This window comes from Jannaschia sp. W003 (assembly GCF_025144335.1).
Lineage (GTDB): Bacteria > Pseudomonadota > Alphaproteobacteria > Rhodobacterales > Rhodobacteraceae > Jannaschia.
This window is the reverse complement of sequence record NZ_CP083539.1, coordinates 409,898-464,053: the sequence shown is the minus strand read 5'-3', so window position 1 is coordinate 464,053 and position 54,156 is coordinate 409,898. Positions and strand designations below refer to the sequence as shown.

The 54,156-nt window shown below is 75.0% G+C and carries 59 protein-coding genes (2 of these 59 only partly in view); 30 read left to right on the top strand and 29 right to left on the bottom strand.

The window, feature by feature from the left end; genetic code table 11:
• The 8 genes in view from K3554_RS02145 to K3554_RS02110 are tightly spaced (at most 9 nt apart) and all read right to left on the bottom strand, a layout consistent with a single transcriptional unit that may run on beyond the window.
• On the bottom strand, positions 1–359 hold the start of the coding sequence (locus tag K3554_RS02145) for a glycosyltransferase family 2 protein (protein ID WP_259942900.1). It extends 553 nt beyond the left edge of the window; only the first 359 of its 912 coding nucleotides appear in the window; the start codon lies at positions 357–359; its stop codon lies beyond the left edge, outside the window.
• Positions 356–1,753, bottom strand: coding sequence for an O-antigen ligase (locus K3554_RS02140; RefSeq protein ID WP_259942897.1), 1,398 nt, complete (start codon positions 1,751–1,753; stop codon positions 356–358). The genes K3554_RS02145 and K3554_RS02140 overlap by 4 nt, the downstream gene beginning before the upstream one ends.
• Positions 1,750–2,391, bottom strand: coding sequence for a hypothetical protein (locus K3554_RS02135; protein WP_259942895.1), 642 nt, complete (start codon positions 2,389–2,391; stop codon positions 1,750–1,752). Before K3554_RS02135 ends, K3554_RS02140 begins: the two co-directional genes overlap by 4 nt.
• On the bottom strand, positions 2,388–3,752 hold the full coding sequence (locus tag K3554_RS02130) for an oligosaccharide flippase family protein (RefSeq protein WP_259942892.1): 1,365 nt from the start codon (positions 3,750–3,752) through the stop codon (positions 2,388–2,390). Before K3554_RS02130 ends, K3554_RS02135 begins: the two co-directional genes overlap by 4 nt.
• On the bottom strand, positions 3,749–4,675 hold the full coding sequence (locus tag K3554_RS02125; protein ID WP_259942890.1) for a glycosyltransferase family 2 protein: 927 nt from the start codon (positions 4,673–4,675) through the stop codon (positions 3,749–3,751). The genes K3554_RS02130 and K3554_RS02125 overlap by 4 nt, the downstream gene beginning before the upstream one ends.
• The gene (locus K3554_RS02120) at positions 4,659–5,519 is read right to left on the bottom strand and encodes a CpsD/CapB family tyrosine-protein kinase (RefSeq protein WP_259942888.1); all 861 of its coding nucleotides are present in this window, start codon (positions 5,517–5,519) and stop codon (positions 4,659–4,661) included. The genes K3554_RS02125 and K3554_RS02120 overlap by 17 nt, the downstream gene beginning before the upstream one ends.
• Before the next feature lie 9 nt (positions 5,520–5,528).
• Positions 5,529–7,106 (bottom strand): Wzz/FepE/Etk N-terminal domain-containing protein, encoded by a 1,578-nt coding sequence (locus K3554_RS02115; protein WP_259942886.1) that lies wholly within the window; start codon positions 7,104–7,106, stop codon positions 5,529–5,531.
• A gap of 4 nt (positions 7,107–7,110) precedes the next feature.
• The gene (locus K3554_RS02110) at positions 7,111–7,992 is read right to left on the bottom strand and encodes an ExeA family protein (protein WP_259942885.1); all 882 of its coding nucleotides are present in this window, start codon (positions 7,990–7,992) and stop codon (positions 7,111–7,113) included.
• A gap of 324 nt (positions 7,993–8,316) precedes the next feature.
• Here K3554_RS02110 and K3554_RS02105 point away from each other — a divergent pair, with 324 nt between their 5' ends.
• The 3 genes from K3554_RS02105 to xrtD are packed head-to-tail and all read left to right on the top strand — an operon-like array spanning position 8,317 to position 12,993.
• Positions 8,317–8,973 (top strand): sugar transferase, encoded by a 657-nt coding sequence (locus K3554_RS02105; RefSeq protein WP_259942883.1) that lies wholly within the window; start codon positions 8,317–8,319, stop codon positions 8,971–8,973.
• A gap of 25 nt (positions 8,974–8,998) precedes the next feature.
• On the top strand, positions 8,999–11,443 hold the full coding sequence (locus tag K3554_RS02100; RefSeq protein WP_259942881.1) for a tetratricopeptide repeat protein: 2,445 nt from the start codon (positions 8,999–9,001) through the stop codon (positions 11,441–11,443).
• Positions 11,440–12,993, top strand: a complete 1,554-nt coding sequence (gene xrtD / locus K3554_RS02095; RefSeq protein ID WP_259942879.1) for a VPLPA-CTERM-specific exosortase XrtD — start codon at positions 11,440–11,442, stop codon at positions 12,991–12,993. Before K3554_RS02100 ends, xrtD begins: the two co-directional genes overlap by 4 nt.
• Positions 12,994–13,000: 7 nt before the next feature.
• On the opposite strand, the gene K3554_RS02090 is transcribed toward xrtD, so the two are convergent.
• Positions 13,001–14,215 (bottom strand): glycosyltransferase family 4 protein, encoded by a 1,215-nt coding sequence (locus K3554_RS02090; RefSeq protein ID WP_259942876.1) that lies wholly within the window; start codon positions 14,213–14,215, stop codon positions 13,001–13,003.
• A gap of 214 nt (positions 14,216–14,429) precedes the next feature.
• On the opposite strand from K3554_RS02090, the gene K3554_RS02085 reads away from it, so the two are divergent.
• The 4 genes from K3554_RS02085 (at position 14,430) to K3554_RS02070 (ending at position 17,335) form a co-directional block, all read left to right on the top strand.
• Positions 14,430–15,704 (top strand): flagellin, encoded by a 1,275-nt coding sequence (locus tag K3554_RS02085; protein ID WP_259942874.1) that lies wholly within the window; start codon positions 14,430–14,432, stop codon positions 15,702–15,704.
• A gap of 71 nt (positions 15,705–15,775) precedes the next feature.
• Positions 15,776–16,147, top strand: a complete 372-nt coding sequence (locus tag K3554_RS02080; protein WP_259942873.1) for a flagellar biosynthesis regulator FlaF — start codon at positions 15,776–15,778, stop codon at positions 16,145–16,147.
• Between the two features lies 1 nt (position 16,148).
• Positions 16,149–16,556: a flagellar biosynthesis repressor FlbT gene (locus tag K3554_RS02075; RefSeq protein ID WP_259942872.1), complete on the top strand. Its 408-nt coding sequence runs from the start codon at positions 16,149–16,151 to the stop codon at positions 16,554–16,556.
• Positions 16,556–17,335: a DUF1217 domain-containing protein gene (locus K3554_RS02070; protein WP_259942871.1), complete on the top strand. Its 780-nt coding sequence runs from the start codon at positions 16,556–16,558 to the stop codon at positions 17,333–17,335. Before K3554_RS02075 ends, K3554_RS02070 begins: the two co-directional genes overlap by 1 nt.
• A gap of 75 nt (positions 17,336–17,410) precedes the next feature.
• On the opposite strand, the gene fliI is transcribed toward K3554_RS02070, so the two are convergent.
• On the bottom strand, positions 17,411–18,703 hold the full coding sequence (gene fliI, locus K3554_RS02065) for a flagellum-specific ATP synthase FliI (RefSeq protein ID WP_259942870.1): 1,293 nt from the start codon (positions 18,701–18,703) through the stop codon (positions 17,411–17,413).
• 99 nt (positions 18,704–18,802) lie between these two features.
• Between fliI and K3554_RS02060 the strand changes: the two genes are divergently transcribed.
• Genes K3554_RS02060 through K3554_RS02020 form a run of 9 tightly spaced genes read left to right on the top strand, consistent with a single transcriptional unit; the run spans position 18,803 to position 23,201 of the window.
• Positions 18,803–19,171: a flagellar basal body protein gene (locus K3554_RS02060; RefSeq protein WP_259942868.1), complete on the top strand. Its 369-nt coding sequence runs from the start codon at positions 18,803–18,805 to the stop codon at positions 19,169–19,171.
• Complete coding sequence (flgC, locus tag K3554_RS02055; protein WP_259942866.1) at positions 19,171–19,563, top strand: flagellar basal body rod protein FlgC; 393 nt, start codon at positions 19,171–19,173, stop codon at positions 19,561–19,563. Before K3554_RS02060 ends, flgC begins: the two co-directional genes overlap by 1 nt.
• An 8-nt stretch (positions 19,564–19,571) precedes the next feature.
• Positions 19,572–19,838, top strand: a complete 267-nt coding sequence (locus K3554_RS02050; RefSeq protein ID WP_259942865.1) for a flagellar hook-basal body complex protein FliE — start codon at positions 19,572–19,574, stop codon at positions 19,836–19,838.
• On the top strand, positions 19,838–20,104 hold the full coding sequence (locus K3554_RS02045) for a flagellar biosynthetic protein FliQ (protein WP_409197329.1): 267 nt from the start codon (positions 19,838–19,840) through the stop codon (positions 20,102–20,104). The genes K3554_RS02050 and K3554_RS02045 overlap by 1 nt, the downstream gene beginning before the upstream one ends.
• 2 nt (positions 20,105–20,106) lie before the next feature.
• Positions 20,107–20,823, top strand: a complete 717-nt coding sequence (locus K3554_RS02040; protein ID WP_259942863.1) for a flagellar hook-basal body complex protein — start codon at positions 20,107–20,109, stop codon at positions 20,821–20,823.
• 9 nt (positions 20,824–20,832) lie between these two features.
• Complete coding sequence (flgG, locus tag K3554_RS02035; RefSeq protein ID WP_259942862.1) at positions 20,833–21,618, top strand: flagellar basal-body rod protein FlgG; 786 nt, start codon at positions 20,833–20,835, stop codon at positions 21,616–21,618.
• Positions 21,615–22,037 (top strand): flagellar basal body P-ring formation chaperone FlgA, encoded by a 423-nt coding sequence (gene flgA, locus K3554_RS02030; protein ID WP_311200354.1) that lies wholly within the window; start codon positions 21,615–21,617, stop codon positions 22,035–22,037. The genes flgG and flgA overlap by 4 nt, the downstream gene beginning before the upstream one ends.
• Complete coding sequence (flgH, locus tag K3554_RS02025; RefSeq protein ID WP_259942860.1) at positions 22,034–22,753, top strand: flagellar basal body L-ring protein FlgH; 720 nt, start codon at positions 22,034–22,036, stop codon at positions 22,751–22,753. Before flgA ends, flgH begins: the two co-directional genes overlap by 4 nt.
• A gap of 1 nt (position 22,754) precedes the next feature.
• Positions 22,755–23,201, top strand: a complete 447-nt coding sequence (locus tag K3554_RS02020) for a flagellar basal body-associated FliL family protein (RefSeq protein ID WP_259942856.1) — start codon at positions 22,755–22,757, stop codon at positions 23,199–23,201.
• A 43-nt stretch (positions 23,202–23,244) separates the two neighbouring features.
• On the opposite strand, the gene K3554_RS02015 is transcribed toward K3554_RS02020, so the two are convergent.
• Genes K3554_RS02015 through fliL form a run of 9 tightly spaced genes read right to left on the bottom strand, consistent with a single transcriptional unit; the run spans position 23,245 to position 31,672 of the window.
• Entirely contained in the window at positions 23,245–23,592 is a 348-nt protein-coding gene (locus K3554_RS02015) for a hypothetical protein (RefSeq protein WP_259942854.1), read from the bottom strand.
• Positions 23,589–24,638 (bottom strand): flagellar biosynthesis protein FlhB, encoded by a 1,050-nt coding sequence (locus K3554_RS02010; RefSeq protein WP_259942851.1) that lies wholly within the window; start codon positions 24,636–24,638, stop codon positions 23,589–23,591. The genes K3554_RS02015 and K3554_RS02010 overlap by 4 nt, the downstream gene beginning before the upstream one ends.
• Positions 24,635–25,396 (bottom strand): flagellar biosynthetic protein FliR, encoded by a 762-nt coding sequence (locus K3554_RS02005; RefSeq protein WP_259942850.1) that lies wholly within the window; start codon positions 25,394–25,396, stop codon positions 24,635–24,637. The genes K3554_RS02010 and K3554_RS02005 overlap by 4 nt, the downstream gene beginning before the upstream one ends.
• A gap of 2 nt (positions 25,397–25,398) precedes the next feature.
• Complete coding sequence (locus K3554_RS02000; RefSeq protein ID WP_259942848.1) at positions 25,399–27,468, bottom strand: flagellar biosynthesis protein FlhA; 2,070 nt, start codon at positions 27,466–27,468, stop codon at positions 25,399–25,401.
• Positions 27,469–27,507: 39 nt separating this feature from the next.
• Complete coding sequence (locus K3554_RS01995) at positions 27,508–29,319, bottom strand: hypothetical protein (RefSeq protein WP_259942846.1); 1,812 nt, start codon at positions 29,317–29,319, stop codon at positions 27,508–27,510.
• On the bottom strand, positions 29,316–30,182 hold the full coding sequence (gene motA, locus K3554_RS01990; protein ID WP_259942844.1) for a flagellar motor stator protein MotA: 867 nt from the start codon (positions 30,180–30,182) through the stop codon (positions 29,316–29,318). Before motA ends, K3554_RS01995 begins: the two co-directional genes overlap by 4 nt.
• Entirely contained in the window at positions 30,179–30,751 is a 573-nt protein-coding gene (locus K3554_RS01985; protein ID WP_259942842.1) for a MotE family protein, read from the bottom strand. Before K3554_RS01985 ends, motA begins: the two co-directional genes overlap by 4 nt.
• Positions 30,748–31,125, bottom strand: a complete 378-nt coding sequence (locus K3554_RS01980) for a hypothetical protein (protein WP_259942840.1) — start codon at positions 31,123–31,125, stop codon at positions 30,748–30,750. Before K3554_RS01980 ends, K3554_RS01985 begins: the two co-directional genes overlap by 4 nt.
• Positions 31,126–31,135: 10 nt before the next feature.
• A complete protein-coding gene (gene fliL / locus K3554_RS01975; protein WP_259942838.1) occupies positions 31,136–31,672 on the bottom strand; it encodes a flagellar basal body-associated protein FliL in 537 nt (178 codons plus the stop codon).
• A 123-nt stretch (positions 31,673–31,795) separates the two neighbouring features.
• Here fliL and fliF point away from each other — a divergent pair, with 123 nt between their 5' ends.
• Genes fliF through K3554_RS01950 form a run of 5 tightly spaced genes read left to right on the top strand, consistent with a single transcriptional unit; the run spans position 31,796 to position 35,973 of the window.
• Complete coding sequence (gene fliF, locus K3554_RS01970; RefSeq protein ID WP_259942836.1) at positions 31,796–33,454, top strand: flagellar basal-body MS-ring/collar protein FliF; 1,659 nt, start codon at positions 31,796–31,798, stop codon at positions 33,452–33,454.
• Position 33,455: 1 nt separating this feature from the next.
• Positions 33,456–34,022, top strand: coding sequence for a hypothetical protein (locus tag K3554_RS01965; RefSeq protein ID WP_259942832.1), 567 nt, complete (start codon positions 33,456–33,458; stop codon positions 34,020–34,022).
• Positions 34,015–34,299 carry a FliM/FliN family flagellar motor C-terminal domain-containing protein gene (locus K3554_RS01960; RefSeq protein WP_259942830.1) on the top strand — a complete coding sequence of 95 codons (285 nt, stop codon included), beginning with the start codon at positions 34,015–34,017 and terminating at the stop codon, positions 34,297–34,299. The genes K3554_RS01965 and K3554_RS01960 overlap by 8 nt, the downstream gene beginning before the upstream one ends.
• Positions 34,296–35,006 carry a flagellar type III secretion system pore protein FliP gene (fliP, locus tag K3554_RS01955; protein ID WP_259942829.1) on the top strand — a complete coding sequence of 237 codons (711 nt, stop codon included), beginning with the start codon at positions 34,296–34,298 and terminating at the stop codon, positions 35,004–35,006. The genes K3554_RS01960 and fliP overlap by 4 nt, the downstream gene beginning before the upstream one ends.
• 10 nt (positions 35,007–35,016) lie before the next feature.
• Positions 35,017–35,973, top strand: a complete 957-nt coding sequence (locus K3554_RS01950; protein WP_259942828.1) for a hypothetical protein — start codon at positions 35,017–35,019, stop codon at positions 35,971–35,973.
• A 703-nt stretch (positions 35,974–36,676) separates the two neighbouring features.
• On the opposite strand, the gene ettA is transcribed toward K3554_RS01950, so the two are convergent.
• On the bottom strand, positions 36,677–38,332 hold the full coding sequence (gene ettA / locus K3554_RS01945) for an energy-dependent translational throttle protein EttA (protein WP_259942826.1): 1,656 nt from the start codon (positions 38,330–38,332) through the stop codon (positions 36,677–36,679).
• A 99-nt stretch (positions 38,333–38,431) separates the two neighbouring features.
• Between ettA and K3554_RS01940 the strand changes: the two genes are divergently transcribed.
• Positions 38,432–39,031 carry a nicotinate-nucleotide adenylyltransferase gene (locus tag K3554_RS01940; protein ID WP_259942824.1) on the top strand — a complete coding sequence of 200 codons (600 nt, stop codon included), beginning with the start codon at positions 38,432–38,434 and terminating at the stop codon, positions 39,029–39,031.
• Here the strand turns inward: K3554_RS01940 and K3554_RS01935 are convergent.
• On the bottom strand, positions 39,028–39,873 hold the full coding sequence (locus K3554_RS01935; RefSeq protein WP_259942821.1) for a DMT family transporter: 846 nt from the start codon (positions 39,871–39,873) through the stop codon (positions 39,028–39,030). The genes K3554_RS01940 and K3554_RS01935 overlap by 4 nt on opposite strands.
• Before the next feature lie 100 nt (positions 39,874–39,973).
• Here K3554_RS01935 and dacB point away from each other — a divergent pair, with 100 nt between their 5' ends.
• The 4 genes from dacB to K3554_RS01915 are packed head-to-tail and all read left to right on the top strand — an operon-like array spanning position 39,974 to position 42,746.
• Positions 39,974–41,431 carry a D-alanyl-D-alanine carboxypeptidase/D-alanyl-D-alanine-endopeptidase gene (gene dacB, locus K3554_RS01930; RefSeq protein WP_259942819.1) on the top strand — a complete coding sequence of 486 codons (1,458 nt, stop codon included), beginning with the start codon at positions 39,974–39,976 and terminating at the stop codon, positions 41,429–41,431.
• Positions 41,413–41,880: a tRNA (cytidine(34)-2'-O)-methyltransferase gene (locus tag K3554_RS01925; protein WP_259942817.1), complete on the top strand. Its 468-nt coding sequence runs from the start codon at positions 41,413–41,415 to the stop codon at positions 41,878–41,880. The genes dacB and K3554_RS01925 overlap by 19 nt, the downstream gene beginning before the upstream one ends.
• Before the next feature lie 27 nt (positions 41,881–41,907).
• On the top strand, positions 41,908–42,195 hold the full coding sequence (locus K3554_RS01920) for a DUF5665 domain-containing protein (RefSeq protein WP_259942815.1): 288 nt from the start codon (positions 41,908–41,910) through the stop codon (positions 42,193–42,195).
• Positions 42,192–42,746, top strand: a complete 555-nt coding sequence (locus K3554_RS01915; protein ID WP_259942813.1) for a hemerythrin domain-containing protein — start codon at positions 42,192–42,194, stop codon at positions 42,744–42,746. The genes K3554_RS01920 and K3554_RS01915 overlap by 4 nt, the downstream gene beginning before the upstream one ends.
• Before the next feature lie 55 nt (positions 42,747–42,801).
• Here K3554_RS01915 and K3554_RS01910 read toward each other — a convergent pair whose 3' ends face one another.
• Positions 42,802–43,059 (bottom strand): hypothetical protein, encoded by a 258-nt coding sequence (locus K3554_RS01910; protein WP_259942810.1) that lies wholly within the window; start codon positions 43,057–43,059, stop codon positions 42,802–42,804.
• A 174-nt stretch (positions 43,060–43,233) separates the two neighbouring features.
• Complete coding sequence (locus K3554_RS01905; protein ID WP_259942808.1) at positions 43,234–43,881, bottom strand: hypothetical protein; 648 nt, start codon at positions 43,879–43,881, stop codon at positions 43,234–43,236.
• Positions 43,882–43,966: 85 nt separating this feature from the next.
• Between K3554_RS01905 and K3554_RS01900 the strand changes: the two genes are divergently transcribed.
• On the top strand, positions 43,967–44,242 hold the full coding sequence (locus tag K3554_RS01900; RefSeq protein WP_259942806.1) for a GlsB/YeaQ/YmgE family stress response membrane protein: 276 nt from the start codon (positions 43,967–43,969) through the stop codon (positions 44,240–44,242).
• Positions 44,243–44,469: 227 nt separating this feature from the next.
• Complete coding sequence (locus tag K3554_RS01895) at positions 44,470–45,324, top strand: glycosyltransferase (RefSeq protein ID WP_259942804.1); 855 nt, start codon at positions 44,470–44,472, stop codon at positions 45,322–45,324.
• Between the two features lie 141 nt (positions 45,325–45,465).
• On the opposite strand, the gene K3554_RS01890 is transcribed toward K3554_RS01895, so the two are convergent.
• Both K3554_RS01890 and uvrB read right to left on the bottom strand, forming a co-directional pair.
• On the bottom strand, positions 45,466–46,569 hold the full coding sequence (locus tag K3554_RS01890) for a hypothetical protein (RefSeq protein WP_259942803.1): 1,104 nt from the start codon (positions 46,567–46,569) through the stop codon (positions 45,466–45,468).
• Between the two features lie 113 nt (positions 46,570–46,682).
• Positions 46,683–48,878 carry an excinuclease ABC subunit UvrB gene (gene uvrB / locus K3554_RS01885; RefSeq protein WP_311200353.1) on the bottom strand — a complete coding sequence of 732 codons (2,196 nt, stop codon included), beginning with the start codon at positions 48,876–48,878 and terminating at the stop codon, positions 46,683–46,685.
• Between the two features lie 272 nt (positions 48,879–49,150).
• Here uvrB and K3554_RS01880 point away from each other — a divergent pair, with 272 nt between their 5' ends.
• The gene (locus K3554_RS01880; protein ID WP_259942800.1) at positions 49,151–49,462 is read left to right on the top strand and encodes an ETC complex I subunit; all 312 of its coding nucleotides are present in this window, start codon (positions 49,151–49,153) and stop codon (positions 49,460–49,462) included.
• A gap of 30 nt (positions 49,463–49,492) precedes the next feature.
• Here the strand turns inward: K3554_RS01880 and K3554_RS01875 are convergent, their stop codons facing one another.
• The 4 genes from K3554_RS01875 to K3554_RS01860 all read right to left on the bottom strand — a co-directional run bounded on the left by K3554_RS01875 (position 49,493) and on the right by K3554_RS01860 (position 53,744).
• Positions 49,493–50,767, bottom strand: a complete 1,275-nt coding sequence (locus K3554_RS01875) for a glycerate kinase (protein ID WP_259942797.1) — start codon at positions 50,765–50,767, stop codon at positions 49,493–49,495.
• 362 nt (positions 50,768–51,129) lie between these two features.
• A complete protein-coding gene (locus K3554_RS01870) occupies positions 51,130–52,029 on the bottom strand; it encodes a fumarylacetoacetate hydrolase family protein (protein ID WP_259942796.1) in 900 nt (299 codons plus the stop codon).
• 1 nt (position 52,030) lies between these two features.
• Positions 52,031–52,825 carry a cyclase family protein gene (locus K3554_RS01865; RefSeq protein ID WP_259942794.1) on the bottom strand — a complete coding sequence of 265 codons (795 nt, stop codon included), beginning with the start codon at positions 52,823–52,825 and terminating at the stop codon, positions 52,031–52,033.
• Between the two features lies 1 nt (position 52,826).
• The gene (locus K3554_RS01860) at positions 52,827–53,744 is read right to left on the bottom strand and encodes an alpha/beta hydrolase (protein ID WP_259942792.1); all 918 of its coding nucleotides are present in this window, start codon (positions 53,742–53,744) and stop codon (positions 52,827–52,829) included.
• A 115-nt stretch (positions 53,745–53,859) separates the two neighbouring features.
• Here K3554_RS01860 and K3554_RS01855 point away from each other — a divergent pair, with 115 nt between their 5' ends.
• On the top strand, positions 53,860–54,156 hold the 5' end (the start) of the coding sequence (locus K3554_RS01855) for a TetR/AcrR family transcriptional regulator (RefSeq protein WP_259942791.1). 342 nt of this gene lie beyond the right edge of the window; 297 of the gene's 639 nt are visible here — the first part of the coding sequence; its start codon is at positions 53,860–53,862; the stop codon falls past the right edge of the window.

Below are 54,156 nucleotides of genomic sequence, written 5' to 3'. Positions count from 1 at the left end.
CCCCCGAGCAGTCCGAAGCCCTCGGGGTGGGCGGCGAGGCGCTGGGCGGTGCCGGGGGGGACGGTGCAGTCGGGGTTCAGGAGCCAGACGCGGGGGGCGTGCTCCAGTGCCCCGAGCCCGAGGTTCACGCCCGCCGCGAAGCCCCCGTTGCGCCCCGCCTTCACCAGCCGCAGGCGGTGCGGGGCGGGGGCGCGCACGGCGCAGACCGCGGCGGCGGTCGCGTCGCGCGAGGCGTTGTCCACCACCACCACGTCGAGCGCCGCGCCCTGCGAGGCCATCAGCGAGCCGAGGCACGGGCCGACCACGGCCTCGGCGTCGTGGCACACCACGACCACGCCCAGGGCGGGCGGCGCGCTCACGGGGCGGCGGCGGGCGCCGGGAAGCGCGAATGGGGACGCGCCCGGGACGGGGGCGCGGCCGCGGCGCCGCGGGGGGCGCCCTCCTCGGCATGGAGCATCCAGGCGCCCGAGCCGAGCAGGAACATCACGAAGCTGTAGACGCTGCCCCAGGCGTGGACCGTGAACAGCGTGAAGATCAGTCCCACGATCGAGAACACCCAGGCCCGCCGCGCCGTGCCCAGCGCGCCCTCCGCCGCGAAGGGACGGCGCATCACCGGCACCAGCACGGCCAGCCAGCAGCCCGCGAGCGTCACGAAGCCCGGCACGCCGTGGCGCATCGCCGCGATCAGCCAGAAGTTGTCGACCGAGTCCGAGTGCATCCATGCGGGCCGCATCCAGTCCGCCATGCCGATGCCGAACCACGGGTGGGCCGCGACGTTCACGAGGCCCCATTCCAGGATCAGGAGGCGCCAGTAGGCGGTGTGGGCCGAGAAGGTGGCGTAGCTCAGGAACACGTGGAGCGGCGTGCGGTTGGACAGGAGGTCCACCACCGCGTAGGCCAGCGCGAAGAGCGCGGCGAGGATCCACCAGCGCGGGATGCGGGCCGGCAGCGCCGCCGCCCAGGCGATCAGCGCCACCTGCAGCGCCACCGCCAGGATGCCGCCCGAGCTGAGCGACAGGAACCCCGAGAGCGCGATCGCCCCCGCCGCGAGCGCGCGGGGGACCGCGGGCACCCGGTCCTGCAGCGCCGTCCAGCACAGCGCGAAGGCGACCGCGGCGAACAGGCCGAAGTGGATCGGATGCACGAACACCGCCTGCACCCGGTGCAGCCCGAGGCGCATCTGGGCGTCCACGTCGCCGGCCGAGCCGACGCCGGGGATGCGCTCGATCGCGGAGGGGATCACCGGCACGCCGGTGCGCGCCTCCACGAGGGCCACGGGCAGCAGGGCCAGCAGCACGAGGGTCAGCGCCGCGCACAGGCGCCGGAACGCGGCGAGGTCGCGCACGTGGACGCGGGCGATGAGGTAGCCGCCCAGGAACTCCACCCCCATCGAGCCGGCGAGCTGCACCGCCGCCGCGCCCTCGCTGAGGGCGAGCGACAGGGCCATCCACGCGACGTGGGCGAGGGCCAGCCAGTCGGCGGCGATCACGCGCCCGTGGCGGCCTGACAGGAGGCCCGCGAGCAGCGGCAGCACGGCGAGGAGGCACAGGATCCGCAATCCGCTGAGGGCCAGCGAGCCGAGGTCCACGGTCACGGGCAGCACGATCGCGGCGAGGAACAGCCACACGAGCGGGCCGAGGCGCGCGGGGGCGCCCGCCGCTGCCGCGGCGGATCGCGGCGGCGGCGGGGCGGCGTCACGCCCCCGCGCCCAGGGCGGCGCGGCGGGCCGGAGAGTCGGGGCCGCGGCGCTCACGGCGCGGTGCGGCTCATCAGCGCGAAGGCCGAGACCTCGCCCCGCCAGGTCGGCCGGTCGCCGAAGGGGTTGCCCAGCGCCAGGCCCCAGTGCTCCGCGGGCCGGGTGCGCCCCCCGAGGAAGGCGACCGCGGGCGTGCCGCCGTCGACGCCGACGCGCAGCTCGCCGGTCCCGGCGTCGTAGTCGATGGCGATGCGGTGCGGCGCGCCGTCGTCGATGCGCGCGCGCCGCACCACCGCGTGGTGCCACACGCCGCCGGGCGTCCAGAGCCCCACCCGCAGGCTGCCGCCGCGGCCGACGGAGACCTCGAGCGCGCGGTGGATGCGCAGCATCTCCCCGGCGCCCGGCCCCTCGGCGCGCACGGTCAGCGCCAGCGAGACGTCGCGGGCGTCGAAGAACGGGGCCATCACCTCGGGCGGGATGCGGAACGCGTCGGCGCCCTCGCCGAGCGGGATCGCGCCGCGGGGGGCGTCGATCGCGGCGCGCTCGCGGCCCTCGCGGGTGAAGGCGCGGACCTTGCCGGCCGCGGCGTCGTAGGCGACCCGGATCTGCGGCAGCGCGCCGTCCGCCGCGGACGCGGGGAGCGGGGCGGCGAGCGCGAGGAGGAGGGCGGCGAGGAGGAGGCGGGCTCGGGTCACGGGGTGTCTCCGGCGGGCAGGGGCAGGGGGCGCGGCACGGCGAGGAGGGCCGCGGCGAGGAGGGCGGGCAGCGCGGCGAGGGGGCCGGGCAGGAGGAACGCGGCGGCGGCGGCCGGTCCGAGCGCGAGCACGGGGCGGGCGAGGGTCGGCACGGCCCCGGGCACGGCGCGCAAGCGCCGGAGCAGGACCGCGAGGCCGGCCGCCTCGCCCGCGGCCGCGGCGCCCAGAACGGCGGCGAGGGGGCCGCCCGCGGCCAGGATCGCGCCCGCCCCGAGCAGCGCGGCGACCCGCGGCAGGTTGCCGGCAAGGTCGCTGCGCGCGTCGCCCCGGGCCAGCGCCGCCACGCCGACCATGTGTCGCAGGACTCGCAGCGCCTGGGCCGCGGCCGCGGGCACCACCAGCGCGGCGGCGGGGGCGAGGTCGCCCTGCACGAGGCGCTCCAGCAGGGGGCGTCCGAGGGCGGCGGCGGCGATCAGCGCCGCGCCGGCCAGCGCGGCGCGGGTGGCGGCGTGGCCCGCCGCGGCGGCGAAGGCGGGACCGGGCCGCGCGCGGGCGAGCAGGGGCATGTGGAGGCCGGCCAGCACCTGCACCGCCATCTGCGCGGGCGCGGTGGCGAGGGCCATGGCGAGCGCGAAGGCGCCGAGGGCCTCGGGACCGAGGGCACGGGCCACGAGCATCCGGTCGCCCTGCGCGGCCAGCAGCATCAGCGCCCCGGCCAGCATCAGCGGCGCGGTGAAGCGGGCGGCGGCGGCGATCTCGCCGCGCGGAAAGGCGATGCGGAAGGGGCGGCGCGCGGCGGCGTGCGACAGCGCGGCGGTGGCGGCGTGCTGCACCAGGATGGCGCCTAGCATCGCCCGCCAGTCCCCCAGCCACCACGCCAGCGGCACCGCCGCCAGGAGCGAGGCGGCGGCCCCCCCGGCCAGGCACAGGGCGCCCGGCCCAAAGCGGCGGGCGCGGCGGAAGCGGTCGCGGTCGAGATGGGCGGCGGCCATGAGCGGGGCGGCAAGGGCCAGCGCGGCGAAGCCCCAGCGCAGCTCGGGCAGCCCCAGCAGCGCGGCCAGCGGCGCGGCCAGGAGGAGCGCGAGCGCGGCGGCAAGCGCGGCGCGCAGGGCGACGAAGCCCTGCATCGCGGCCTGCACGGGGACGGCGCCGCCGCGGGGGTGCTGCACCATGCGCACCTGGAGGCCGCCGAGGACCGCCAGCTCCACGCCCGCCAGCATCACCGCGAGCGCGGCGGCGCGCCCGTAGTCGGCGGCGGGCAGCAACGCGGCGAGCGCGAGGTTGCGGCCCAGCTGCAGCGCGGCGGCGCCGGCCAGGCCCCCGGCAAGCGTGAGGCCGCCGCGTCGGGGCGCGCGGCTCATCCGCGGTTCCAGCGCGCGGCGTGCCCGGCCGCGGCGGCGGGATGCACGAGCAGCGCGAGCATCCGGCGCGCGCGGTGGAGGCGCACCGCGAGGAGGCCCTCCAGCGCGTCGAGGCGGACGCCGGCGCCGCGCAGGCGCGGCGAGAGGAGGACGCGGGGCAGCTCGGCGGCGACCGAGAGCGGCAGGGCGAGCGCCTTGACCGCCCAGCGGAGGCGCCCGCCGCGGGCGAGCGCGGCGAAGTCGTGGGCGATCTGCCGGTCCCACTTGGCGCGCAGCGCGGCGAGCGAGGGGCGGGCGGGGTGCGTGGCGCGCATGGAGGCGACGAATCGCAGGGGGTGGCCCTGCGCCGTGGCGCGGCGGCCCCAGTCGCGGTCCTCGGCGCAGCCCACGCCGCGCATCGGCCCCACCGCGTCCCAGACCGTGCGGGGCACGGCCATGTTGCCGGCGCCGGCGAAGCCCTCGCGCGCGACGTAGCGGTCCATGCGGAAGGCGTAGAGCGCCTCGTAGGCCGCGGCCGGCGCGCCGCGGCGGTCGGGCGCGGGCACCTGCACGGCGCCGCCGAGCACGGCGCGGGGCGCGGCGCGGTGGGCCTCCACGGCGCGCTGGAGCCAGTCGGGGGCGGGCAGGCAGTCGCTGTCGAGGAACGCGAGGAGCGGGGCGTGCGTGGCGGCGGCGCCGGCGTTGCGCGCGGGGCCAGGGCCGGGTTCGGGCGCGTGGACGAGGCGCGCGCCGGGCAGGAGGCCCCAGAGGTCCGCGGGCGGGGGCGGGTCCGAGCCGTTGTCGGCCACCACCACCTCGCGGGGGCGGACCGTGCCTGCCGCGAGGGCCGCGAGGCAGCGACGCAGGGCGGCGGGCTGGTTGAGGTGGGGCACCACCACGGCGGCCGCCGCCGCCCCGGGCCGCGGGTCAGCCGTCGGCGCCATGGCCGTACCCGTAGCCGTACCCGTAGCCGTAGTCGTCGCCGGTGTGGTGGCACTTGTTGAGGATCACGCCGGCCACCTCGCAGTGGCGGGCGATCTCGCGCTCGCAGACGTCGATCTGCGCCACGCTGGTGTGCTCCGCGGCGGCCACGATCAGCATGGCGTCGGCGCGGGGCGCGAAGGCCAGCACGTCGTCACCGACCATCATCGGCGGCAGGTCGAACAGCGTGAGGCCGGGCGCGTAGCGCCGCTCCAGCGCGGCGAGCGCGGTCTCCATCGCGGGGGCGTGGAAGGTCTCGGCGGGGTTGCCGGCGGGGCGGGCGTTGGCCGCGATCGCGAGCCGGTCCGCGACGCGCACGAGGGCGTCGTCGACCGGCGCGCGGCCCTCGAGCGCGCGCGAGAGCTGCGGCCGCCCCGGCAGCGCGAGCAGCCGCTGGAGCGAGGGCCGGCGCAGGTCCATCTCGCACAGCAGGGTGCGTGGGCCGACGCCGCGGGCGAGCGAGAAGGCGAGGTTGAGCGAAACGGTGGACTTGCCGCAGCCCGGCGTGGGCGAGGTGACGGCGACGCGGCGCCAGCCCTTCTCGTGCGCGACGCTCAGGAGCTTGGTGCGGATCACGTCGAAGGGAGCCGCGCCCTCCTCGGCGCCGGTGCGCGTCACGATCCGGTGCGCGGCGAGCAGCTCCGGGTCGGGCGCGTGGCGGGGCAGCGCGTCCCAGGCGCTCTCGACCTCGGGGCCCGCGGGTGCGGCGGCGGTGGCGGCGGCGGGCGGCGGCGGCGCGCGCCCCGCGAGCACCGCCTCGCGCAGCGTGCGGGCCTGGGCGATCGCGTCCTGCAGTCTCATGCTCATGGCCATCTCCTAACTCCGCTCCAGCACGGCGAGGCGGATCATCTCGGGGATCGCGCCCGGCCCGTCGCGCAGCACCGCGGCGGCCAGGAGGTCGAGCGGCGCGACGAGGAGGTGCAGCGCGCTCAGCCCGCCGGCGAGCAGGAGCGCGGCGAGCGCCGTGCCGCCGGCGAGGCGCAGGCGCGCATGGCGCCGCTCCGCGCGGGTGCAGAGGTAGGGCAGGGTGCCGAAGGGCGCGATGCCGAGGCCCGCCACGAGGTCGGCGGGGCGGCGCAGGTCGCCGGTCAGCAGCACCATCGCCGACACCACCAGCAGACCCAGCGCCACGCCCGCGGCGAGGCCGCCCGCGGCGATCAGCACGCGGTTCGGGCTGTGGGGCGCCGAGGGCGGCACCGCCTGCTCGATCACGGCCACGCGCTGGCCGCGGCTGAGGGTCTCGATGGCGTCGCCGGTCTCGGCCACGGCGCGGGCGGCCACGGCCTCGTCGTACTGCGCGCGCAGGTTGCCCTCGTCGCGCTCCAGCGCGGCGAGCTGGGTGCCGAGGCCTGCGGTGGCGGCGATGGAGCGCTCCAGCGCGTCGATCTCGGCAAGGAACCCGGCACGGCGCGCCTCCAGCTCGGCCAGCTCCGTGCCGAAGTCGTCGAGGCGCCGCTCGTAGGCGCTGCGGGGCGCCGCGGCCGCCGCATCGTCCACGAGGCGCTCCAGCGCCGCGATGCGGCGGTCGAACTCGGCGCGCGCGGGATCGCCCCGGGGCAGGGCGTCGCGCTGGGCGCGCAGGCCGCGCAGGCGGCGGCGCTCGGCGGAGCCGGCGGCGGAGGGCAGGGGGCGGGCCGGGTCGGCGGCGGTGTCGTCGATGCCGTGGATCGAGCGGTGGAGGCGCACCTGCCGGCGCTCCCGGCGCTCCACCTCGTCCTGGCGCGCGTCGAGCGCCACGAGCTGCTCGCGCAGCAGGGCCACGCGGGCGCGGCGGAACTCCAGGCTGTCGGGCAGCGCCTCGCGGTGCTCCTCGCGGAAGGCCAGTATGGCGGCCGCGGCACGGGTGAGCTCGGCCTCCAGGCGCGCGACCTCGCCGGCGAAGAAGTCGAGGGTCTGGCGCGCCACCGAGGTGCGCATGGCCACGTCCTCGGCCAGCACCAGGGTCACCAACTCGTTGGTGATCGCGGCCGCCTCCTGCGGCGTGGCGGCATCCACGGCGAGCGACAGCAGCGTGGCCTCGGCGCGCTGGCGCACGGAGGCGTCGCCGGTGATCTCCACCGCGATGCGCGCGCGCAGGTCCTCGACCAGCGCGTCGCCGGCGGTGCCCTCGGGGCCCGGGAGACCCATGCGGGCGGCCATCTCCACGAGCGTCTCGCGGGCCAGGATGTGCTGCTCGATGATGTGGAGGTGCTCGAGCGCCTGGGTCCGCACCGTGGAGGCGGCGAGGGTGTCGGGGATCTTCTCGGACTCCACGACCAGCTTGGCGGAGGCGCGGTAGGTGGCGGGCGCGAGCATCGCCAAGAGCAGGCCCAGCGCGGCGACCAGCGCGGCGACCAGCGCGAACCAGTGGGCGCGGCGCCGGAACAGCGCGAGGAGGAAGGCGAGGTCCGCCACCGGGTCAGGCCGCCGCCGCCGGGGCGGCCACGGGGTCCGCGGCGGCGCCGGGCAGGAGCACGAGGCCGTCGGCCACGGCGCGTTCCACCATGCGCGCGCCGATGGGCGCGCCCTCGCGGTCGGGGCCGAGCACCAGCACGATCTCGGCGAGGAGGTTGGCGGCACGCGGCACGCCGCCCGCGGCCAGGGCCACGTCCCGGAGCGCGCGGTCGGTGAAGAGGTCCTCGGGGCCGCCCGCGAAGGCGATACGGTGGCGCAGGTAGGCCACGCAGTCCGCGATCTCCATCGGCGCGAGGTGCGCGGTCACGCCCATGCGCCCGGCGACGTGGGCGAGGCGCGGGGCATCGAGGCGCGCGCGCAGCGCCGTGTCGCCGACCAGCAGCACCTGCACCAGCTCGTCCTCGGCGGTGTTCACGTGGGTCAGCGCGGCGAGCGTTTCGATCTCGTCGTCGCGCAGGGAGTGGGCGTCGTCCACGATCAGGAGGGTGCGGCGTCCCTCGGCGTAGCGGGCCACGAGATGGGCGGCGAAGGCACTCTCGGCGGCGGCGGCGCCGCCGCCCTCGGGCGGCTCGATCGCGAAGGCGTCGAGCACGAAGTCCATGAGCGCGCCGGTGCGGCCCCGAAGGCCCGACACCGTTCCTACCGCGAGCGCGGCGTCGCCGGCCCCGGCGGCGATCTCTCCCGCGAGCGTGGTCTTGCCGCAGCCCGTGCCGCCCGTCAGCAGCAGCATCGAGGCGCGCGACAGGATGCCGTAGTCCAGCACGGCGCGGGCGCGCCCGTGGGCGGGCGAGGCGTGGATCGCGCCGGCGCGGGTCTCGGGGGCGGAGCCGAAGGGCCGCGTCCGGAGGCCGCGGCTCCGCATCAAGTGGTCGATCGCGTCGCTCATGGGCACCTCCTCGCTCGATCCTCGACCGGCGCCGCCGCGGGATATGCAGTGTGCGGCGGCCGTCCCGCCCCGCCCGTCCGGCGGATTCGGCGGCCCCCCGTCCATGGCGGGGCAATCGGGCGTCACTGTGTCGGCATCGGGAACGGTGTCCGGCGCTGCGGCGACCGGGAAGCGGCGATCGCGCGCAGTGCCCCGCGGTCGGCCCGCCGGCGCCACGAACGGCCGAGGGCGCGTCGGAAAATAACCATACCAATCGTGTCGAAGTCGCCCCGAGCGCGCGTGCCTCCGCGGCCGCGCGCCGCCATCGCGAGAGGGAGGGACGAGATGTACGCGACCCCGCACCCCGTCGACGCGGACCGGACCCCGGGTCCGGGATGGTACCGGATGGGCGGGAAGCGGGTCCTCGACCTCGCGGGCGTCGCGCTGCTCGCGCCGGTGGCGCTGCCCCTCGTGGCGCTGCTGGCCCTGCCGACGGCGCTCTGGGGGGGCGGGGCGCCGCTCTTCACGCAGAGCCGCGTGGGCCGGGGCGGGCGCCCGTTCCGCATGTGGAAGCTGCGCACCATGGTGCCGGGCGCCGACGCGGCGCTGGAGCGCCACCTGCGCGCGGACCCGGCGGCGCGGCGGGAGTGGGACCTCTACCAGAAGCTCCGGCACGACCCGCGCGTCACCCCCGTCGGCGCCGTGCTGCGACGCTTCTCGCTCGACGAGCTGCCGCAGCTCTGGAACGTGCTGCGCGGCGACATGAGCCTCGTGGGGCCGCGGCCGATGCTCGCGTCCCAGCAGGGCCTCTACCCGGACCGCGCCTACTACCGCCTGCGCCCCGGCATCACCGGGGCCTGGCAGGTCTCGGACCGGGGCCGCGGCACCTTCGCCGACCGCGCCCGCCACGACGCCGCCTACGAGCGCGCCCTGGGGCTCCGCACCGACGCGGCGATCCTCCTCGCCACCACCGGCGCGGTGCTGCGCGCGACCGGCACCTGATTTCCCCTCCCGAAGGAGAGCCTCCATGACCCATTCCCTCCACCGCCTCGCCGTGCTCGCCCTCCTCGCCGGCACGACGGCCCTGGCGGGCTGCCGCTCGCCCGAGGAGAAGGCCGAGGCGTTCTTCGTCTCGGGCGTGGAACTGGTGCGCGCCGACGATCCCGCGCGCGCGCTGATCCAGTTCCGCAACGCCCTGCTCCATGCGCCCGCGCACCGGGGCGCCGCGCTCGCGCAAGCCGGGGTGCTGGAGCGCGGCGGCGACCTCGGCGGGGCCTACGCCCTCGTGGCCGAGCAGGCCGAGCGCCGGCCGGACGACGCGGCGCTGCACCTGCGGGCCCTCGGCCTCGCCCTGCGCCGGGGCGCCTGGGACGCGGTGGAGCGCCACGCCCGCCACCTGAGCCGGGCGGGCGAGGGGGCGCCCGAGGGCGCCGTGGCCGCGGTTGTGCTGGACTACCGCGCCGCGGTGCGCGGGGGCGACGCCGCGGCACGGGCGGACACGGCGGCGCGCGCGCTCGCGCTGCGCGCCGACCGGCCGGGCGACCCGGTGCTCCTGCGGATCGCGCTGGACTGGCACGAGGCGGAGGGCGACGCGGCGGCGGCGCTGGCGCTGCTCGACGCCGCGCTCGCGGGGGGCGCGACCGACCGCGAGCTGCACCTCCACCGCATCGCGCTGCTGGGCCGCACCGGCGACGGCGACGTGGCCGGCGCGCGCCTCCACGAGGTGGCGGCGATGTTCCCGGACGACCCGCGCGTCCGGCACCTGCTGGTCTCGTGGCACGTCTCGCGCGGGCAGCTGGACGAGGCCGAGCGCTTCCTGCGCGGCCTGGCCGGGCCCGTCGACGGCCCGCGCGCGGGCCATGCCGCTGTGGTCGCCTTCCTGGCGGACCATCGCGGCCCCGAGGCGGCGGAGCGGGAGCTGGCCCGCCTCGTGGACGGCAGCGCGCCGGGCGCGGGGCGGCGCCACTGGCAGGCGGCCCACGCCGCCGCGCGCTTCCGCGCCGGCGCGCGGGAGGAGGGGCTCGCGGCGATCGAGGCGGTGCTGGCCGAGGAGCCGCCCTCGGACCTCGCGCGGCGCATGCGGGTGATGCAGGCCCGGATGCTCGGGGCGATGGGGCGGGACGGGGATGCCGCCGCCGCGGTGGACGCGGTGCTGCATGAGGATCCGATGCAGGCGGGCGCCCTGCGCCTGCGGGCGGCCCGGCTGGCCGCCTCGGGGCGCGGCGACGAGGCGGTGGCGGCCCTGCGCGTGGCGCTGGCCCAGTCGCCCCGCGACCCCGCGATCCTCCTGGAGCTGGCCGAGGCCCACCTCGCCGCCGGAAGCCGGCCCCTCGCTGGCGAGCAGCTCGCCGCGGCGGTGGAGATGTCCGCCGCCGCCGCCGGCCCGTCGCTGGTCTACGCCGCCTTCCTGCGCGAGGGCGGCCAGGCGGCCGTGGCGCTGCGGGTGCTGCGCGCCGCTGCGGAGCGGGCCCCCCGCGACCCGCGGGTGCTGGCTGTCCTGGCCGAGCTGCTGATCGAGCTGGGTCACGGCGGCGAGGCGGCGACGCTGATCGCGCGCCTCGGCGAGACCGGCGCGGCGGAGGAGGCCGGGCGCCTCTACCTCGCGCGGCTCGCCGCGCAGGGACGCCACGCCGAGGGGCTGGGCGTCCTGGGCGGTCTGGTGGCCGATGGCGGCGACGGGCTGCGCCCCGTGGCCGCCGTGGTGCAGACCCTCGTGCGGGCCGGGCGCGGCGACGAGGCGCGCCGCTATCTGGACGAGGCGCTCGCCGCGCAGCCCGCGTCGCGGCCCCTGCGCCTCCTGCGCGCGGCGCTCGACACCGCCGCGGGCGACGCGGCGGCGGCGCGCACCGCTCTCGGCGCGCTGCTGGCGGAGGATCCGGGCGACGAGCAGGCCGCGGTCCTCCTGGTGCCGCTGCTGCGGGCGGAGCGCGACGAGGCCGCCGCCGCCGCGGTTCTGGCCGCGGCCCTGCGCGCGCGCCCCGACTCGCGCGCGCTGCGCCTGATGGAGAGCAGCCGGCTGGATGCCGCGGGCGAGCCGGGCGCCGCGGTGGCGCTGCTGGAAGGCCTCGCCGCGGAGGGCGGGGCCGCCGACCCGGCGGTGGGCAACAACCTCGCCGCGCTGCTGACGCGCACCGCCCCGGACGGCGCCGACCCGTCCGCCGCCGCGGTGGAGCGGGCGCACCGGGCCGCGCGGGGCCTGCGGGGCCTCGCGGTGCCGGCATTCCAGGACACCTACGGCTGGGTCGCGTTCCTGCGGGGCGACCTGGGCGAGGCCCTGAGCCATCTGGAGCCCGCCGCCCGCGCCCGGCCCCTTGATGCCGGCGCGCAGTATCACCTGGGCCGCACCTACGCCGCGCTGGGCCGCGAGGCCGAGGCCGCCGAGCGGTTCCGCCGCGTGGTGGAGATCGACGCCGACGGCACCCTGCCGGTCACGGCGGCGGCGCGGGCGCGGCTCGGCGGCGCGGCGGAGTGACCGCCGCTGCCCTCCGCCGCGCCGCGCCCGCGCCCGCGCTGCTGGTGTTGCTGGCGCTCGCCGCCGGGGCGGCCTTCGCACCGGGCCTCGCGGCGCTCGGGGCGGCGTGGAGCACGCCGGAATACAGCCACGGCCCCCTGATCCCGCTGATCTCGGCCTGGCTGCTGCTGCGGGGCATGCAGGCCGAGGGCGCCCCCCCGGTGGGCGGTGCGCGCTGGCCCGGCGCGCTCGTGCTCGGGCTCGCCCTCGCGCTGGCCGCGGTGGGCGCGCGGTCGGGCATCGGCGACGTCTCGGCCTACGGGCTGATCGCCTGGGCCATGGCGATGCTGCTGCTCTGGCGCGGTTGGCGGGGCGGGGCGACGCACTGGGCGGCGGTCGGGCACCTCGTGTTCATGCTGCCCTTGCCGCAGCTCCTGTGGTGGAAGGCGAACCTCGTGCTGCAGGGCCTGAGCGCGGAGCTGGGCGTGGCCGCCATCGCGCTGGCCGGCGTGCCGGTCTGGCTGGAGGGCCACGTGATCGACCTCGGGGTCTGGCAGCTGGAGGTGGCCGAGGCCTGCTCGGGGCTGCGCTACATGTTCCCGATCCTGAGCTTCGCGGTGATCGTGGCCGTGTGCTTCCGGGGGCCGGGTTGGGGCAAAGCCCTCCTTGTGCTCGCCGCCGCGCCCGTGGCGGTGCTGCTGAACGCGGGACGCATCGCGCTGATCGGCGTCGCCGTGGACCGCTGGGGCATCGCCGCCGCGGAAGGCGCGCTGCACCTGCTGCAGGGCTGGGCGGTGTTCGCGGCCTGCCTGGCCCTCCTGCTGGCGCTGGCCGCCGGGCTGCGGTGCTTCGCGCCGCGCCCCGGCCCGCTGCTGGACCTCGGCGGCGCCGACGCGGGCGCGGCGCTGCGCGCCCTGGGCCGCGCGGGCGCGCCCCGCGCCGCGGTGGCCGGCGCCGCGGCCACGGCGCTGGCGGCGCTGGCGATCGCGCTCGCGCCGCCGCCCGACGCGGGCGCGGTGGCGCGCGCGCCCTTCGCGGCCTTTCCCGCCACGCTCGGCCCCTGGCGGGGCCGCGCCACGGCGCTGCCGCCCGCCCTGGAGGCCGCGCTGGGCGCCACCGACTACCTGGACCTCGCCCTGGTGGCGCCCGGCGAGCGGGCGCCCGTGAACCTCTTCGCGGCGTGGTACCGCAGCCAGGTCGGGGGCGAGGGGCTCCACTCGCCCGAGATCTGCCTGCCCGCGGGGGGCTGGGAGGTGGCCGCCCTCGCGCACGCCCGCGTCGCCCCGCCGGGGCTCGGGGCATGGCAGGCGAACCGCGCGGTGATCACCCGCGGCGCCGAGCGCCGGCTGGTGCTGTTCTGGTTCGAGGGCCGCGGCGGGCGCACCGTCTCGGACTGGCGCGCCCGCCTCGCGGTGCTGCGCGACGGCGCGCTGCGCGGGCGCACCGACGGCGGTCTGGTGCGGGTGATGACGCCGGTCGCTGCGGGCGAGACCGAGGCCGACGCCGAGGCGCGCCTCCTGCGGGTGCTCGCGCGCGCCGTGCCGCGGCTGGGCGAGCACGTTCCGGGCTAGGCGCGGCTCAGAGCCCCCGCTTCTCCCACAGGCGGTCGTAGGCAGCGAGGAGGTGGGGCACCGAGTTGTCCCAGCCCAGCGTGCCGAGCACCCGCTCGCGGGCCCGGGCCCCCATCCCGCGCGCCGCCTCGGGGTGGTCGATCAGCCAGCCCACCTTCGCGGCGAAGTCGCGCGGGTCGTTCGGGCGGGCATAGAGCGCGGTGTCCCCGGCCGAGGCCCGTCCCTCGCGCAGCGCGAACTGCACGGTGGGCTTCGCCAGCGCCATGTACTCGACGACCTTGTTCATGGTGCTCACGTCGTTCATCGCGTTGTGCGGATCGGGCGCCACGCCGATGTCGCAGCTGTTGAGCGCCGCCAGCACCGTCTTGCCGTCGACCGCGCCGGTGAAGGTGAACCGGTCCTCGAGCCCGGCGCGCGCCACCGCGTCCTCGACGGCGCGCGCGTGGGGGCCGGTGCCGATCACGACGGCGTGGACGTCGCGCCCCTCGGCGGCGAGGTGGGCCATTGCCTCGACCAGAAGCTCGAGCCCCTCCTGCTGGCCGATCACGCCGATCCAGCCCAGCATCGTCGCGGCCCGGCGGAAGCGCGGGTCCCCCTGCCCGGGCTGGAACGACTTCGCGCGGGGCGCGGAGCGGACCACGAACACGTCCTCGGGCGCCATGCCGCCCCGGTCAACGGCGATGCTCCGGAAGCTCTCGTTCGTGGCGATCGAGACGTCGGCGACCGCGAAGGTGATCCGCTCCATGATCCGGAGCGCGGCATGGAGCGGGCCGCGGCGGCCGAACTTGGCCTCGAACAGCTCGGGGCAGACGTCGTGGTGGTCGAACAGGTAGGCGACGCCCCGCAGGCGCCAGCGCAGGGCCAGCATCCACACGAGGTCGGGCGGGTTGCAGCCGTGGATCGCGTCGAAGCCCCGGGCCCGGTGCACCGCGCCGGCGAGGCGGAACCAGTGGCGGAGCGCGTGGAGGTACTCGCGCACGAAGGCCAGCGCGCGCGTGCGGGCCTCGGGCGCGGCCGGGTGGCGGTGGACGTGGACGCCCTCGATGCACTCGTAGGTGGCGGTGCAGCCGCGCCCCATCGGAGAGATCACCGACACCTCGTAGCCGGCGGCGCGCAGCGTCGTGGCCTCCAGCCAGACGCGCCGGTCGAAGGGCACGGGCAGGTTCTCGACGACGACGAGGACGCGGCGCCGCGGGGCGTCGGAGGGGGGCGAGGTGGGCATCCGCGGTGACTAGCGCGGGCGGCTGGGGGACGGAAGGGCGGCGCGGATTCGAGGCGAATGCGCCCGACGCGCGCCCATGCCGTTCACGATTCGACAAGGGTTCGGGCCGCATCAGGGGCCCAGTCCAGAAGGACGCTCGAACGGGGCCAGGGCCCCGCCGGCAGAAGGCTGTGTCTTCCGGCCTGCGAAGCAGGCCCGCATCACGGGAAAACCCATGTCCAGCATCCTGACGAACAACAGCGCGATGGTCGCGCTGCAGACGCTGCAGAACATCAACAAGGACCTCGGCAACACCCAGGCCGAGATCTCCACCGGCAAGTCGATCGGATCGGCGCGCGACAACTCCGCCGTCTGGGCCATCTCCAAGCAGATGGAATCCGACGTGAACGGCTTCAAGGCGATCCAGGAGAGCCTGAGTCTCGGCCAGTCCACGGTCGCGGTGGCGCGCAACGCCTCCGAGACGGTCACGGACCTGCTGACCGACATCAAGGGCAAGATCGTCGCGGCCCAGGAATCCAACGTCGACCGCGACAAGATCCAGACCGACATCACGGCGCTGACCGACCAGATCAAGTCGGTGGTGGGCGCGGCCCAGTTCAACGGGCTCAACCTCGTGGACGGCTCGTCGACCACGGCCGTGGACGTGCTCTCGTCGCTCAACCGCGACAGCTCGGGCAACGTCTCCGCGGCGCAGATCTCGGTGGACCGCCAGAACCTGTCCGTCACCGGCACGGTGACCACGCAGGTCTACGACGGCACCGGCGCCGACACCGGCACCACCATCGTCTCGGCCGAGAAGGGCGGCACCCCGGTCGCCTCGGGCACGGCCACCGCCACCGACGGCACGGACGCGTTCATCGACATCAACGTCGGATCGGTGGGCGAGGGCTTCGGCTACCAGCTGTCGCTCGACGACACGGGCTTCGCCAACTCCGTCGGCACCCGGACCTTCGAGTACGTGGCCACGGGCACCGACAGCGCCGAGGACGTGGCGAACGAACTCTACGACCAGGTCTCGGCCTTCCTGTCGGCCACCGACGAGACGAACTACACCGTCTCCAAGGTGGACGGCGACACGCTGCGCCTGACCCGCGCCAACGCGGGCAACGAGCTCGGCGTGACCATCGAGGCGGACGTCGACGGCAACACCGTGGGCTCGTCCTCGGGCGGGCTCGCGGCGCTGGGCTCGATCGACGTGACGACCGACGCGGGCGCGACCTCGGCGCTGACCGCGATCGAGGGGCTGATCGACAAGGCGATCGACGCCTCGGCCTCGTTCGGCTCGGCGCAGGGCCGCATCGACACCCAGTCCGACTTCGTGAGCGCGCTCACGGACTCGCTGACCTCGGGCATCGGCGCGCTGGTGGACGCCGACATGGAGGAGGCCTCGGCCCGCCTCCAGGCGCTGCAGGTGCAGCAGCAGCTCGCCACCCAGTCGCTGTCGATCGCCAACCAGGCGCCGCAGTCGATCCTGGCGCTGTTCCGCTGATCCGAACGGAGCCGCGCCCCGCCGGGCGCGGCTCCGACGCCCCCTGATCCCCAGAACCGGGATGCCAGCCGATGTACTACGCCCAACCCCTTTCCGGGGCCTACACCGCCATGGAGGACGCGCTGCTCAGCCCCAAGCGCGCCGAGGCCCAGGGGATCGCCGCGCTCACGCGCCGCATGATCGCCGGCTTCCGCGACGAGGGGGTTCCCTTCTCGCGCCGCGCCGACCTCCTGCACGAGAACCGCCGCCTGTGGTACGCCGTGCTGCTGAGCGCCGCCGACGCCGACAACCCCATGCCCGAGACCCTGCGCGCGGGCCTCGTGAGCCTCGGCGCCTTCGTGGACCGCTCGACCTCCGAGCTGCTCGCGGGCCGCGGCGACGTGCGCGTGCTGATCGAGATCAACCGCCGCGTGGTGGCGGGCCTCGCCACCGGGGGCGGGTGAGGTGGCCGGGCTCGTCCTCAAGTTGCGCGCCGGCGAGCGGATGCTCGTGAACGGCGCCGCGCTCGAGAGCTCCGGCCGCGCCGCCTGCCTGCGCGTGCTCACGCCGGGCGCCGACATCCTGCGGATGCGCGACGCCATCGACCCGGCGGATGCCGCCACGCCCGTGGGCCGGCTGACTCATCTGGTGCAGCTGGTGGTGGCCGGGCTGGCCCCCCGCGAGGCCGCGCTCGCCGAGGCGGGTGCCCATCTCGCCGCCCTGCAGGAGGTGTTCCGCTGCGGCCCCGACCGGGCCGCGCTCGCGCGCATCGCCGATCACCTCGCGGGCGGGCGGGCGTACCCGGCGCTGCGCCTCCTGCGCGAGCTGCGCGCCCGCGAGGCGCGCCTCCTCGCCCTCGCGCGGGGGGCGTGATGTTCCAGCCCGTCCTGCCCACCGGCGGCCTCGCGGGCTGGCGCTTCCTCCAGCGCACGCTCGACGTGCAGCAGGCCGCCCACGCGGCCACGGGCACCAACCAGCGCGCGCTCGACGACTTCCGCGCGCGCATCGGTGGCATCGACAGTGCGGAGGCGCTGGTGGCCGACCGGCGGCTCCTGTCGGTGGCGCTGGAGGCGTTCGGCCTGTCCGAGGACATCGACTCGCGCTTCTTCCTGCGCAAGGTCCTCGAGGGGGGCACCACGGACACTGCCTCGCTGGCCAACCGCCTCGCTGACAGCCGCTACCACGACCTCGCCGAGGCGTTCGGCTTCGACCTGCCCTTCGGGCCCAGGACCAAGTTTCCGGGCTTCGCCGACGACATCGCCGCGCGCTTCGCCACGCTCGGCTTCGAGAGCGCGGTGGGCGAGCAGGACGAGTCCCTGCGCCTCGCGCTCAACGCCCGCCGCGCCTTCGCGGACGTGGCCGAAGGCAGCAGCACCGACGACGTGGCCTGGTTCACGGTGATGGGCACGCCCGCGCTGCGCACCGTGGTGGAGGGCGCGCTGGGCCTGCCCAAGGGCGTGGCCGCGCTGGACCTCGACCGCCAGCTCACCGAGTTCCGCGCCCGCGCGCAGCAGAGCTTCGGCGTCTCCACGGTCGCGGAGCTGACCGAGCCGGAAACGCTGGGCAAGGTGATCGACCGCTTCCTGCTGCTCGATGCGGCCGCCAACGCGCCACCGACGAGTCCGGCGCTGGTGATGCTGCGAGGGTACTGAGGAGGGAAGCGGGGCGGCGGCACCCGCACGGCGCTGCCTCGCACCCGGCGCTCAGCCGCGGGCGCGGCGGCGGCGCTACCCCAGCGCCCGGCGCAGGAGCACGAAGCTGTCCGCCGGAGTGCCCGCGCGCGCGGCGAGGGCATCGAGCACCTTCGGGCGCAGGCGGATCGCCTCGTCGAGGGCGGGGTCGCGGCCGGCGTCGTAGAGGCCGGCGGTCACCATCAGCTCGCTGCGGGCATAGGCCTCCAGCAGGGCGCGGGTGCGGGCGATCGTGGCGTTCTCCTCATTCGTGGCGGCCTCGGGCAGCGAGCGCGAAACCGAGGCGAGCGGGTCGATCGCCGGGAACCGCCCCGCCTCGGCCACCGCGCGCGAGAGCACCACGTGCCCGTCGAGCAGCCCGCGGACCGCGTCGGCCAGCGGCTCCTCCATGTCGGAGCCGGCGACCAGCACCGTGAGCACCGCCGTGATCGCCGGCTCGCGGTCCGCACCGGGGCCGATCCGCTCGAGGCAGGCGGCCAGCTCCGAGACGAGGCTGGGCGGCATGGCAACGCCTTCGCCCCGCGCGCCCGCCACGTCGCGGCAGGCCTCGGCATGGCGGGTGAGGCTGTCGCACACGAACAGAACGCGCGCGCCGCAGGCGCGGAACCGCTCGGCCACGGCGATGGCTGCGGGCAGCGCGCGGCGGCGCACCCCGGCGGGCCGGTCCGAGGTGGCGGCCACGACCACGGTGCGCGCCATGGCCGCGCCCACCGCGTCGCGCGCGAAGCTCGAGACCTCGCGCCCCCGCTCGCCGATCAGCGCGGCAACCACCACGTCCGCTTCCATGTCGCGCGCGAGATCGCCCAGAAGGCGCGACTTGCCCACGCCGGAGCCGGCGAAGACGCCCATCCGCTGCCCCTCGGCCACGGGCAGCAACGTGTCGAGCGCCACGTAGCCCGTGGCGAGGCGCGCGCCGAAGCCGCCCCTGCGGCCCGCGGGCGGGGGCGCGGCGCGGATCGGGCGGGGCGCGCCTTCGGTCAGGGGGCGCCCGTCGAGCGGCGCGCCGAACGGATCGACGATGCGCCCCAGCCAGCCGTCCGCGGGCGCGATCGTGGCGGGGCCCGCGACCACCACCTCGGCACCCAGCCCGAGGCCGTCGAGCGAGGCGTAGGGCATCGCCTCGACGCCGCCCTCGCCCAGCGCCACCACCTCGGCGCGCAGCGGCCCGTCGGTGCCGCAGCACACCACCTCGTCGCCGAGGCGCGCGGCCCGGTCCAGCCCGCCGACGACGATGCGGTCCTCGTGGATGCGGCGTACGCGGCCCAGGGGGCGCACCGCCGAGAGCGGCTTGATGCGGGCACGGAGGATCTCGAGCGAGGCGGGGTGCATGGCGGCGTGGCTCCGACTGGGAGGGGGGCGATTCCGGGGCTTCGGATACGGAATCTAAACGAATCGGTCTTAATGCCCCGTTGCATCGAGGAGAGAGACATGCAGATGCCCGCCATCATGGGCCTCGCGGCAGAGGCGGCCGCGCACGCCGCCACCCGCCAGGCCATCGTCGCCCGCAACGTGGCGAACGCGGACACGCCGGGCTTCCGGCCCTTCGACCTCGCCCCCTTCCGCCCCGGTCGCGACGCCGAGATGCGCGCGACGCGGCCCAACCATCTGGGTGGCAGTGGCGGAGAGGCGTGGCGCGCCCGGCCCGTCGCCGGCCCCCTGGACCCGGACGGCAACGGCGTGGCGCTGGAGACCGAGATCCTGCGCGCCACCGAGGCGCAGCGCGCCCACGACCGGGCGCTGAGCGTCTACCAGGCGTCGGTGGACATCCTGCGCGCCGCGATCGGGCGGGGCCGCTAGTGGCCGGCTTCGGGGACGCGCTGCGGATCGTCGCCTCGGGCATGCGCGCCCAAGGCCAGCGCCTGCGCCACGTGTCCGAGAACATCTCCAACGCCGACACGCCGGGCTACCGCCGCAAGACGGTGGGCTTCCTGGCCGAGGTGGAGGCCGGGCGCCCCACCGGCGCGGTGCGCGTGGGGCGCGTGCAGCTCGACCGCTCCGAGCCGCGGCGCGTACACGACCCCGCCCATCCGCTCGCCGGCGCCGACGGGACCTACGAGGCCTCGAACGTGAACCTCCTCACGGAGATCGCCGACGCCCGCGAGGCGCAGCGCTCCTACGAGGCCAACCTCAAGATGTTCGAGCAGACCCGCCGCATGAGCGGCGCGCTGTTCGACCTGCTCAAGCGATAGGTGCACCCATGGACGTCTCCTCCCTCCAGGCGATCGCGGGCTACGCGGCCCCCAAGGCTCCGTCCCCGGCGGCGGGCGCGGCCGAGGCGGCCGAGGCGTTCCTCGCCACGATGCGCGGCGCGGAAGCGCAGGGCGCCGCGGCGGTCACGGGCGGGGGCGACCCCCACGCGCTGGTGACCGCCCTGACCGAGAGCCGGCTCGCGCTCGAGGCCACGGTGGCGGTGCGCGACCGCGTGGTCGAGGCCTACCAGGAACTGCTGCGGATGCCGGTCTGATGGACGACCTCGTCTTCTTCGACGCGCTCCACGAGGGGCTGTGGGTGGCGGTCGCCGTGTCCACGCCGATCCTCACGGCGGCGCTGGTGGTGGGCCTCGCCATCGGCCTCGTGCAGGCGCTGACCTCCGTGCAGGAGATGACGCTGACCTTCGTGCCCAAGATGGCCGCGATCCTCGCCGTCTTCTGGCTGTCGATGGGGTTCATGACCCTGACGCTCACCCACTACTTCCGGGGCACGCTGCTGCCCCTGATCATGGGGGGCTGAGGATGGACGGCATCTACGCCACGCTGTCGCGCCAGTCGGGCCTCATGCGCGAGCTCGACGTGATCGCGCAGAACATCGCGAACGCGGGCACCACCGGATACCGCGCCGAGGCGGTGGTGTTCGCCGAGCACGTGGCCGCGGGCGCGGGCGGCGCGCCGTCGCTGTCGATGGGCGACGCGGCCGCGCGCCACACCGACCTGTCGCAGGGCGCCCTGGAGCGCACGGGTGGCACCTACGACCTCGCCATCGAGGGCGACGGATTCTTCCAGATCGGCGGCCCCGACGGCCCGCTGCTGACGCGCGCGGGCACCTTCTCGGCGGATGCCGCCGGCACCCTGGTCACGCCCGACGGCCTGCCGCTGCTCGACGCGGGCGGCGCGCCCGTCGCGGTGCCGCCCGGCCCCGGCGACGTGGCGATCGCGCCCGACGGCACGCTGAGCCGCGGGGGGCGGCCCTTCGGCGAGATCGGCCTCGTGCGGCCCGACGACCCCCAGGGGCTGGTCCGCGTGGGCGATACCCGCTTCCGCCACGAGGGCGGGGTGGAGCCGGTGATCGGCGGGCGCATGATGCAGGGCTTCCTCGAGGGCTCCAACACCTCGCCCGTGATCGAGATCGCCCGGATGATCGCCGTGCAGAACGCCTACGGCATGGGCCAGTCCATGCTCGACCGCGAGGACGAACGCCTGCGCGCGATGATGCGCGTGATGGACCCCCAGTAGGAGAGAGAGATGCGCGCACTCGCCATTGCCGCCACGGGCATGAACGCCCAGCAGATGCGGGTCGAGGTGATCTCGAACAACCTCGCCAACATGAACACCACCGCCTACAACGCCCGCCGCGCGGAGTTCGCGGACCTGCACTACCAGCAGCTCCAGCGCGCCGGCTCGATCGCGTCCACCACCGGCGCGGTGCTGCCCGCGGGCGTGCAGCTGGGCCTCGGGGTACGGCCCGCAGCCGTCTCGATGGCGCCCGCGCAGGGCAGCATCTCGCAGACCGGCGGAGAGCTGGACGTCGCCATCTCGGGCAAGGGCTACCTGCAGGTCACCCTACCCTCGGGCGCGGCCGCCTTCACCCGCGACGGGGCGCTCAAGCGCACGGGCGACGGCCTCTTGGTCACCTCCGACGGTCATCCCGTCACCCCCGACATCACCATCCCGGACGACGCGCGCGACATATCGATCAACGCCGAGGGCGAGATCTACGCCTACTTCGCCGACCGCGTGGAGCCCGAGCTGCTGGGCCAACTCACGCTGGCCGCCTTCACCAACGAGAAGGGGCTCGAGGGGCTCGGCTCCAACCTCTACGGCGAGACCCAGGCCTCGGGCGCCCCTGTCGAGGGCTTCGCCGGCGAGGACGGGCTGGGCCTGTTCCGCCACGGCTACCTTGAGGACAGCTCGGTCGACGCAGTGAAGGAGATCACCGACCTGATCGAGGCCCAGCGCGGCTACGAGATGAACGCCAAGGTCATCACGGCGGCCGACCAGATGCTGGGCGCCACGGCGCAGATCCGATGATCCGCGCGCTGCTCCTCCTCGTCGCCTGCGCCGCCGCCGCGCCGGCCGCGGCGCAGACCGTGGTCGCCGCCGCGCCCATCCGCGCGGGCACGGTGATCGAGGCCGTGCACCTCGCCATGGCCGACGGCGACGCGCCGGGCGCGCTGGGCGACATGCGCGACGCGATCGGGCTGGAGGCGCGCGTGAACCTCTACCCCGATCGGCCCGTGCTGCCCGGGGATCTGGGCATGCCCACGCTGATCCACCGCAACGAGCCCGTCATCCTGCTGTTCCGCGCCGGCCCCCTCGTGATCGCCGCCGAGGGGCGCGCGCTCGCGCGGGCCGGCGCTGGCGAGACGGTGCGGGTGCTCAACACCGGGTCGCGCTCCACCGTCACGGGCATCGCGGTCGGGCCGGGCCGTGTGGAGGTGACGCGATGATCCGCGCGGTCCTTTGTGGCACCCTCGCCCTCGGCGCCTGCGGGCGCATCGCGGAGGTGGGCCGCCCGCCGCAGCTCACCTCGAACGCGGGCGGGCCGGAGCACTTCGCCATGGCCGTCGGCCCAGTCCTGCCCGAGGCGGCCGACGTGCCCGTCGACGCGGCCTCGCTGTGGACGGGGGGACCGCGCTCGCTGCTCGGCGACCGGCGCGCGGGACGGCGCGGCGACATCCTCACGGTGGTGATCAGCATCGACGAGCGGGCCGAATTCGACAACTCCAGCGCGCGCTCGCGCTCCGGGAGCGAGGGGCTGTCGGTGCCCGACCTGTTCGGCCTGCCCCAGTCGCTGGAGGACGGGTTGCCCGACGGCGCGGGGCTGGACGCGGCCGTAAGCCTCGACTCCTCGTCGGACTTCTCGGGCGACGGCTCGATCCGCCGCAAGGAGCGGCTGACCTTGCGCGTCGCGGCCACCGTGGTCGAGGTGCAGGCCAACGGCGTCCTGCGGATCGAGGGCACGCAGGAGGTGCGCGTCAACAACGAGGTGCGGGTGCTCTTGGTGACGGGTTTCGTGCGCCCCGAGGACGTGACGCGGCAGAACGAGATCACCTACGACAAGATCGCCTCGGCGCGCATCTCCTACGGCGGCCGCGGGCAGATCACCGACGTGCAGCAGCCGCGCTACGGTCAGCAGGTGGCCGACATCCTGCTGCCGTTCTGACGTGAAGGCGGTGCTGGGCATCGTGGCGATCCTCCTGTTCGCCGCAGGCGGCGGGGCGGCGGCGGTGTTCCTGCGCCCGCCCCCCGAGGCCGCCGCCGCGCCGCCCCCGCCCGAGCCGCTGCCCGAGCCGGATCTGGTGAACCTCACGCGCGAGTTCATCGTGCCCATCGTCGACGACGGGCGGGTGCGGGGGCACGTCGTGCTGAACCTCGCGCTGCAGAGCGAGACCCTGCCGAGCGAGGTGCTGCTGCGCCGCGAGGCGGTGCTGCGCGACCGCCTGCTCGAGGCGCTGTTCCGCCACGCGGGCCTCGGGGGCTTCGACGGGCGCTTCACGGACGCGCTGCCCATGAACCGCCTCCGCCTCGCGCTGAACGAGGCGATCCGCGCGGCGCTGCACCCCGACGCGGCGACGGTGCTGGTGACGGCGATCGACCGCCGCGAGCGTTAGGCGCGGGATCCGGGGGCGCCGCCGGACGGAGCGCGCCCTCCCCCTAGCGCCCCTCCTTCGCGAGCCGGTCGAGCACGCGCTCGCGGGCGACGGCACGGGCCGCATGGTGGCGCAGGGGGCGCAGGGTCGTCTCGGCGCGGGCCAGCGCCATGGCGAGGTCGCGGCGGCGGCCCGCGCGCCACACCTCCCACGCCGCCCGGTCGTGCGCCTCGGCCAGCGTCGCGCCGTCCGGGGCAGGCGCCGGCGTCTCGAGGCGGGACAGCTCGGCCCGCACGGGCTGGTGACGCCGCTCCTCGCGCATCAGCTCGGCGCGGCGGCGCTCGGCCACGAGGGCCGCCAGGTCGGCCAGCGCGCGCAGCTCGCGCGCCCGCTGCCTCGCGCGGCCCGTCACCGTCCGGCCTCCCGGCGCAGCGCCTCGGCGAAGCGGATCGCGGCCGCCACGGCGCGGAAGTGCTCGCGCGGGATGGCGTCGCCCAGCTCCACGGTGGCGTGGAGCGCGCGCGCCGTGGGCGGGTCGCTGAAGATCGGCACGCGCGCCGCCTCGGCCGCTTCGCGGATCCGCAGCGCGATCGCGTCGGTGCCCTTGGCGAGGCAGACCGGCGGGCTGGGCTCCGCGGCCGACCAGCGCAGGGCCACCGCGTAGTGCGTCGGGTTGACGACCACCACCGTGGCGTCGGGAACGTCGGCGAGCATCTGGTTCATCGCGATCTCCTGCGCGCGCTGGCGTCGCTGGGCCTTGAACTGCGGGTCGCCGTCGGACTCCTTCATCTCGTCCTGCAGCTCCTGGCGGGACATGCGGTTGCGCGAGGCGTGGGAGTGGCGCTGCCAGGTCACGTCGACTGCGGCGATGCACCCCGCGACGCCCACCACCACCGCCAGCGAGGCCAGCACGAGGCGGCCGAGCAGCATCGTTCCCTGCGCCGCCGGCAGCGCGGCGGCGGCGATGATGGGGTCCGCCGCGCTCCAGAGGACGGCGCCGAGGAGCGCGCCGTAGAGCGTCATCTTGGCGGCGGACTTCGCGAACTCGAACAGCCCGGTGGGGCCGAACTTGTTCTTGGCGTTCGCCAGGATCGAGACGCGCGCGGCCTTGGGCGCTAGCCGCGAAGGTGCCATCACCGCCGCGCGCTGCGCCGCCACCGCGCCGGCCACCGCGAGCGCGGGCGCGGCGGCGAGCCACGCGCTCGCCAGCGCCGCCTCGCGCAGGGCGGTGGACCCCGCCGCGGCCATGGAGACGGCGCTGCCCCCCGCCAGCATCGCGGCCCCGACGTCGACGAGACGGCGCGCCACCGGAGGGCCGGCCACTAAGAGGGCCGCCGCGCCGCCGCAGTAGAGGCCGAAGGCGTTCAGCTCGGCGGAGCGGGCGATCTCGCCCTTCTCGCGGGCCTTCTGCAGCTTGCGCGGCGTCGGCTCGTGCGGCTTGTCGGCCTCCTCGCTCACGGCAGGAGCAGCGGGTCGGCCAGGGTGCCCATCACCCGCTCGCGCCAGACCGTGAGGATGGTGGCGGCCGTGGCGGCCAGTGTCGCCAGCGCGAGGCCGGTGATCGCGGGCGCGCCCACGAGGGCCACCATGAGCTGCGGCATGGCCTTGTTGATGACGCCGAGCGTGAGGTTGTAGAGCGTCGAGACGATCACGAAGGGCAGGGCGAGGCCGACCGCCAGCGCGAAGGCGTCGCCCACCCGCGCGACGCCCCATTCGGCCAGCGCGCCCCCCGGCAGGGCGAAGCCCACCGGGAACACGTCCCAGCTGCGCAGGAGCATCTCGACCACGGCAAGGTGGAGGCCGGACGCCATCAGCAGCGCCAGCCCCGCCACGTGGAGCAGCACGCCGATCGCCGAGGACGGCTCGGCCGAGGGCGCGCCGAAGAGCTGCGACAGCGAGGCCGCCTGCGCCGCGATCGTTCCCGCCACCAGCAGCGCCTGGGCCAGGAACCGCAGGGCCGCGCCGAGGGCCGCGCCCACCGCCACCTCGCCCAAGGCGAGCGCGGGCGTGATCGCGGGCGGCACCTGCGCCGCGGGCAGGAGCGGTGCGAGCACCGCCGTCAGCGCGGCGGCGGCCACCAGCCGCACGCGCGCGGGCACCATGCGCTCGCCGATCGCGGGCAGGAGGAGCATGAGGCCGCTGACGCGCAGGAACACCGCGGCGGCGGCGCCGAAGGGGGCGTCCATCGCGGCGGCCACCTGCGCCAGCGCCTCCACCCTCAGGCCGCCACGGAGCCGAGCATGGCGGGGCGCGCGCCGTGGCCCACCTCCTCGTAGGAGAGCACGGGGTTGCCGAGGCCGGCGTCGCGCAGGAGGCCGTGGACGTAGCGCCGGCGGCGCGCCGAGGTGACCACGGCCGGGTAGGTGCCGTTCTCGGCGGCGCGCGCCACGAGGTCGGCCACGCCCTGACGCAGCTTGCGGGCCGTCTCGGCGGGCAGGGCCACGTCCGAGAGGCCGCCCTGCATCTGGTGGCGCTCGAAGCACTCCTCCCAGCCGGGGGCGAGCTGGATCAGCGGCACGGTGCCGTCGGCGCGGCGCAGCTCGGCCACGATCTGCGCGCCGAGGCGCTGGCGCACCATCTCGGCGATCATGTCGGGCGGCATCTTCGCCTCGCGCCCCTCGGCCACGGTCTCGAGGATCACGGCGAGGTTGCGGATCGAGATCCGCTCGGACAGCAGGAGGCGCATCACGGCGAGCAACAGGTCCTGCGGCACCTTGGCGGGCACCAGATCGTCGATCAGGCGCCGGTTCTCGGCGGCGCGGGCCGGGTCGCTGACGCCGCGGTGGGCGTCGAGGATGCGCTGCAGCGCCTTGAGGCCCATCAGCTGCGGGAACGCGGACTTCACCACCTCCATCAGGTGGGTGGCGAGCACCTCGTCGGGGGTCACCACGGTCAGCTCGGCCAGCGTCTCGGGCTGCGCGGCGCCCTCGCGCACCCAGCGGGCCGGGGCACCGTAGACCGGCTCGGCCACGTCCGTCCCGGGGGCCGCGGGCAGCGGGGCGTCGCCCTTGAGGATCAGGAGGTGACCCGGTTGCAGGCGGTCGCGTGCCATCTCCACGCCCTGCACCCGAATCACGTAGGTGCCCGGCGGCAGGCCCGCGTCGTCCGTCAGGCGGATCTCGGGGAGGATCATGCCGAAGCCCTGGGCGATGTGGTTGCGCATCCCCTCGATGCGCCCTTCCAGCCCGCGCGCGGGGTCGAGCGCGAGGCCCACGAGGTCGTGGGCGAAGGTGACGCCGATGTCGTCGAGGTCGAGCACGTCGCCCATGGACTTCTTCGGCAGCGGCTGATCGGCGGGCGGGCGGTCCGCCTCGGCGCGGGCGCGGGCGAGCGTGCGATGGCGGTGCCAGGCGGCCCAGCCCATGCCCGTGGCCCCCAGCAGGAAGGGCACCACCGGCAGGCCCGGCACGGCGGCGAAGATCGCCAGGATCACGCCCACGGTGCCCAAGGCAAAGGGGTTGCCGCCGATCTGCGCTAGGATCGCGAGGTCCATCTTGCCGGTCGCCCCGCCGCGCGCGAGCAAGAGCGCCGAGGCGATCGAGATGATCACGGCCGGGATCTGGCTGACCAGCCCGTCGCCCACGGTCAGGATCGAGTAGGTCTGCAGCGCGTCGCCCACCGCCATGCCGTGCACCAGGAGGCCCACGGCGAGGCCGACCACGAGGTTCAGGAGCGTGATCAGCAGGCCCGCCACCGCATCGCCCTTCACGAACTTCGAGGCGCCGTCGAGCGAGCCGAAGAAGGTGGTCTCGGCCAGCTCCGTCTCGCGGCGGCGCTTGGCCTCGGCGTGGTCGATGGCGCCGGCCGCCATGTCGCTGTCGATGGCGAGCTGGCGACCCGGCATACCGTCGAGCGCGAAGCGCGCGCCCACCTCGGCCATGCGCGTGGCGCCCTTGGTGATGACCACGAAGTTCACGATCAGGAGCACGCAGAAGATCACCACGCCGAGGAACACGCTGCCGCCCATCACGAAGCGGGCGAAGCCCTCGATCACGTGGCCGGCAGCGTGGGTCCCGGTATGGCCCTGGCCGATGATGAGCTTGGTGGACGACACGTTGAGCGCCAGCCGCAGCATCAGCGAGGCCAGGAGCACCGTGGGAAAGGATGAGAAGTCGAGGGGCCGCTCCACGAAGAGCGCGGTGGTGAACATCAGGATCGCCAGCGCGAACGAGGAGGCGAGCCCGATGTCGAGCATCCATGACGGGATCGGGACCACCATCATCACGATCACCGACATCAGCGCGAGGGCGAAGAGCACGGTTGGCTGGAACAGCGCGCGCATGGTCATCCTCTCGCGGCGGGTCGGCGCATGGCTAGCGCGCGGTGGTTAAGGATCGGTTTCCCCGCCCGTGTCCCGCAGCAGGGCGGCGACGTGGGCCGCCGCCGTGCGCCCGCGGTCGAGGCGGGCCCGCGCGCCGGCGATCGTGCCCGGCGCCGCCTCGGGGTCGCCGGCGAGCAGGTGCGCCGCGATGCGCGAGCGGGGGCCATCGCCCGCGGCAGCCGCGGCGGCGAGGTCGCGCGACAGCCAGGCGGCGGCTTCCGGCCCCGGCGGGGAGGCAACCGTGACGAGCACCGGCGCGTCGGGTCCGGCAGGCTGCCAGCGGTCCGCAATCGAGGAGTAGCCTGCGTCCCGCACGAGGGCCGCGAGCGCGGCGCGCCCCTGCGCGGGCATCGCCTCGCGCCAGCGCAGGAGCGCCGTGGCCGCGACCACCGCCTCCGGGCCGGACGCCGCGCGCAGGTCCCGCGCGGCCCGGCCGAGGGCGGACGCCCGCAGCTCGGGCGCCGCCCGCTCCAGCCGTGCGGCGGCGGCGCTCCAGTCCCCGCCGTGCAGCGCGGCGCGGATCAGCGCGGTCTCCAGGGTGCCCCGCACGTCGCCTTCGGGCAGCTCGCCCACGAGGCCCTCCGCCTCGGCCAGCGCGCGGGGCGGGAGCGCCGCCGCGGCGCGGTCGGGGCCGAGGCGGGCGGCCAGCGCCGCGCCATGGGCGGCCGGGTCGTAGACGGGTGGACCCTCGTACTCGGGCGGCGTGCGCGTCTCGATCTCGGCGGCGAGGCCGTCCATCCCGACGAGGCGCACATGGGCCGCGGCGCGGGCGAGCAGGGCGGTCCGCCGCGCGGCGTGCATGTCCTGCACCAGCTCCAGGAGCGCGCGCCGCGCCTCCTCGGGCAGCCGCCGGTCGGGCGGCGCGGCGGCGAGCGAGAGCAGGAGCGCCGCCGGACCGCACCCGTCGACCAGCGCCCCTCCCGGGGGGGCCGTGCCCTCGCCCGAGGCGGCGAGCAGGAGCGCGGACCAGCGGTCGTGGATCCCGCGCGCGTGGGCGAGATGCGCAGCCTCCAGCGGGCGGCTGGCGGCGTGGAGCGCGTCGCGCAGCATCGCGGCGCTGCGCCCGTCGGCGGGATCGTAGGCAGCGAGCCGGTCGGCGAGCGCGGCTTCGGCGGCCTCGGGCGTCTGCGCGAGGAGGGCGGGCAAGCGGCCCGCGCCCACGCAGGCGCTGGGCTCGCCCCGTCCCAGCGGATCGGGAGCGTCCGCGCGGCGGTCGGCGGAGCGGCCGTCGCGCAGGCGAACCTGCTCGGGAGGCGTCGCACCCTCCGGCGGGGGCGGGGCGGCGCGCGCAGGTGCACCGGGAGCGATCAACCGTTCGCGCGAGGCGCGGGCGAGGCGGGGCGCGAGCGGGAAGTCGCGGGGGGGCAGGATCAGCGGGATCGTGACGGGCGACAGGTCGGCCGCGCGCACCGCCTCGGCCGGGGGGACCGCGGCGACGGCCTCCGGGGCCTCGGGCGGCATCTCGACCCCCTCGGGCAGCGGCGCGACGTCGATCGCGATCATGCCCCCGCCGGCGCGTACCACCTCGACGCCGCAGCGGCAGCCGAACCGCAGGACGAGCGCATCCCCGTCCTGCTCCACCGAGGCAATTCGCGCGCGGTCGATGCGCTCGTAGATCCGGGCGAGGTCGAACGCCGGCGCCGGCTCGAAGCGGATCGCCGCGGCGTCCCCCTCCTGCGATACCGTCCACACCAGCGCCCCCCCGGCGGCGAAGGCGAGGCGGGTGAACGCGCCGTGCTCGCCCGAGCGCAGCACGGTGGCGGCCGCGGCGGTGGGCAAGGTCAGCGCGAGGCACAGGAGGGCGAGCGCGCGCGTCATGCGGGCGCCTTGCTGGCCTTCAGCGCCTCCTCGAGGTCCGAGAACGAGGGGCGCATGTGGGTGGGCGTGCCCTGGCGGCCGACCTCGATGCAGATGTTGGTGGCATGGTTGTGCAGGTTGGCGACCAGCACCTGCTGGATCAGTCCGTAGAAGGCGGCGTCCTCCTCCTCCACGGCCTTGAGGCGCGCGGCGAAGGGGCCGGCGAAGCCGTAGGCGAGGAACACGCCGAGGAAGGTGCCCACCAGCGCGCCGGCGATCAGCTTGCCCAGCACCTCGGGCGGCTGGTCGATCGAGCCCATGGTCTTGATCACGCCCAGCACGGCGGCGACGATTCCAAGAGCGGGCAGCGCGTCGGCCATGCCCTGGATCGCGTGCGAGGGGTGCATGGCGTGGTGGAGGTTCTCCTCGAGGCGCGTGGCCAGCACCTCCTCGACCTGATGGGGATCGTCGTAATTCATGGTCATGGCGCGCAGGGTGTCGCAGATCATGGCGACCGCCTCGCCGTCGGCGAGGATGCGGGGGTACTGCGCGAAGATCGCGGAGCCCTCGGGGTTCTCGATGTGCTCCTCCAGGGCGACGGCGTTCTGCCGCGCGAGGCGCAGGAGCTGGTAGAGCAGGCACAGCAGGTCGCGGTAGTCGTCGCCCTTCCAGTGCGAGCCCTTGAACACCTTCTTGATGTCCTTGACCGTGTGCTTGATCGCGCCCATCGAGTTGCCGATCACGAAGGCGCCCACGGCGGAGCCGCCGATCATGATCATCTCGAAGGGCAGGGCCTTGAGGATGATGCCCATCTTGCCGCCCGCGGCGAGATAGCCGCCGAACACCATGACGAACACGATGGCGATGCCGGCCAGTCCAGTCATTGGGCGGGCTCCTCGGTGGCGGCGCCGGCGTTGCGGCCCGCGATGGCGGCGCTCACGGCGTAGGCGGTGAGCGGCTGGAGGTTGGAGAACACGGCCGCCGCGGCGGGCGGGGCCATGCGGGCCAGGAAGCCGGCCGCGAAGGCGGGGTCCATGGTCTCGAACACGGCGGCGGCATCCTTGGGCTTCATGCCCTCGTAGATCGCGGTGAGGCGGCCCAGATCGGCCTCCGAGGCGCCGTCCGAGGCGTACATGCGCGCCTCCAGCGCCGCCTCGGCCTCGGCGAGGTCGGCGAGCGCGCGCTCCACCGCCTCGCGGGCCACGCGCAGGTCCTGCTCGCGCAGCGCCACCTGCGCCTCGCGCCGGGCCAGCGCCTCGTCGCGGTCCGCCACGGCGGCGAGCAGCAGCTCCAGCTCCTCGGCCACGGGCGCGGAGGGGGGCGGCGCCTCGGCGGGGGCCTCGGCGATGCCGGCGAGGTTGGCAGACACGAGGCGCGTCATGGCCGACAGCACCAGCACCGCGGCGAGGCCCAGCAGCGCCACGCGCCCGACGAGCGCGTGCAGCCGGCTCACGAGGCCGCTCCGGCGCCGCGCAGGGCCGCGGGCGGGCGCTCGAAGCGCGGCACGGCGCCGGGCGGGGGGGCCTCCGGCGCGTCCGCCTCGTCGCCCTCCTCGCCCAGGCCGGCGAGCAGGAACGACAACTCGCCCTCGCGCCGCTCCGCCTCGCGGGTGAGCGTGGCGAGACGGGCCGCCGCGGCCTCCGCCTCCTCGGTGGCGCGCGCGGCGGTGCGCGTCAGCGCGTCGACCCGCTGCGACAGCGTCTCGATCGTAGCGCCGAGCCCCTCGTCGGAGCGCGCCAGCGCCCGCAGGCGCCGCGAGAGCACGAGGCAGTGCGCCGCGAGGCCGAGCGCCCCGAGCAGCAGCAGGATGTCCGCCAGGATGTCCATCGGTGCCTCCTCAGTTCAGCACGAAGTCGGTGACGAGGAGGTTGGCGACCGCCTCCTCGCCGGCGATCAGCCGGGCGCGCCGCAGCATCTGCGCGCGCAAGGCGAGCAGCGTCGCGGGGTCGTCCAGCACCGCGGGGTCGAGCGCGCGAAGGTAGCCGAGCATGGCGTCCTGCAGGCGCGGCTCCAGCCCGGCGACCGCGTCCTCGCCCTCCTCGCCCAGCTCCAGCACGATGCGGATGCGCAGCTGCCGTCCCTCGCCGCCGGTGCCGATCGACACCGCGATCGGGTCGATCTCGTGGAAGGCGTAAGGGGCGCCGGCGGGCGGGGGCGCGGGGGCCTCCGCGTCCTCGCCCGGCCCTCCCGCGTCCGCGTGCTCCGCCTCGGCGGGGGCGCCGCCGAGCAGGCCGTCGAGCATGCCCGTCCAGACGGCGCCGAACGCGCCGCCGCCCGCCACGAGGGCCAAGAGGAGCACGACGACGAGGCCCTTCTTGCCCTTCTTCGGCGCGTCCTCGGCGCCGGGATCGGTGTCGGGGGCGGTGTCGGTCACGCGGCGGTCCTCCGTCTGCTCGGGAGGGCCTGTAACCCGCAAGCAGCTAACCGCTTCTTAACGCCCATCGGCTTAGTTGCGCCGCGACGGCCGGGGGGCCGGAGCGAGAGAGGACGCCGCCACGTGCAGACGCTGATCGACGACATCAAGGCACGGCGGCTGCGCCGCCCCGCGATCCTCGCAGGCGCCACGCTGGCCACTTTCGCGCTGGTCCTCGCGCTCGCGCGCATGGCCTCGGAGCCTGTGCTGGAGCTGCTCTACGCCCGCCTAGACCCGGCGGTCGCGTCCGGCATTCTCTCCGAGCTGGAGGCGCGCGGCGTCGCGCACGAGCTGCGGGGCGACTCGATCTGGGTCGATGCGGCGCAGCGCGACCGCCTGCGCCTCGACCTGGCCGCCGAGGGGCTGCCCGGCGGCGACGGCGCGGGCTACGAGCTTCTCGACACGCTGTCGGGCTTCGGCACCACCTCGCAGATGTTCGACGCCGCCCTCCTGCGCGCTCGCGAGGGGGAGCTGGCGCGTACGCTGCTCGCGGGACGGGGCGTCGAGGCGGCGCGCGTCCACGTCGCCGCCTCGAACCGCTCGCCCTTCGCGCGCGAGCGGGCCGCCACGGCGTCGGTGACGTTGCGGATGCGCTCGGGCGACGTGCCCGCGGATCTGGCCGAGGCAGCGCAGACCCTCGTGGCCGGCGCGGTGGCGGGGCTAGCGCCCGGCGACGTGTCGGTGATGGACGCCCGCTCGGGGCGCGTGGTCTCGCGCGAGGCGGGGCCGAACCCGAACGCGCGCCGGGCCGAGCGCCTGCACGAGATGCGCGCCGCGATCGACCGCATCCTCGCCGCGCGCGTGGGGCCGGGCCGTTTCGTGGCCGAGGTGAACCTCGAGACGTCGCTCGCCGAGGAGACGATGCGCGAGCGCACGCTCGACCCCTCGGGCCGCGTGGCGATCAGCACCGAGACCGAGGAGAGCACCGCGAGCGGCACCGCGGCGGGCGGCGGCGTGACCGTGGCCAGCAACCTGCCCGACGGCGACGCCGGCGCGGAGGGCGGCGGCGAGAGCCGCAGCGCCGACTCGCGCGAGCGGGTGAACTACGAGGTGTCCGAGCGCGAGCGGCAGGTGGTGCGCGGCGCCGGCGCGGTGGAGCGCATCTCGGTTGCCGTGCTGGTGGACGGCACCTACGCACCGACCGAGGGCGGCGCGGAGCCCGACTGGACGCCCCGCCCCGACGAGGAGCTCGCCACCATCGCCGAGCTGGTCCAGTCCGCGGTGGGCTTCCGCGAGGATCGCGGCGACGTCGTCACCGTGCGCACCTTGCGATTCGAGGCCCTCGCCCCGCCCAGCCTGGAGGCGCCGGGAACGCCGTGGCTGTCGGGCGCGCAGGCGGTGCGCCTCGCCACGGTGGGCGGCGTGATCCTGGCCGCGCTCGGGGTGATGGCATTCGTGATCCGCCCGCTGCTCGCGGGCACGGCGGCGGCGCCGCAGGCGGGCGAGGCCGAGGCGGAAGGCCAGGCCGCACTGGCTACGCCCGAAGCCGCTGCACCGCCCCCCGCCGCCGCCGCCCTCGCGCCCCCCGAGGCCGCGGCGCCGCCGCAGGTCGCTGGGCCCGAGGCCCCGCCCAGCCGCGCGAAGTTGCCCGCCCCCGAGGCCACGCTCGACGACGAGGCCGCTTCCGCCGCCGCCGATCCGGTGGAGCGCCTGCGCACCCTCATCTCCGAGCGGCGCGACGAGACGGTCGAGGTCCTGAAGGGCTGGATCGAGGAGGATGCGATGGCCGAGGAGACGACCTGACATGGTGCTCGAGGATTTCGCCGTCGCGCCGGGCCGCGCCCGGGGGCAGTCCGCCGAGGGCACGGACCTGTTCGACCGCGGCTACCAGCAGGGCTGGGAGGACGCCGCCGCGGCGATCCGCGCCGACGACCTGCGCGCCGCGGCCCGCCTCGCCACCCGGCTCGAGGGCATGACCCACACCCAGAGCGCCGCCATGAGCCTGTGCCTCGCGCAGATCGAGCCGCTGCTCGCCGAGATCTTCGACAAGATGTTGCCGCGCGCCGCGGACCGCGCGTTCCTCGGCCTCGTGATCCAGGAGGCGGCCTCGCAGCTGCGCGACGCCTCGGGCCACGCGCTGACCCTGCGCGTGGCCCCCGAGGCCGTCGGACCCCTCCACGCCTATCTCGAGGGCACCTCCGCCGACCTCGCCGCCCTGCGGGTCGAGGGCGAGGCCGGTCTCGCGCCGCTCGAGGCCCGCCTCGTCCACCCGGGCGGCGAGCGCGAGATCGACCTCGCGGGCCTGCTCGACGGGATGGACGACGCCTTCGACGCCCTGCGCACTTCAGAGAGGAGCCGCACCGATGACTGACGCCCCCCTGGCGGAGACCGCCGAGCGCGGACCCTTCGCGCGCGTGCCGGTGGAGGTCACGGTCTCCGTCGGCCGCGCCTATCCCACCGTGGCCGAGCTGCTGCGCCTCGCGCCCGACGCGGTGATGACCCTGGACCAGGCCGCGACCGACCCGGTGGAGCTCTATGCCGGCGACCGCCTGATCGCGCGCGGCACCCTGGAGGAGGCGGTGGGCGAGGGCGCGGGCCGCCTCGCGGTGCGCCTCACCGAGATCGCCGACCTCAATGGAACGCTTTGAGACCCCTCCTCGCCGCGCTGGCACTGCTGCCGCTCGCCGCGCCGGCGGGGGCGCAGGAGCTGGCGGCGCCCCTGCGCGAGCTGATCGAGGGGCAGTCGCTGGCGCTCGGCGCGGTGCAGCTCGTCGCGCTCCTAACGGTGCTCAGCCTCGCGCCCGGCATCGTGATCACGATCACCTGCTTCCCGTTCGTCGTCACCGTGCTGTCGATCCTGCGCCAGGCCATCGGCCTGCAGGCCGCCCCGCCCAACATGCTGATCATCAGCCTCGCGCTGTTCCTCACCTGGTTCGTGATGGAGCCGGTGGCGCTCGCCGCCTGGAGTGGGGGGATCGAGCCGTGGACCGACGGCGCGCTGTCCCTCGCCGAGGCGGTGCCCCGGGCGCTGGCCCCGTTCCGCGCCTTCATGGCGGCCCGCGTCGACCCCGACACTCTGGCCCACATCGCGGCGCTGCGCCCTGCCGATGCGGACGCTCTGTCGGTGCTGGTGCCGTCGTTCCTGCTCTCGGAGATCGCCCGGGCGTTCCAGATCGGCTTCCTCGTGTTCATGCCGTTCCTGGTGATCGACATGGTGGTGGCCGCGGTGCTGATGTCGATGGGGATGATGATGGTGCCGCCGGCGATCGTCTCGCTGCCGTTCAAGCTGGCGTTCTTCGTGGTGGTCGACGGCTGGGCGCTGGTCGCGGGGGCGCTGGTGGCCGGCTATGGGTAAGGGGGGCGCGATGAGGGATCTGTTCCGGCGCATCCGGCCCGCCGGGCGCGAGACCCCGTCCGCGCCCGGCCCCAAGCGGGCGGGCAAGGACGGCGCGCGGCACCTGCTGCACCTGCTCGGCGAGGGCGGCGCGCCGGACGCCGCGCCCCCGCCCGAGGACGAGCTGCGGCGCATCGCGGCGGAGCTGGTGCGACGGATCGAAGGGGGGCAGGCGGCGCCGCGCCGTGGGGGCGGGACGGCGACCGACGCGTCTGCGCCGCGCTCGGCGACGCGAGAGGCGGCGGCTGGCACGACTTCCGGCCCGCGGTCCGAGGAGACTGCGCCGATCGCGAAAGGCGGCGCGACGCCCGAGCCTCCGGCGGCCTTCGATCCCGGTGCCGGCTGGCGTGCGGCGATGCGCGCGGCACCGAAGGGGCGGAGCGCTTCCGTGGCGGCGCCGGACGGAGCGGAGAGCGCGCGGACGGCGCAACCACCCGAACAGGGTCGGGCGGAGGTGGAGCCTGAGGCCGAGCAACTCGACCCGGCGACGGCACCGACCAGCGGATGGGCGGCGCGGCTGTCCGCGGGCTCCGGATCGCTTGGAAACCCCTTCGAGGAGGCGGACGGCGCCGGCCCGGTCTTCCGGTCCCGGCTGGCCGTGCGGGCGGAGGCACCGGCCGCGCCGCGTGCGGGCGAAGAGGCGGATGCGGGCATCCGGACCGCCGCTGCCGCCACCGCCGCCGCGTCGTCTGCGCAGCCCCGCCCCGTTCCCCCGTTCGACCCGAAGCGGGCGGTGCGGCCCCCAGCGACGCCGGTCTCGGTCGCGGACCTCCTCGTCGAGGCGGAGGCGGCGGGCACGCTGGCCGCCGAGCACCCCGCGACGATCGTGATGGCGTTGCGCGACCGCAGCCGCCCCGAGCAGGCCGCCGCGCTGCGCCGCCTGCCGCCCACGCTCGCGCGCAGCGTTCACCGGATGCTCCTGCGGTGACCGGGGGGGGGCGTCATGCGGGCTCTGGGTCACACGAGAAGATTGCGTCGGCATCCCTTCGCTCCGCGCTCGGTCCCGGTGCGTCCGTCGTCGATGCGTTTGGCCGCGGTCTCGAATGCGTGGCGGGTGGGCACCCGGCGACGATCGTGATGGCGGCGGGCAACCGTAGTCGGCCCGAACGGCGTGGCAGCGTGCCGCTCGTCGCCGACGCTCGCGCGCGGCGCGCAACAGGTGCTCCGACGGTGACATGGGACGCATTCCGATCGGATCGCACCACGCACCGACGTAGCCCGATGCGCTTCAGCTCGGAGCATTCGATAGGCGTCCCGCCGGACTGCGGTGTCAGGCACCTGAGCGACTCACCATGCAGGGCGATGGCATCGTTTCCGCGTGGCCATGGCCGAACGCACGTCCACTCGTGATCGATGTGCCCGATCGGGATGACGTTCGCCCTACGCCGGGGCGGCGACCGACCTCCGCTTCGGGTGCGACCGTCGCCTTGGCTCCGGACAATCACATGATCCGGCGCATTCGACCCGGTGCGAAACCCCGCACCGGCATCGGAACGGGGTCTCGCGCCGCCATCACGCGGCGACGGCGGCGATGCGGGAACGGTGTCGCCCCCCCCCCGCGGCATCTCGAGGGCATGTGGCGGGCCAGCGCGGTGGGGACAGGGGGCGGGGTCGAGTCCCCCGCCCCGTCCTCAGCGGGTGAACTTCTTGTACTTCACCCGCGTCGGCTCCAGCGCGTCGGGGCCGAGGCGGCGGGCCTTGTCTTCCTCGTAGGCCTCGAAGTTGCCCTCGAACCACTCCACGTGGGCCTCGCCCTCGAAGGCGAGGATGTGGGTGCACAGGCGATCGAGGAAGAAGCGGTCGTGACTGATGACAACGGCGCAGCCGGCGAACTCGGCGATGGCGTCCTCGAGGGCGCGCAGCGTCTCCACGTCGAGGTCGTTGGTCGGCTCGTCGAGCAGCAGCACGTTGCCGCCCTCCTTCAGGAGCCGCGCCATGTGGACCCGGTTGCGCTCGCCGCCCGACAGCAGCCCGACCTTCTTCTGCTGGTCGCCGCCCTTGAAGTTGAACGACGAGCAGTAGGCGCGGGAGTTCACCTCGGCGTCCCCGAGCTTGATGATCTCGGCGCCGCCGGTGATCGCCTCCCACACGGTGTGGTCGGGGTTGAGGTCGTCGCGCGACTGGTCGACGTAAGAGAGCTTCACCGTGTCGCCGTAGGTTACGGTGCCCGCATCGGGCTGCTCCTGGCCCGTGAGCATGCGGAACAGGGTCGACTTGCCGGCGCCGTTGGGGCCGATCACGCCGACGATGCCGCCGGGGGGCAGCGCGAAGCTGAGGTTCTCGATCAGAAGCTTGTCGTCGTAGGCCTTCCGTAGGCCGTCCGCCTCGATGACCTTGGAGCCCAGGCGCGGGCCGTTCGGGATCACGATCTGGGCGCGGCCCACGCGCTCGCGCTCGGACTGGCCGGCCATCTCCTCGTAGGCCTGGATGCGGGCCTTGGACTTGGCCTGCCGGGCCTTGGCGCCGGCGCGGATCCATTCGAGCTCGCGCTCCAGGGTCTTCTGGCGCGACTTGTCCTCCTTGGCCTCGCGGGCGAGGCGCACGGCCTTCTGCTCGAGCCAAGCGGAGTAGTTGCCCTCGTAGGGGATGCCCCGGCCGCGGTCCAATTCGAGGATCCAGCCGGTGATGTCGTCGAGGAAGTAGCGGTCGTGGGTGACGATCAGGCAGGTGCCCTTGTAGTCGATCAGGTGCCGCTGCAGCCAGGCGATGGTCTCGGCGTCGAGGTGGTTGGTGGGCTCGTCGAGCAGCAGCATGTCGGGCGCCTCGAGCAGCAGCTTGCACAGCGCCACGCGGCGGCGCTCGCCGCCCGAGAGGTTGGCGGGCATGGCCTCGTCCGGCGGGCAGCGCAGGGCCTCCATCGACACATCCACTTGGGCGTCGAGATCCCACAGGCCTTCCGCGTCGATCTGGTCCTGTAGGGCGGCCATCTCCTCGGCGGTCTCGTCGGAGTAGTTCATGGCCAGCTCGTTGAAGCGGTCGAGCTTGGCCTTCTTGGCGGCCACGCCGAGCATGACGTTCTCGCGGACGGTCTTGTCCTCGGCGAGCGCCGGCTCCTGCGGCAGGTAGCCCACGTGGGCGCCCTCGGCGGCCCAGGCCTCGCCCGAGAAGTCCTTGTCCTGCCCGGCCATGATCCGCATCAGGGTCGACTTGCCGGTGCCGTTCACGCCCACGACGCCGATCTTCACGCCCGGCAGGAAGCTCAGGCGGATGTTCTCGAACACCTTCTTGCCGCCGGGATAGGTCTTGGAGACGCCGTCCATGTGATAGACGTACTGATGCTTGGCCATGCTCGCCCCTCGGGTGGATCAGGGGCGCGATGTAATCCGCGCGGGCGGGCGGCGCAACGCGGCTTGCCCGCTTGCCGCGCCGCGCGCTAGGGCGCGGGGATGCGCATCGGCCTGCCCCCCACGCGGCCCGGACAGGTGGTCGGCCTGCTGGGCGGCTCGTTCGACCCGGCCCACGCGGGCCACGTCCACGTCAGCCTCGAGGCGCTCAAGCGGTTCCGGCTGGACCGGCTGTGGTGGCTGGTCAGCCCCGGCAATCCGCTGAAGGCGCGCGGCCCGGCGCCGCTGGCCCGGCGCGTGGCGCACGCGCGCGCGCTCATGCGGCACCCGAAGGTGCAGGTGACGGCGATCGAGGCGCGGCTGCGGACGCGCTACACGGCCCACACGCTGCGGCGGCTGCGGGGCCTGATGCCGGGCGTGCGCTTCGTGTGGATCATGGGGGCCGACAACCTCGCGCAGCTGCACCTGTGGGAGGACTGGCGCGGGATCATGGAGACCACGCCGGTGGGGGTGGTGGCCCGGCCCGGCGAGCGCATGGCAGGGCGCATGTCGCCCGCCGCCCACGCGTTCCGCCGCTTCCAGCTGCCCGAGGCGCAGGCCGGCGCGCTGGGACGGACGGCGCCGCCGGCGTGGTGCCTCGTGAACGTGCCGATGCACCCGGCCTCGTCCACGGCGATCCGGGCCGCGGGGCGCTGGGGCTAGCGCCGCAGCGCCAGCGTCGCCAGCCCCGAGAGCGCCAGAAGCGCCAGCCCCGCCGTCGCCGGCCCGTCGGGCAGCGTGCCGAACACCGCCCAGCCCAGCCCCGTGGCCGCCACGAGCTGGAAGTAGACGAACGGGGCGAGCACCGTGGCCCCCGTCCGCCCGTAGGCGTTGACGAGCAGGAGGTTGCCGGTGGCCGAGGCGAGGCCCGACACGAGGAGCAGGCCGACCACGGGGACGGTGAGCGCGGGCACCGCCGAGGTCGCGCCGAAGGGCAGCAGCATCAGCGTGCCGAGGGCGGTCTGCGTCAGCATGAGCTGCCGCGGCCCGGCCACGCCTGCCACCCAGCGCGAGGCGGCGAGGTAGCCGCCGTAGAACAGCCCCGCCAGCAGCGCCCAGCCGAGCCCCGGCGACATGCCGAAGCCGGGGCGCACCACGAGGAGCACGCCCGCGAAGCCCAAGGCCAGGAGGGCCGAACGCGCGAGGCTCGCCCGCTCGCCCAGGAGCCACGCCGACAGGGCGTAGGAGACGATCGGCCCCACGAAGAAGGCACCGAACACGTCGGCGATGGGCTCGGTCCGGAGAGCGGTAAGGATCGAGGCGATGCCGGCGGCGATGAGGGCGGCGCGCAGCCACAGGCGCGGGTCGCGCCAGATGCGCCACTCGATGCGGCCGCCGAGGATCAGGAGGATCATGGCCGCCCCCACCGCGAAGCGAGCGAAGGCCACGAAGCCCGGATCGACGCCGTGGCTGCCCGTCAGCAGCTTGCCGGCCGTGTCCCCCAGCGGGATCAGCGTCATGGCCGCCAGCATCAGCGCCACCGACAGGAGGAGGTCTCGATCCATGACGATCGCGCTAGCACCGGCCCCCGATGGGCGGAAGCGGGTTGGCAAGGAGGAACGGCCCCGGCAGTGAGGCGTTCGACTGCCTCGGAGGGTCCCACCCATGGATCGACGCCACTTCCTCGCCGGCATCATGTCCACGTCGGCCCTGCCGGCCTGCGCCGACGCGCCGGCGACCTCGATGCGTGCGGCGACGCGGCCCGACGACCTGCTGGCGCGCAGCGCGCCGGATGCGGAGCGCCTGATCGCCGCGGCGCGGCTCGGGGGCGACATCTCGACCGTGGTGGCCGACGCGCACACGGGCGAGGTGCTGGAGTCGGTGAACCCGATCCGCCTCCTGCCGCCCGCCTCGGTGGCGAAGGCGGTCACGGCGCTCTACGCGCTCGAGACGCTCGGCCCGGACCACCGCTTCGAGACGACGCTGGTGGCCACCGGGCCGATCCGGGAGGGCCGCCTCGACGGCGACCTCGTGCTGGTGGGCGGGGGCGATCCGGGCATGGACACCGACGGGCTCCACGACCTCGTGGAGCAGGCCAAGGCCGCGGGCCTGCGCGCCGTCGGCGGGCGGCTGCTGATCTGGGACGGCGCGCTGCCCCTGATCGAGCGCATCGACCCCACGCAGCCCGAGCACGTGGGCTACAACCCCTCGATCTCGGGCCTCAACGTGAACTTCAACCGCGTCCACTTCGCCTGGCGCCGTGCGGGCACCGGCTACGAGACCTCGATGGAGGCCCGCACCGAGCGCTTCCGCCCCGAGGTCTCCACCTCGCGCATCGCGGTCGAGAACCGCACCCTGCCGGTCTACACCTACCGCGACGGCGGCGACGTGGACCTGTGGACGGTGGCGCGCGCGCAGCTCGGCGGGTCCGGCTCGCGCTGGCTGCCGGTGCGCAACCCGGCGCAGTACGCGGGCGAGGTGCTCTCGAAGCTGCTGGCCTACGAGGAGGTGGAGGCGCCCGCCCCCGAGCGGGTGCTCCGCCGGCCGCAGGGCGGCGCCGTGATCGCGCGCACCCAGAGCGCGCCGCTCGACCGCATCGTGCGCTCCATGCTGCGCTATTCCACCAACATCACCGCCGAGGTGCTGGGCCTCGCGTCGAGCGTGCGCCGGGGGCTGAACACAGGCACGCTCGACGCCTCGGGCGCGATGATGACCCGCTGGCTCGAGGAGCGGGCCGGCCTGGGGCGCGCGGACTTCGACGACCACTCGGGGCTGAACGGCACCACGCGGGTCAGCGGGCTGGGCCTCGTGCGCGTGCTCACGGCCGCGGGCGCCGAGGCGCGGGTGCGGCCCCTGATGCGCGAGCTGACCATCGAGGCGGATCGCAACATCCCCGTGCAGGCCAAGACCGGCACGCTGAACTTCGCGTCCTGCCTTGCGGGCTACTTCAACGCCCGCTCGGGCCGGCCGCTGGCCTTCGCCACGCTCACCGCCGACGTGGAACGGCGCGCGGGCCTCTCGGTGGCCCAGCGCGACCGCCCCGAGGGCGGACGGGAATGGGCGCGGCGCTCGCGCTCGCTGCAGTTCGACCTGATCGAGCGCTGGTGGACCGTGCACGCGTGAGCGGGAACCGCCCCGCGATCGTGCTGGTGCGGCCCCTGATCCCCGGCAACACCGGCACCATCGCCCGCACCTGCGCAGCCCTGGAGATCGACCTGTGCCTCGTGGGGCCGCTGGGCTTCGAGATCACCGACCGGGCGGTGCGCCGCGCGGGGCTCGACTACTGGCCTCACGTGCCGCTGCACCGCTACGACACGTGGGCCGACTTCGCGGCCCGCCGCCCCGGCCCGCGCTTCGCCTTCGAGGAGTGGGGCGAGACCTCCGCCTACGACGTGGCGTGGCCCGGCGACGCCCAGCTCCTGTTCGGCTCCGAGACCGTGGGCCTGCCCCCCGAGGCGCTGGAGGGCGCGCGGGCGGTGCGCCTGCCGATGCGCTCGCCCCACGTGCGGTCCCTGAATCTCGCCAATGCTGCAACAGCCGCCGCCTACATCGCCTTCCGCGGCTTGCTCTGACGGGCGCCGGTGCTAGCGTCGCCGCCCATGACCCCGGACGACGATCTCATGGACGAGCTGTCGGCGCTGCGCCGCGAGCTGGCGCGGCTGAACCGGCACCGGTTCATCCAGGTCCACAACTCGATCCCGAAGCTGATCGCGTTCCAGCTCTACCGCGGGCTGGCCTTCGGCCTCGGCACGGTGCTGGGCGCCACGGTGATCCTGTCGGTCGTGGTGTGGTCGCTGGCGCAGATCAACTTCATCCCCGTGGTGGGCGACTGGGCCGCGCAGGTGCTGGAGATCCTCGAGCCGACCATGGACCGGCCCCGCGAGTGAGGGGCGCCCCGGATCCCCTGGCGCTGGAGCGGCGCGCGGGCCTGCCGGACACCCTGCGCGCGCTCGTGGAGGAGATTCCCCGCGAGACCTGGGAGGCGCATCCCGAGTTCGGCGCGCTGACCCGGTTCTGGCTGGAGCGGCACCTCCGCTTCCGGCGCATGCTGGCGATGCTCGGCTCCGACCTGGCGGAGCGCGAGGCGGGGCGGCTGGCGCCCGAGGTCCATGCGTCGCGGCTGGCGCGCGTCGGCAGCCTGTTCCTGCAGGAGTTGCACGGCCACCACAGCGTGGAGGACGAGGTGTACTTTCCGAAGCTGGCAGCCCACGCGCCAACATTGGAGCGGGGCTTCGCGCTGCTCGACGCGGACCACCACCGCCTCCACGAGGAGCTGGAGCGCTTCGCCGCGGACGCCAACGTGCTGCTCGGCGGGGGCGAGGCGGGGCCGATGGCGGACACGGTGCGGCGGATGGAGGGGTTCCTCGACCGCCACCTCACCGACGAGGAGGAGCTGGTGGTGCCGGTGATCCTGCGCGTGGGCGAGGCCCGGCTGTAGGGGCGCCGCGCGCGCCGGGGGGACGCGCGCGGCGGGGCCGTTCGACCGCGGGGTGTCAGTCGACGGTCACGCGGGCCACGCCGGTCAGGCCATCTTCGCCCGCCGAGCGGTAGACGATGGTGACGCGCTGGCCGGGGGCGAGGGTCGCGGGGGCGGCGTCGCCCAGCAGCCACACGGTACGGTCCGACATCACGAGGGTGCGGGTCGCGGGGTCGAACGAGGCGACTGTGCCGGTGACGCCGTCCGCGAAGGCGGGGGCGGACAGGGCGGCGAAGGCCGCGACGACGGCGGCGGAGAGAAGGGGAAAGCGCATCGGGGCGGGACCTTGGGGAAGAGGATCGCGCTCTCGGAGCGAGACCTCGCTCCTGCAGCCGCCGGACGGAGCCTCGCGCCCGGATGGCGGGCATCTACTGCGTCCGGCGCACCGATCAAGCGTCCCGTCGTGGCGGTCCGCGCAACGGCGCGTGCGCGGGGATCGCGAGGGGCGTCAGAATTCCCGCGCGAGGCCGAGGCGCAGCGCCGCGCCGTCCTCCGACAGGGCCACCCCGAGGCGCAGGTCGCCGATGCCGCCCATGGCGCGCTGCACCGTAGGGGCGAGGGTGACCGAGGTGTCGTCGCCCTCCGACTCGGCGAAGGCTCCCAGCTCCACGGTCCACCCCTCGGCGGGCCGGATCCCCGCCACGGCCGAGGCGGTCAGCCGCGTGGGCGCGGTGCCGTCCGCGGCCGCCTCGGCGCGCAGGGCGAAGGCGGTCCAGCCGCCGCCCATCGCGGTCTCGAAGCCGCGCCCCGCCGAGACGCCGAGCGAGGCCCGCGCCACGGGCCGTGCGCTGCGGGGCATGTCCTGCCCGAAGCCCGTCTCGACCGCCGCCCGCCACGGCGCGGGCAGTACATCGAGGGGCACGCGCAGGAAGGCGCGCACGCGCCGCTCGGCCTCGGGGCCCTGGAGGTGCCCGCCCAGGTCGAGCCCGAAGGTGAGCCGGCGCGGGCCGCCGACCTCGGCATAGAGCCTGGCCCACGGATCGCTGCCCCCCTGCACGAAGCCCAGCGCGTAGATCTCGCCCTCGGCGCGGGGCCAGGGGCCGGGATTGGCGGGGGCGGGCAAGAGCGTGAAGAGGGCGAGCAGCAGGATGCGCATGGGTGCGATTGGACGGGATCGCGGTTAAGGCAGGGTTAATCGCCCCGCCGCGCTATGTGGCGGGGCGTCGGACATGGAGGACGGAATGGAAGGTTTCTTCGAAGGCCTGGGCATCGCGGCGCTGGTGGTGCTGGCGCTGATCGGACTGGTGATCGGGGCGCTGGCGGGCAAGGTCACGGGGCGCAGCGTGGCGCTCTACGCGCTGGTGGGCGCGGCGGCGGCGATCGCCACGCCGTTCGTGCTGGCGGCGCTGGGCGTGACGGTGCTGGCGGCCGGAGGGCTGCTCTTGGTGGCCTTCGTGGGCGCCGTAGGCGCGGCCGTGGTGGTGGCACTGGTGCGAACGCTGCTGCACCGGAAATAGGGGGGCGCCCCCCGTGCACCCCCCATGCACCACCCGTGCATGCGGGGGGCCGCCGGGGAGGGGCGTTCGGAGACGGGCGGCGGGCGTTCGCGCGACCGGGGCGCTCTCGCGGGACGCGGGGCCGGCGGCGAATGTCCGCCCGCGCGGGCGCGCGGTCCGAAACCGCTCGGCGCGCGCGGGGGCGCGGTGCCACCCTCGCGCCGACGCGGGGGCGGGGGCGGGGGGGCATGAAGAGACTGGTGAAGGTGATCGTTCCGTGCCGCGACGAGCAGCGGGTGGTCGGGCCGTGCCTGTCGGCGCTGGTGGCCAGCCCGATGCCGGCGGGGTGGCGGCTGGCGATCGACGTGGTGGCCAACGGCTGCCGCGACCGGAGCGCGGCGGTGGTCCGGCGCGCCGCGGCCGAGGCGGGGGACGCGGGCGTCGCGCTGCGGCTGATCGAGATCGCGGAAGGCTCCAAGACGGCGGCGCTCAACCGCGCCCTGCCCGAGGGGGCGGCGGTGCTCGTCCACGTGGACGCGGACGTGGTGGTCGACCCCTCGCTGATCGGGGCGCTCGTGGCGGCGCTGGGCGGGCGGACGCCGGGCTATGCCAGCGGGCGGGTGCGTGCGGTCCATTCCGGCGGCTGGGCGGCCGGGTGCTACGCCCGCGTCTGGGCGCGGCTTCCGTTCGCGCGCCGCGAGATCCCGGGCTGCGGGCTCTATGCGGTGAACGCGGCCGGGCGCCGGCGCTGGGGCGCGTTCCCGGACGTGGTGGCGGACGACATGTTCGTGCGGCTCCTGTTCCGGCCCCATGAGCGGCGCGAGGTCGAGGCCGGATTCGCCTGGCCGGTGCCCGGCACGCTGCGCGAACTCGCGGCGGTGCGCCGGCGCTGGGACTTCGGCAACCGCGAGCTTCGGCGGCGGTATCCGGGGCTGGGGGGCGGAGGCGCGCGGCGCCGTCTGCGCGACTATGCCGGCCCCGCGCTCGCGATGCCGGTGGCGAGCGCGGTCTATGCGGGGGTATGCCTGTGGAGCCGGTGCACGCTGCCACAGGCGCGCGCGCGGGACGGATGGGCGCGGGCGTCGCGGGCAGGCGAAGGGTAGGGAGACACGGGCCGGGGGGATCGGTTCAGATCACTTGCCGAGATCTCGCAACGAGTTCCGCCCTGGTGGAACCGATCGGCCGATCGCGGGCATAGAGGGAGTGTGAAGGGTGAGTGATCGGCTATGGATGCCGCCCTACGCCTATTCGTTTCTCAATACCCGTGTCCGCTCCATCGAATGACCGAACCGGCTGAGTTCGCCCTCGATGAGCAGAATCTCGCCCTCGGAGCGGCTCAGGCCGAATTGTCTGCCGAGGCACATTCGCGTGGTCCGATCTGGTTGCTCCATGTACGCGAGCGTCAGGCACCCCTTCGATCTCCGGCCGGTGCTGATCCCGGTGACGAGATAGGGTTTCACGACTTGCGGGTTCTCGGTCAGCGCATTCCATGTGTAGGGAAAGGCGTAATACCCTACCGCGAGGTACGCGGTCACGGCCATCACGGGCATCCCGGCGATCAGCGAGATGGCGGTCTTCCACGTACCGTTGCCTTGTGCATGAGCGCGGGCCATCACCGATTTCCGATCGGCAAAGACCCATGCCCAGCCCAACATGGACCCGCCGGCGATCGTGGGCAGGGCATACGCATCGAGAACCCCATCGAGATGGAGGGTCTGGCTCACGGTGCCGAAGAGATAGACATACCCGCAATACGCCAACCCCAGCAGGCCCGCGAAGGACGCCACCCGTGCGCCGGGGCCCCGTTCGACCGGGGCCGCACCGGGTCGTGCCCCGGTTTCGCCCGGTCGCTGTTGGATCGCCATCTGCTCGGCGATCTGGGCGTTCAGGCGGTCAAGGGCCTCTGCTTTCCTCCGGGCCCGGTGCTCGGCGCGCAACTCGCCGTATCCGATGCCGAACGGAAAAATCAGAAGCGCGAGAGCAACATAGGCCGCGCCCATCACCCAACCGAAGTACTCTTCCAACGTCCCGGAGAGCGGCATGTCGGAGCGACCGAAATGGCGCAGGTATCCGAGCGAGAGCGTCAGCCAGGCGAACGACAGTGAAGCGAAGATCGCTCGGGGAACGACCGGGAAGGTGGACCGCAGGATTCTCTGGTGGAGCGGCGGGTAGAGATAGACGAGCGTCACTCCGGCCAGAATGACCGCAAGGCCTGCGAAGAGGTGCAGCCGGCCGAGCTCGTAGGCGATCGTCCAGTTCACGAACACCGAGAAGCTCGCCAAGCCTGCCAGCCCGATCAAGCCCAGGAGGACGGCGGCGACGTCCGAGAACAAGAGGCCATATCGCATCACGAGAGCTCCCAAGCGGTCGCACTCGGGGTCTCGCCGAATTGGGGCGCCGATTTGTCGCCGGGGCGGAAAATCGCGAACGATCGCCCACCTGCGGAGGCGGGACGCGCGACCTACTGCGACTTCCTGTTCTTCCTCCGCTTGACATTCCCCCCGCGCTGGCCTGGCCGCCCGGCCGTGCTCCGCCCTTCCGCCTTGCGCGCGTCCTCGACCGCCTGCGCGACCGCGGACTGGCGGGCGAGGGGGTCGTCGGAGACCAGAAGGTCGACCTGCTCCAGCCGCTTGACCTCGTCGCGGAGGCGCGCGGCCTCCTCGAACTCGAGGTTCTCGGCCGCTTTCCGCATCCGCTCGCGCAGGCCGTCGAGGTGGGCCTGGAGGTTGGCGCCGGCCATGGGCTTGTCGATCTTGGCCGTCACGCGGCTCATGTCCACGTCGCCCTGGTAGAGGCCCGCGAGCACGTCCTCGACATTCTTCTTCACGGTCTCGGGGGTGATGCCGTGCTCCTCGTTGTAGGCCATCTGCCGGGCGCGGCGGCGCTCGGTCTCGCGCATCGCGCGCTCCATCGAGCCGGTGATGCGGTCGGCGTACATGATGACCCGCCCGTCGGCGTTGCGCGCGGCCCGGCCGATGGTCTGCACGAGCGAGGTCTCGGAGCGCAGGAAGCCCTCCTTGTCGGCATCGAGGATCGCGACCAGCCCGCATTCGGGGATGTCGAGACCCTCGCGCAGGAGGTTGATGCCGATCAGCACGTCGAAGGCGCCGAGCCGCAGGTCGCGCAGGATCTCGATCCGCTCGATCGTGTCGATGTCGGAGTGCATGTAGCGGACCTTGATGCCCTGCTCGTTGAGGTACTCGGTCAGGTCCTCGGCCATGCGCTTGGTGAGGGTCGTCACCAGGGTCCGCATGCCGCGCTGGGTGACGCGCCTGATCTCGTCGAGCAGGTCGTCGACCTGCATGCCCACGGGGCGGATCTCGATCTGCGGGTCGAGGAGGCCGGTGGGGCGGATCACCTGCTCGGTGAAGACGCCGCCGGTCTGCTCCAGCTCCCAGGCGGCGGGGGTGGCCGAGACGAACACCGACTGGGGGCGCATGGCGTCCCACTCCTCGAACTTGAGGGGGCGGTTGTCCATGCAGCTCGGCAGGCGGAAGCCGTGCTCGGCCAGGGTCATCTTGCGGCGGAAGTCGCCCCGGTACATCGCACCGATCTGCGGCACCGAGACGTGGGACTCGTCGGCGAAGACGATGGCGTCGTCCGGGATGTACTCGAAGAGCGTGGGGGGCGGCTCGCCGGGGGCGCGGCCCGTGAGGTACCGTGAATAGTTCTCGATGCCGTTGCAGACGCCGGTGGCCTCCAGCATCTCGAGGTCGAACTTGGTGCGCTGCTCCAAGCGCTGGGCCTCCAGGAGCTTGCCCTCGCCCACGAGCTGGTCGAGGCGCACCTGAAGCTCCGCCTTGATGCCCTTGATGGCCTGCTGCATCGTCGGGCGCGGCGTCACGTAGTGCGAGTTGGCGTAGATGCGGATCTTGTCCATCGCGCCGGTCTTGGCGCCCGTGAGGGGGTCGAAGGCGACGATGGCCTCCAGCTCCTCGCCGAAGAAGCTGAGCCGCCAGGCGCTGTCCTCGAGGTGCGCGGGCCAGACCTCGACCGAGTCGCCGCGCACGCGGAACGTGCCGCGCGAGAAGGCGGCGTCGTTGCGGCGGTACTGCTGGGCGACGAGGTCGGCCATGACCTTGCGCTGGTCGTACTCGGAGCCGACCACGAGGTCCTGGGTCATGGCGCCGTAGGTCTCGACCGAGCCGATGCCGTAGATGCAGGAGACCGAGGCGACGATGATGACGTCGTCGCGCTCCAGCAGCGCCCGGGTGGCCGAGTGGCGCATCCGGTCGATCTGCTCGTTGATCTGGCTCTCCTTCTCGATGAACGTGTCGGAGCGCGGCACGTAGGCCTCGGGCTGGTAGTAGTCGTAGTAGGAGACGAAGTACTCCACCGCGTTGTCGGGGAAGAAGCCCTTGAACTCGCCGTAGAGCTGGGCGGCCAGCGTCTTGTTCGGCGCGAGGATGATCGCGGGGCGCTGGGTCTCCTCGATGATCTTGGCCATGGTGAAGGTCTTGCCGGTGCCCGTGGCGCCGAGCAGCACCTGGTCTCGCTCGCCGCCGGTGACGCCGCTCACCAGTTCCTTGATCGCGGTGGGCTGGTCGCCGGCGGGCGCGAACGTGGTGTCCATGCGCAGGCGGCGGCCGCCCTCGAGCTTGGGGCGCTGGGCGATCTTGTTGCGGGCGAGGATCGGCAGGTCGTCGACGACGTCCATGGGCGGCGGCTCTCGGGCTGGGGATGCCCCGGGAATGTCGTCGCTCGGGGCCTTCGAATCAAGGCCGGCGGGGCGGGCGCGGGGAAAGCGCGGGGAGGCCGATTCCTTGCCGGGTTCGCCCGCCGCGTGTAGGGTCGCGGGGCGCAGCGGCGCGGACGTCGGCCGGGTCCGATACCCACCCCACCCCTCGCTCTTCGGGTCCGGTCGGCGGTCGCTTGCGCGGGCCGGGTCCGGGCGGCTAAGGAGGCGCGACCCCGCCCAGGAGCCTGCCCATGCGCGCCCGCATCTACAGACCCGCCAAGACCGCGATGTCGTCGGGCACCGCCAAGACCCGCGACTGGGTGCTGGAGTTCGTGCCCGAGGTGCCCCGCGAGATCGACCCGCTCACGGGCTGGACCGGCTCGCGCGACACCCAGGCCCAGGTGCGGCTGCGCTTCGAGACCCAGGCCGAGGCGGAAGGCTACGCCAAGGACCGCGGCATCGACTACGTGCTGCTGCGCCCCCAGGGCCGCAAGCACAACATCCGCACCGGCGGCTACGGCGAGAACTTCGCCACCCACCGCCGGGGATCCTGGACGCACTAGGCGGGGCGGCACCCGCCCCCGGGCCGCGGCTCACGCGCCGGGCGCCACCAGAAACGCGCGGAAATCGTTGACGTTGGTGAGGGTCGGGCCCGTCACGACCTGTCCGCCGGCGGCGGCGAAGAAGCCGTGGGCGTCGTTGCGCGCGAGGGCGGCGGCAGGGTCCGCCCCGGCGGCGCGCCCGCGCGCGAGGGTCTCCGGCCCCGCGCAGGCGCCCGCGACCTCGGCGGCGCCGTCGACGCCGTCGGTGTCGCAGGCGAGCACGTGGATGCCGGGCGCCCCCTCCAGCGCGAGCGCGGCGGCGAGCGCGAACTCGGCGTTCGGCCCGCCGGTCCCGTCGCCGCGCCGCGTGACGGTGCACTCCCCGCCCGACAGGAGCAGGATGGGCCGCCCGCTCCGCGCCGCCTCGTCCCGCAGGCCGAGCGCCATGCGTGCCTGCGAAGCGGCCAGCGCGCGCGCCTCGCCCTCGAGCGCGTCGCCGAGGATGCGGACGTCGACGCCTTCGGCCCCGGCCACCGCGGCCGCCGCGGCGAGCGACCGGGCGGGGGCGGCGATGACGCGGGTCTCCGCGCGGGCCAGCCGGGGGTCGCCCGGGGGCACCGCGTCCGGGGCCCGCTCCAGCGCCCGGCGCGCCGCCTCGGGCACGTCCACGCCGTAGCGCGCGAGGACCGCCAGGGCGTCGGCGGGGGTGGACGCCTCGCCCACCGTGGGGCCCGAGGCGATCTCGCCGGGATCGTCGCCCGGCACGTCGGAGATCAGCAGCGAGACCACGCGGGCCGGGTGGCAGGCCGCCGCGAGCCGTCCGCCCTTCACGCGGCTCAGGTGCTTGCGCACCACGTTCATCGCCCCGATCGCCGCCCCCGAGGCGAGGAGGGCGGCGTTCACCGCCCGCTTGTCGTCCAGCGTCAGGCCCGCCGCGGGCGCGCAGAGCAGCGCCGAGCCGCCGCCCGAGATCAGCGCCAGCACGAGGTCGTCCCGCGCCAGCCCCGCCACCCGCGCGAGCATCCGCTCCGTGGCCGCGACCCCGGCGGCGTCGGGCACCGGGTGGGCGGCCTCGGCGATCTCGATGCCCCGGGTGGGGCGGACGTAGCCGTAGCGGGTGATCACGAGGCCCTTGCAGGGGCCCCACGCGGCCTCGACCGCCTCGGCCATGCGCGCCGAGGCCTTGCCCGCACCAGTCACCAGCGTGCGCCCCGCGGGACGCCCGGGCAGGTGCGGGGCGACCACGCGCATCGGGTCGGCCACGGCCACGGCCTCGCGGAAGAGGCGCCGGAGGAAGGCGGGGGGATCGGACGGGGCGGCGGTCATGGCGCCACCCTAGCGCGGCGCGCGGCGGCGGGAAGCCGTCGAAGTGGGGGGGAGGTTGGGGGCAGCGGCGGGGCGCGGTACGCGCGCGTTCGACTGCCGTGCCTGGCGCTTCTGGGAGATAGTGGTGATCCCGGCAGGATAGAAATTGACGTTCTAGTTCAATCAGTTGACTGTGTCCAACCCCAACCGTTCCGCCATTGGTGGCGCTCACAATTTCAAGATGTTGTCCAACGGTTCGGCAGGGTTCCAGGAGCATCCCTCGTTGTCAGGCTCATCTACCACGACCATCCGATACACTTCAGATGTCCGGTGAGCGATCGGCGCCCTGCGCCGCCACACGGTTTCCGGATGTCCCCCGTGCATCACCGGCCCGGTCGCACGATGCGGTTAGCGAGGGTGCCGATCCCTTCGATCCACAGCTCCATTCGGTCGCCGTCCGCTAGCCGTCGGCCCAGCTCCAGTCCGCATCCCGTGCCCACGGTGCCCGAGCCGATCACCTCGCCGGGGTGGAGGGTCTCGCTGGCGGAGACATAAGAGATGATCGCCGCGAAGTCGTGGTGCATGGCGCGGGAGTTGCCGCCGCCCCAGCGCTCGCCGTTCACCGAGACGCGCATCTCCAGCGCCGCCGGATGGGGCACCTCGTCGGCGGTCAGGATGAAGGGGCCGAGCACGTTGCCGGTGTCGAAGTCCTTGCCCTTGGCGGGGCCGAGCTGGCCGGCCATCTCAGCCATCTGCGCGTCGCGGGCCGTCAGGTCGTTGAAGACCGTATAGCCGAAGATGTGCGCGGGCGCCTCCTCGGGGGAAATGTCGCGCCCACCGCGGCCGATCACGGCGGCCAGCTCCAACTCCAGGTCCATGTGCCCGCTGTAGGCGGGCCAGCGTACGTCCTCCCCGTGGCCGATCACCGAGAAACGGTTGCTCTTGTAATAGATCGGCTGGCGGTACCAGACGTCGGGGATCTCGAAGGCGCGCCCCGTCATCTCGCGGGCGCGGGCGAAGGCGTTGAGGAGGTGCGCCTCGAAGGCAAGGCAGTCGCGCAGCTGCGCGGGGCGGAGGGGCGCGCGGAAGGCGACGGCGTCCAGCGGAATGCGCGGCGCCCGCTGGAGGGCGGCGCGCGCCGCAACCAGCGCCGCCGGGCCGCCCTCGATCAGCGCCATCATGTCGCGGAATCCGCAGGCGCGGGTGAGATCCACCAGCGCATCTTCGCCAGCGGCGGCCACAACGATCCCGGCGCCTTCGTGGACCACGGTGGCGAGGCGCACCCTAGGCGTCCTCGAGGATGGCGACGGCGCGGGTGAACCCGGCCGAGGCGCCGCGGATCTTGTAGGGGAAGCAGCTGACCGTGAAGCCGTGGTCGGGGAGTTGGTCGAGGTTGGCGAGCTTCTCCATGTGGCAGTAGCCGATCTCCATCGAGGCGCGGTGGCCTTCCCAGATGACCGCGGGATCGCGCTCCCGCTTCCAGCGAGCAGCCGTGTGCGAGAACGGGGCATCCCAGGACCAGGCGTCGGTTCCGGTGACGCGCACGCCGCGCTCGAGCAGCCACAGGGTCGCCTCGCGGCCCACGCCGCAGCCCCGGTGGATGTAGTCGTCGGCGCCGTAGTGGGCGGCCGCCGCGGTGTTCACCACCACGATGTCGAGGGGGGCGAGGTCGTGGCCGATGCGCCGCAGCTCCGCCTCCACGTCGCCGGCGGTGGCGACGTAGCCGTCGGGCAGGTGGCGGAAGTCGATGCGCACGCCGGGCGCGAAGCACCACTCCAGCGGCACCTCGTCGATCGTGGCCGCCGGCTCGCCGCCGGGGACGAGGCGGCGGTTCATGGTGGAGTGATGGTGGTAGGGGGCATCGAGATGGGTGCCGTTGTGGGTGGCGATCCGCAGGCGCTCGATGGCCCAACCCTCGCCCTGGGGCAGCTGGTCGCGGCGCAGGCCGGGGAAGAACCCGGCCACTTGGTCCGCGGTGTCGCCGTGGCCGAGATACTCGATCTCGGGCCGGATCAAGGGCGGATCGGAGACGATCTCGGCGTCGAGGGCGACCGAAAGGTCGATGAAGCGGCGGGCCATGTCAGGATCTCCCGGCGAGGGCGGTGCGGAGGCGGGCGTGGACCTCGTGCATCGCCGCATCGGCGACGGGCGAGGCGGCGGGCAGCGACAGGAAGCCGTGCACCATGCCCGGCACGCATCGCAGCACGACGTCGGTGCCGAGGGCGCGAAGCCGCTCGGCCAGCGCCGCGCCCTCGTCGCGCAGGGGGTCGAACTCGGCGGTGGCGATGATCGTGGGGGGCAGGTGCTCCAGCCCGGCGGGGTGGAGGGGGAGGCGGTCGTCGCCCGGTTCGGCGTCCCCAAGGTAGGCGCTCCAGAACCAGCGCATCGCGTCGCGGGTCAGCAGCGGGCCATCGGCCAGCGCGTGCTGGCTGGGCGTGTCGCAGGCCGGATCGAGGGCGGGGTAGAGGAGGGCCAGGTGGCGCAGCGCGATGCCGTCGCGCGGGGCCAGTTTGGCGAGGCTGGCGCAGATCGCGGCGCCGGCGCTGTCGCCGCACAAGGCGAGCGCGCCGCCGTCGATGCCGTCCGCCCCCGCGAGGTGGCGCAACGCGGCGCGGGCGTCCTCCACGGGGCCGGGGAACGGGGTCTCGGGCGCCAGCCGGTAGCCCACGCTCGCCACCGCCGCGCCGGTGGCGGCGGCGAGGCGGCGGCAGAGGCCGTCGTGGGTCTCGATCGAGCCCCACACGAAGCCGCCGCCGTGGCAGAACAGGATCGCCGGCAGCGCGGCCGCATCGGTGGGGCGGTAGTGGCGGACCGGGACGTGGTGGGTGCCGCAGGGCATCGCATCGTCGCGGACGCTCGCCATGGCGGGCGCGTCCCCCTGCGCCATCGCCGCGTCGGCCGCCGCGCGGACGCGCGCGAGTGGCACGTGGGCGGGCGGCGGGCGCACCGTGTTGCGGGGGTCTGAGAGCAGGTCGTCGAAGCAGGGATCGACGGGCATCGCGGCGGCTTCCGACTGGTACGCGTGGCTACCGGCAGGTATGATGCGCCGGAGGCATTCGCGCAAGCGTCTGCATGGCGCTCCCCCGGGGCGCTCCACACGGGCGGAGGCGCGGATGACTGACACGACGGCGCGGCGGGGCAGGCCGAAGGTGCGCGACGAGGTGGCGGCGCTCAAGCGCCAGCGCACGCTCGATGCGGCCACCGACCTCTTCTACGAGCGCGGCTACACCAACACCACGCTCGACGACGTGGCGGCGCGGCTTGGGGTCACCAAGCCGTTCGTGTACACCAACTTCGGCTCGAAGCCGCAGCTCTTGGCCGAGATCTGTGGCGTGGGCATTCGCAGCGCGCTCGATGAGATCGAGGCGGCGCTGGCAGAGGGCGCGCCCACGCTCGCCACGATGCAGCGG

Coding starts and splice junctions, on each gene's coding strand:
- K3554_RS01860 (WP_259942792.1), bottom strand. CDS start 53,744: ATGCCCGTCGATCCCTGCTTCGACGACCTGCTCTCAGACCCCCGCAAC.
- K3554_RS02060 (WP_259942868.1), top strand. CDS start 18,803: ATGCAGATGCCCGCCATCATGGGCCTCGCGGCAGAGGCGGCCGCGCAC.
- K3554_RS02080 (WP_259942873.1), top strand. CDS start 15,776: ATGTACTACGCCCAACCCCTTTCCGGGGCCTACACCGCCATGGAGGAC.
- K3554_RS02045 (WP_409197329.1), top strand. CDS start 19,838: ATGGACGACCTCGTCTTCTTCGACGCGCTCCACGAGGGGCTGTGGGTG.
- flgA (WP_311200354.1), top strand. CDS start 21,615: ATGATCCGCGCGCTGCTCCTCCTCGTCGCCTGCGCCGCCGCCGCGCCG.
- K3554_RS02070 (WP_259942871.1), top strand. CDS start 16,556: ATGTTCCAGCCCGTCCTGCCCACCGGCGGCCTCGCGGGCTGGCGCTTC.
- K3554_RS02050 (WP_259942865.1), top strand. CDS start 19,572: ATGGACGTCTCCTCCCTCCAGGCGATCGCGGGCTACGCGGCCCCCAAG.
- K3554_RS02120 (WP_259942888.1), bottom strand. CDS start 5,519: ATGAGCATGAGACTGCAGGACGCGATCGCCCAGGCCCGCACGCTGCGC.
- motA (WP_259942844.1), bottom strand. CDS start 30,182: ATGACTGGACTGGCCGGCATCGCCATCGTGTTCGTCATGGTGTTCGGC.
- K3554_RS01980 (WP_259942840.1), bottom strand. CDS start 31,125: ATGGACATCCTGGCGGACATCCTGCTGCTGCTCGGGGCGCTCGGCCTC.
- K3554_RS02105 (WP_259942883.1), top strand. CDS start 8,317: ATGTACGCGACCCCGCACCCCGTCGACGCGGACCGGACCCCGGGTCCG.
- K3554_RS01965 (WP_259942832.1), top strand. CDS start 33,456: ATGGTGCTCGAGGATTTCGCCGTCGCGCCGGGCCGCGCCCGGGGGCAG.
- K3554_RS02110 (WP_259942885.1), bottom strand. CDS start 7,992: ATGAGCGACGCGATCGACCACTTGATGCGGAGCCGCGGCCTCCGGACG.
- K3554_RS02085 (WP_259942874.1), top strand. CDS start 14,430: ATGTCCAGCATCCTGACGAACAACAGCGCGATGGTCGCGCTGCAGACG.
- K3554_RS01950 (WP_259942828.1), top strand. CDS start 35,017: ATGAGGGATCTGTTCCGGCGCATCCGGCCCGCCGGGCGCGAGACCCCG.
- K3554_RS02100 (WP_259942881.1), top strand. CDS start 8,999: ATGACCCATTCCCTCCACCGCCTCGCCGTGCTCGCCCTCCTCGCCGGC.
- K3554_RS01880 (WP_259942800.1), top strand. CDS start 49,151: ATGCGCGCCCGCATCTACAGACCCGCCAAGACCGCGATGTCGTCGGGC.
- ettA (WP_259942826.1), bottom strand. CDS start 38,332: ATGGCCAAGCATCAGTACGTCTATCACATGGACGGCGTCTCCAAGACC.
- K3554_RS02125 (WP_259942890.1), bottom strand. CDS start 4,675: ATGGCGCCGACGGCTGACCCGCGGCCCGGGGCGGCGGCGGCCGCCGTG.
- uvrB (WP_311200353.1), bottom strand. CDS start 48,878: ATGGACGTCGTCGACGACCTGCCGATCCTCGCCCGCAACAAGATCGCC.
- K3554_RS01900 (WP_259942806.1), top strand. CDS start 43,967: ATGGAAGGTTTCTTCGAAGGCCTGGGCATCGCGGCGCTGGTGGTGCTG.
- fliI (WP_259942870.1), bottom strand. CDS start 18,703: ATGCACCCCGCCTCGCTCGAGATCCTCCGTGCCCGCATCAAGCCGCTC.
- flgG (WP_259942862.1), top strand. CDS start 20,833: ATGCGCGCACTCGCCATTGCCGCCACGGGCATGAACGCCCAGCAGATG.
- K3554_RS01995 (WP_259942846.1), bottom strand. CDS start 29,319: ATGACGCGCGCGCTCGCCCTCCTGTGCCTCGCGCTGACCTTGCCCACC.
- K3554_RS01910 (WP_259942810.1), bottom strand. CDS start 43,059: ATGCGCTTTCCCCTTCTCTCCGCCGCCGTCGTCGCGGCCTTCGCCGCC.
- K3554_RS01920 (WP_259942815.1), top strand. CDS start 41,908: ATGACCCCGGACGACGATCTCATGGACGAGCTGTCGGCGCTGCGCCGC.
- K3554_RS01875 (WP_259942797.1), bottom strand. CDS start 50,767: ATGACCGCCGCCCCGTCCGATCCCCCCGCCTTCCTCCGGCGCCTCTTC.
- K3554_RS01890 (WP_259942803.1), bottom strand. CDS start 46,569: ATGCGATATGGCCTCTTGTTCTCGGACGTCGCCGCCGTCCTCCTGGGC.
- K3554_RS02090 (WP_259942876.1), bottom strand. CDS start 14,215: ATGCCCACCTCGCCCCCCTCCGACGCCCCGCGGCGCCGCGTCCTCGTC.
- K3554_RS02040 (WP_259942863.1), top strand. CDS start 20,107: ATGGACGGCATCTACGCCACGCTGTCGCGCCAGTCGGGCCTCATGCGC.
- dacB (WP_259942819.1), top strand. CDS start 39,974: ATGGATCGACGCCACTTCCTCGCCGGCATCATGTCCACGTCGGCCCTG.
- K3554_RS01935 (WP_259942821.1), bottom strand. CDS start 39,873: ATGGATCGAGACCTCCTCCTGTCGGTGGCGCTGATGCTGGCGGCCATG.
- K3554_RS02130 (WP_259942892.1), bottom strand. CDS start 3,752: ATGAGCCGCGCGCCCCGACGCGGCGGCCTCACGCTTGCCGGGGGCCTG.
- K3554_RS01905 (WP_259942808.1), bottom strand. CDS start 43,881: ATGCGCATCCTGCTGCTCGCCCTCTTCACGCTCTTGCCCGCCCCCGCC.
- flgH (WP_259942860.1), top strand. CDS start 22,034: ATGATCCGCGCGGTCCTTTGTGGCACCCTCGCCCTCGGCGCCTGCGGG.
- K3554_RS01960 (WP_259942830.1), top strand. CDS start 34,015: ATGACTGACGCCCCCCTGGCGGAGACCGCCGAGCGCGGACCCTTCGCG.
- K3554_RS01940 (WP_259942824.1), top strand. CDS start 38,432: ATGCGCATCGGCCTGCCCCCCACGCGGCCCGGACAGGTGGTCGGCCTG.
- K3554_RS02000 (WP_259942848.1), bottom strand. CDS start 27,468: ATGACCATGCGCGCGCTGTTCCAGCCAACCGTGCTCTTCGCCCTCGCG.
- K3554_RS01865 (WP_259942794.1), bottom strand. CDS start 52,825: ATGGCCCGCCGCTTCATCGACCTTTCGGTCGCCCTCGACGCCGAGATC.
- K3554_RS01895 (WP_259942804.1), top strand. CDS start 44,470: ATGAAGAGACTGGTGAAGGTGATCGTTCCGTGCCGCGACGAGCAGCGG.